Source organism: Enterococcus sp. 7E2_DIV0204 (assembly GCF_002140855.1).
Lineage (GTDB): Bacteria > Bacillota > Bacilli > Lactobacillales > Enterococcaceae > Enterococcus_L > Enterococcus_L lemimoniae.
Window position 1 is genome coordinate 115,343 of record NZ_NGKY01000002.1, and the last position, 57,671, is coordinate 173,013.

General features: G+C 37.3%; 58 protein-coding genes, 2 pseudogenes and 1 riboswitch (1 of these 61 cut by a window edge). Of the genes and pseudogenes, 46 read left to right on the forward strand and 14 right to left on the reverse strand.

What is annotated here, in order from left to right; all coding sequences use genetic code 11:
* Positions 1-100 precede the first annotated feature (100 nt).
* A complete protein-coding gene (spxB, locus tag A5819_RS15975; RefSeq protein WP_086281639.1) occupies positions 101-1,828 on the reverse strand; it encodes a pyruvate oxidase in 1,728 nt (575 codons plus the stop codon).
* Between the two features lie 160 nt (positions 1,829-1,988).
* Here spxB and A5819_RS15980 point away from each other — a divergent pair, with 160 nt between their 5' ends.
* The gene (locus A5819_RS15980) at positions 1,989-2,807 is read left to right on the forward strand and encodes a ZIP family metal transporter (RefSeq protein ID WP_086281727.1); all 819 of its coding nucleotides are present in this window, start codon (positions 1,989-1,991) and stop codon (positions 2,805-2,807) included.
* Between the two features lie 51 nt (positions 2,808-2,858).
* On the opposite strand, the gene A5819_RS15985 is transcribed toward A5819_RS15980, so the two are convergent.
* The 3 genes and pseudogenes from A5819_RS15985 to A5819_RS20150 form a co-directional block, all read right to left on the reverse strand.
* Positions 2,859-3,317 carry an S-ribosylhomocysteine lyase gene (locus A5819_RS15985; protein ID WP_086281638.1) on the reverse strand — a complete coding sequence of 153 codons (459 nt, stop codon included), beginning with the start codon at positions 3,315-3,317 and terminating at the stop codon, positions 2,859-2,861.
* Positions 3,318-3,410: 93 nt separating this feature from the next.
* Positions 3,411-4,682 (reverse strand): thiamine pyrophosphate-dependent enzyme, encoded by a 1,272-nt coding sequence (locus tag A5819_RS20145; RefSeq protein WP_369596921.1) that lies wholly within the window; start codon positions 4,680-4,682, stop codon positions 3,411-3,413.
* Between the two features lie 69 nt (positions 4,683-4,751).
* A pseudogene (locus tag A5819_RS20150) lies at positions 4,752-5,057 on the reverse strand (thiamine pyrophosphate-binding protein); the annotation flags it as partial.
* 233 nt (positions 5,058-5,290) lie between these two features.
* Between A5819_RS20150 and A5819_RS15995 the strand changes: the two are divergent.
* From A5819_RS15995 to A5819_RS16025, 7 genes are all read left to right on the forward strand, one after another.
* Positions 5,291-6,346 (forward strand): aspartate-semialdehyde dehydrogenase, encoded by a 1,056-nt coding sequence (locus tag A5819_RS15995; protein WP_086281637.1) that lies wholly within the window; start codon positions 5,291-5,293, stop codon positions 6,344-6,346.
* A 433-nt stretch (positions 6,347-6,779) separates the two neighbouring features.
* The gene (gene dapA / locus A5819_RS16000; protein WP_086281635.1) at positions 6,780-7,652 is read left to right on the forward strand and encodes a 4-hydroxy-tetrahydrodipicolinate synthase; all 873 of its coding nucleotides are present in this window, start codon (positions 6,780-6,782) and stop codon (positions 7,650-7,652) included.
* 31 nt (positions 7,653-7,683) lie between these two features.
* On the forward strand, positions 7,684-9,372 hold the full coding sequence (locus tag A5819_RS16005; RefSeq protein ID WP_086281632.1) for a ribonuclease J: 1,689 nt from the start codon (positions 7,684-7,686) through the stop codon (positions 9,370-9,372).
* A 242-nt stretch (positions 9,373-9,614) separates the two neighbouring features.
* Positions 9,615-10,796, forward strand: a complete 1,182-nt coding sequence (locus A5819_RS16010) for an AI-2E family transporter (RefSeq protein WP_086281630.1) — start codon at positions 9,615-9,617, stop codon at positions 10,794-10,796.
* 161 nt (positions 10,797-10,957) lie between these two features.
* Positions 10,958-11,521 (forward strand): alkaline shock response membrane anchor protein AmaP, encoded by a 564-nt coding sequence (gene amaP / locus A5819_RS16015; protein ID WP_086281628.1) that lies wholly within the window; start codon positions 10,958-10,960, stop codon positions 11,519-11,521.
* 12 nt (positions 11,522-11,533) lie between these two features.
* Entirely contained in the window at positions 11,534-11,767 is a 234-nt protein-coding gene (locus A5819_RS16020; protein ID WP_086281626.1) for a DUF2273 domain-containing protein, read from the forward strand.
* A 70-nt stretch (positions 11,768-11,837) separates the two neighbouring features.
* Complete coding sequence (locus A5819_RS16025) at positions 11,838-12,215, forward strand: Asp23/Gls24 family envelope stress response protein (RefSeq protein WP_254907327.1); 378 nt, start codon at positions 11,838-11,840, stop codon at positions 12,213-12,215.
* Positions 12,216-12,381: 166 nt separating this feature from the next.
* Here A5819_RS16025 and A5819_RS16030 read toward each other — a convergent pair whose 3' ends face one another.
* Positions 12,382-12,840 (reverse strand): methylated-DNA--[protein]-cysteine S-methyltransferase, encoded by a 459-nt coding sequence (locus A5819_RS16030; RefSeq protein WP_086281624.1) that lies wholly within the window; start codon positions 12,838-12,840, stop codon positions 12,382-12,384.
* 90 nt (positions 12,841-12,930) lie between these two features.
* On the opposite strand from A5819_RS16030, the gene A5819_RS16035 reads away from it, so the two are divergent.
* The 8 genes from A5819_RS16035 to A5819_RS16070 all read left to right on the forward strand — a co-directional run bounded on the left by A5819_RS16035 (position 12,931) and on the right by A5819_RS16070 (position 19,755).
* Positions 12,931-14,310, forward strand: coding sequence for a bifunctional UDP-sugar hydrolase/5'-nucleotidase (locus tag A5819_RS16035; RefSeq protein WP_086281620.1), 1,380 nt, complete (start codon positions 12,931-12,933; stop codon positions 14,308-14,310).
* Positions 14,311-14,344: 34 nt separating this feature from the next.
* Positions 14,345-15,004, forward strand: a complete 660-nt coding sequence (locus tag A5819_RS16040) for a YutD family protein (RefSeq protein WP_086281617.1) — start codon at positions 14,345-14,347, stop codon at positions 15,002-15,004.
* A gap of 6 nt (positions 15,005-15,010) precedes the next feature.
* The gene (locus A5819_RS16045; protein WP_086281616.1) at positions 15,011-15,781 is read left to right on the forward strand and encodes a TIGR01457 family HAD-type hydrolase; all 771 of its coding nucleotides are present in this window, start codon (positions 15,011-15,013) and stop codon (positions 15,779-15,781) included.
* Between the two features lies 1 nt (position 15,782).
* The gene (locus A5819_RS16050; protein ID WP_086281614.1) at positions 15,783-16,430 is read left to right on the forward strand and encodes a TIGR01906 family membrane protein; all 648 of its coding nucleotides are present in this window, start codon (positions 15,783-15,785) and stop codon (positions 16,428-16,430) included.
* A gap of 185 nt (positions 16,431-16,615) precedes the next feature.
* The gene (locus tag A5819_RS16055; RefSeq protein ID WP_086281612.1) at positions 16,616-17,251 is read left to right on the forward strand and encodes a MarR family winged helix-turn-helix transcriptional regulator; all 636 of its coding nucleotides are present in this window, start codon (positions 16,616-16,618) and stop codon (positions 17,249-17,251) included.
* A 223-nt stretch (positions 17,252-17,474) separates the two neighbouring features.
* On the forward strand, positions 17,475-18,044 hold the full coding sequence (locus A5819_RS16060) for a DUF1836 domain-containing protein (protein WP_086281611.1): 570 nt from the start codon (positions 17,475-17,477) through the stop codon (positions 18,042-18,044).
* Positions 18,037-18,894 (forward strand): DegV family protein, encoded by an 858-nt coding sequence (locus tag A5819_RS16065; RefSeq protein ID WP_086281610.1) that lies wholly within the window; start codon positions 18,037-18,039, stop codon positions 18,892-18,894. The genes A5819_RS16060 and A5819_RS16065 overlap by 8 nt, the downstream gene beginning before the upstream one ends.
* Before the next feature lie 195 nt (positions 18,895-19,089).
* Positions 19,090-19,755, forward strand: a complete 666-nt coding sequence (locus A5819_RS16070) for an MIP/aquaporin family protein (RefSeq protein ID WP_086281609.1) — start codon at positions 19,090-19,092, stop codon at positions 19,753-19,755.
* A 59-nt stretch (positions 19,756-19,814) separates the two neighbouring features.
* Here A5819_RS16070 and A5819_RS16075 read toward each other — a convergent pair whose 3' ends face one another.
* Complete coding sequence (locus tag A5819_RS16075; protein ID WP_086281608.1) at positions 19,815-20,582, reverse strand: SDR family oxidoreductase; 768 nt, start codon at positions 20,580-20,582, stop codon at positions 19,815-19,817.
* A 98-nt stretch (positions 20,583-20,680) separates the two neighbouring features.
* Here A5819_RS16075 and A5819_RS16080 point away from each other — a divergent pair, with 98 nt between their 5' ends.
* Positions 20,681-21,046 carry a MerR family transcriptional regulator gene (locus A5819_RS16080; RefSeq protein WP_086281606.1) on the forward strand — a complete coding sequence of 122 codons (366 nt, stop codon included), beginning with the start codon at positions 20,681-20,683 and terminating at the stop codon, positions 21,044-21,046.
* A gap of 49 nt (positions 21,047-21,095) precedes the next feature.
* On the opposite strand, the gene A5819_RS16085 is transcribed toward A5819_RS16080, so the two are convergent.
* Positions 21,096-22,055, reverse strand: a complete 960-nt coding sequence (locus tag A5819_RS16085; RefSeq protein ID WP_086281604.1) for a S66 peptidase family protein — start codon at positions 22,053-22,055, stop codon at positions 21,096-21,098.
* Between the two features lie 185 nt (positions 22,056-22,240).
* Between A5819_RS16085 and yycF the strand changes: the two genes are divergently transcribed.
* From yycF to A5819_RS16120, 7 genes are all read left to right on the forward strand, one after another.
* Positions 22,241-22,945 carry a response regulator YycF gene (gene yycF, locus A5819_RS16090; RefSeq protein WP_086281602.1) on the forward strand — a complete coding sequence of 235 codons (705 nt, stop codon included), beginning with the start codon at positions 22,241-22,243 and terminating at the stop codon, positions 22,943-22,945.
* Between the two features lie 6 nt (positions 22,946-22,951).
* A complete protein-coding gene (gene walK / locus A5819_RS16095; protein ID WP_086281600.1) occupies positions 22,952-24,781 on the forward strand; it encodes a cell wall metabolism sensor histidine kinase WalK in 1,830 nt (609 codons plus the stop codon).
* Positions 24,778-26,085, forward strand: coding sequence for a YycH family regulatory protein (locus A5819_RS16100; RefSeq protein ID WP_086281599.1), 1,308 nt, complete (start codon positions 24,778-24,780; stop codon positions 26,083-26,085). The genes walK and A5819_RS16100 overlap by 4 nt, the downstream gene beginning before the upstream one ends.
* Entirely contained in the window at positions 26,085-26,966 is an 882-nt protein-coding gene (locus A5819_RS16105; RefSeq protein ID WP_086281598.1) for a two-component system regulatory protein YycI, read from the forward strand. Before A5819_RS16100 ends, A5819_RS16105 begins: the two co-directional genes overlap by 1 nt.
* 53 nt (positions 26,967-27,019) lie before the next feature.
* Positions 27,020-27,826, forward strand: coding sequence for an MBL fold metallo-hydrolase (locus tag A5819_RS16110; RefSeq protein WP_086281596.1), 807 nt, complete (start codon positions 27,020-27,022; stop codon positions 27,824-27,826).
* A gap of 431 nt (positions 27,827-28,257) precedes the next feature.
* A complete protein-coding gene (locus A5819_RS16115; protein WP_086281594.1) occupies positions 28,258-29,160 on the forward strand; it encodes a permease in 903 nt (300 codons plus the stop codon).
* Between the two features lie 13 nt (positions 29,161-29,173).
* Positions 29,174-30,016: a TIGR03943 family protein gene (locus tag A5819_RS16120; protein WP_086281592.1), complete on the forward strand. Its 843-nt coding sequence runs from the start codon at positions 29,174-29,176 to the stop codon at positions 30,014-30,016.
* Positions 30,017-30,177: 161 nt separating this feature from the next.
* Here A5819_RS16120 and A5819_RS16125 read toward each other — a convergent pair whose 3' ends face one another.
* The 3 genes from A5819_RS16125 to A5819_RS16135 all read right to left on the reverse strand — a co-directional run bounded on the left by A5819_RS16125 (position 30,178) and on the right by A5819_RS16135 (position 31,976).
* The gene (locus A5819_RS16125) at positions 30,178-30,609 is read right to left on the reverse strand and encodes a GNAT family N-acetyltransferase (protein ID WP_086281590.1); all 432 of its coding nucleotides are present in this window, start codon (positions 30,607-30,609) and stop codon (positions 30,178-30,180) included.
* Between the two features lie 81 nt (positions 30,610-30,690).
* Positions 30,691-31,167 (reverse strand): threonine/serine exporter family protein, encoded by a 477-nt coding sequence (locus A5819_RS16130; protein WP_086281588.1) that lies wholly within the window; start codon positions 31,165-31,167, stop codon positions 30,691-30,693.
* Positions 31,168-31,223: 56 nt separating this feature from the next.
* The gene (locus A5819_RS16135; protein WP_086281585.1) at positions 31,224-31,976 is read right to left on the reverse strand and encodes a threonine/serine exporter family protein; all 753 of its coding nucleotides are present in this window, start codon (positions 31,974-31,976) and stop codon (positions 31,224-31,226) included.
* Between the two features lie 215 nt (positions 31,977-32,191).
* Here A5819_RS16135 and A5819_RS16140 point away from each other — a divergent pair, with 215 nt between their 5' ends.
* The 6 genes from A5819_RS16140 (at position 32,192) to argF (ending at position 37,488) form a co-directional block, all read left to right on the forward strand.
* Entirely contained in the window at positions 32,192-32,890 is a 699-nt protein-coding gene (locus tag A5819_RS16140; protein WP_086281583.1) for a DUF554 domain-containing protein, read from the forward strand.
* Positions 32,891-32,969: 79 nt separating this feature from the next.
* Entirely contained in the window at positions 32,970-33,359 is a 390-nt protein-coding gene (locus A5819_RS16145) for a GyrI-like domain-containing protein (RefSeq protein WP_086281581.1), read from the forward strand.
* Between the two features lie 179 nt (positions 33,360-33,538).
* Positions 33,539-34,570, forward strand: a complete 1,032-nt coding sequence (gene argC, locus A5819_RS16150; protein ID WP_086281579.1) for an N-acetyl-gamma-glutamyl-phosphate reductase — start codon at positions 33,539-33,541, stop codon at positions 34,568-34,570.
* Between the two features lie 52 nt (positions 34,571-34,622).
* Positions 34,623-35,375 carry an acetylglutamate kinase gene (argB, locus tag A5819_RS16155; protein ID WP_086281576.1) on the forward strand — a complete coding sequence of 251 codons (753 nt, stop codon included), beginning with the start codon at positions 34,623-34,625 and terminating at the stop codon, positions 35,373-35,375.
* Positions 35,372-36,523, forward strand: a complete 1,152-nt coding sequence (locus tag A5819_RS16160) for an acetylornithine transaminase (protein WP_086281574.1) — start codon at positions 35,372-35,374, stop codon at positions 36,521-36,523. The genes argB and A5819_RS16160 overlap by 4 nt, the downstream gene beginning before the upstream one ends.
* Before the next feature lie 29 nt (positions 36,524-36,552).
* Positions 36,553-37,488 carry an ornithine carbamoyltransferase gene (gene argF, locus A5819_RS16165; RefSeq protein ID WP_086281572.1) on the forward strand — a complete coding sequence of 312 codons (936 nt, stop codon included), beginning with the start codon at positions 36,553-36,555 and terminating at the stop codon, positions 37,486-37,488.
* Between the two features lie 36 nt (positions 37,489-37,524).
* Here argF and A5819_RS16170 read toward each other — a convergent pair whose 3' ends face one another.
* A complete protein-coding gene (locus A5819_RS16170; RefSeq protein WP_086281570.1) occupies positions 37,525-38,145 on the reverse strand; it encodes a class I SAM-dependent methyltransferase in 621 nt (206 codons plus the stop codon).
* A 255-nt stretch (positions 38,146-38,400) separates the two neighbouring features.
* Here A5819_RS16170 and A5819_RS16175 point away from each other — a divergent pair, with 255 nt between their 5' ends.
* The 4 genes from A5819_RS16175 to A5819_RS16190 all read left to right on the forward strand — a co-directional run bounded on the left by A5819_RS16175 (position 38,401) and on the right by A5819_RS16190 (position 40,604).
* Positions 38,401-38,670 (forward strand): IreB family regulatory phosphoprotein, encoded by a 270-nt coding sequence (locus tag A5819_RS16175; protein ID WP_010760982.1) that lies wholly within the window; start codon positions 38,401-38,403, stop codon positions 38,668-38,670.
* Entirely contained in the window at positions 38,667-39,095 is a 429-nt protein-coding gene (ruvX, locus tag A5819_RS16180) for a Holliday junction resolvase RuvX (RefSeq protein WP_086281568.1), read from the forward strand. Before A5819_RS16175 ends, ruvX begins: the two co-directional genes overlap by 4 nt.
* A 45-nt stretch (positions 39,096-39,140) precedes the next feature.
* Complete coding sequence (locus A5819_RS16185) at positions 39,141-39,449, forward strand: DUF1292 domain-containing protein (protein ID WP_010760984.1); 309 nt, start codon at positions 39,141-39,143, stop codon at positions 39,447-39,449.
* 369 nt (positions 39,450-39,818) lie between these two features.
* The gene (locus A5819_RS16190) at positions 39,819-40,604 is read left to right on the forward strand and encodes a hypothetical protein (protein WP_086281565.1); all 786 of its coding nucleotides are present in this window, start codon (positions 39,819-39,821) and stop codon (positions 40,602-40,604) included.
* A 73-nt stretch (positions 40,605-40,677) separates the two neighbouring features.
* Here the strand turns inward: A5819_RS16190 and A5819_RS16195 are convergent, their stop codons facing one another.
* The 3 genes from A5819_RS16195 to rnhC form a co-directional block, all read right to left on the reverse strand.
* Complete coding sequence (locus A5819_RS16195; RefSeq protein WP_086281563.1) at positions 40,678-41,859, reverse strand: FtsW/RodA/SpoVE family cell cycle protein; 1,182 nt, start codon at positions 41,857-41,859, stop codon at positions 40,678-40,680.
* A complete protein-coding gene (locus A5819_RS16200) occupies positions 41,856-43,037 on the reverse strand; it encodes an FtsW/RodA/SpoVE family cell cycle protein (RefSeq protein ID WP_086281561.1) in 1,182 nt (393 codons plus the stop codon). The genes A5819_RS16195 and A5819_RS16200 overlap by 4 nt, the downstream gene beginning before the upstream one ends.
* A 276-nt stretch (positions 43,038-43,313) precedes the next feature.
* Positions 43,314-43,483, reverse strand: a riboswitch (M-box (ykoK) riboswitch).
* A gap of 255 nt (positions 43,484-43,738) precedes the next feature.
* Entirely contained in the window at positions 43,739-44,668 is a 930-nt protein-coding gene (gene rnhC, locus A5819_RS16205) for a ribonuclease HIII (RefSeq protein ID WP_086281559.1), read from the reverse strand.
* Between the two features lie 330 nt (positions 44,669-44,998).
* Here rnhC and rimP point away from each other — a divergent pair, with 330 nt between their 5' ends.
* The 12 genes and pseudogenes from rimP to hemW all read left to right on the forward strand — a co-directional run.
* Positions 44,999-45,472, forward strand: a complete 474-nt coding sequence (gene rimP, locus A5819_RS16210) for a ribosome maturation factor RimP (protein ID WP_086281557.1) — start codon at positions 44,999-45,001, stop codon at positions 45,470-45,472.
* Between the two features lie 120 nt (positions 45,473-45,592).
* Positions 45,593-46,774 (forward strand): transcription termination factor NusA, encoded by a 1,182-nt coding sequence (gene nusA, locus A5819_RS16215; RefSeq protein WP_086281555.1) that lies wholly within the window; start codon positions 45,593-45,595, stop codon positions 46,772-46,774.
* A gap of 18 nt (positions 46,775-46,792) precedes the next feature.
* Positions 46,793-47,089 (forward strand): RNase P modulator RnpM, encoded by a 297-nt coding sequence (rnpM, locus tag A5819_RS16220; RefSeq protein ID WP_086281553.1) that lies wholly within the window; start codon positions 46,793-46,795, stop codon positions 47,087-47,089.
* Positions 47,082-47,384: a YlxQ-related RNA-binding protein gene (locus tag A5819_RS16225; protein WP_086281550.1), complete on the forward strand. Its 303-nt coding sequence runs from the start codon at positions 47,082-47,084 to the stop codon at positions 47,382-47,384. The genes rnpM and A5819_RS16225 overlap by 8 nt, the downstream gene beginning before the upstream one ends.
* Positions 47,385-47,396: 12 nt before the next feature.
* Positions 47,397-49,997: a translation initiation factor IF-2 gene (gene infB, locus A5819_RS16230; protein WP_086281548.1), complete on the forward strand. Its 2,601-nt coding sequence runs from the start codon at positions 47,397-47,399 to the stop codon at positions 49,995-49,997.
* A 34-nt stretch (positions 49,998-50,031) separates the two neighbouring features.
* Positions 50,032-50,382: a 30S ribosome-binding factor RbfA gene (rbfA, locus tag A5819_RS16235; protein WP_025870867.1), complete on the forward strand. Its 351-nt coding sequence runs from the start codon at positions 50,032-50,034 to the stop codon at positions 50,380-50,382.
* A 199-nt stretch (positions 50,383-50,581) separates the two neighbouring features.
* Complete coding sequence (locus A5819_RS16240) at positions 50,582-51,853, forward strand: CAP domain-containing protein (protein WP_086281545.1); 1,272 nt, start codon at positions 50,582-50,584, stop codon at positions 51,851-51,853.
* 183 nt (positions 51,854-52,036) lie between these two features.
* Positions 52,037-52,957 carry a tRNA pseudouridine(55) synthase TruB gene (gene truB / locus A5819_RS16245; RefSeq protein ID WP_086281543.1) on the forward strand — a complete coding sequence of 307 codons (921 nt, stop codon included), beginning with the start codon at positions 52,037-52,039 and terminating at the stop codon, positions 52,955-52,957.
* Between the two features lie 17 nt (positions 52,958-52,974).
* Positions 52,975-53,910 (forward strand): riboflavin biosynthesis protein RibF, encoded by a 936-nt coding sequence (ribF, locus tag A5819_RS16250; RefSeq protein ID WP_086281541.1) that lies wholly within the window; start codon positions 52,975-52,977, stop codon positions 53,908-53,910.
* A 189-nt stretch (positions 53,911-54,099) separates the two neighbouring features.
* On the forward strand, positions 54,100-54,297 hold the full coding sequence (locus A5819_RS16255) for a hypothetical protein (protein ID WP_086281537.1): 198 nt from the start codon (positions 54,100-54,102) through the stop codon (positions 54,295-54,297).
* 406 nt (positions 54,298-54,703) lie between these two features.
* A pseudogene (gene mgtA, locus A5819_RS16260) lies at positions 54,704-56,550 on the forward strand (magnesium-translocating P-type ATPase); the annotation flags it as partial.
* Positions 56,551-56,773: 223 nt separating this feature from the next.
* Positions 56,774-57,671: the 5' portion of a radical SAM family heme chaperone HemW gene (hemW, locus tag A5819_RS16265; RefSeq protein ID WP_086281534.1), read on the forward strand. Its footprint extends 263 nt past the window's final position; only the first 898 of its 1,161 coding nucleotides appear in the window; the start codon lies at positions 56,774-56,776; its stop codon lies beyond the right edge, outside the window.

Below are 57,671 nucleotides of genomic sequence, written 5' to 3' on the forward strand. Positions count from 1 at the left end.
ACATGAGGCGGGAGCAGAAGGTTTTCCTTCTGCTCCCACCGTGTATTCGTATTTAGTGTGTGAACCAAAAGTGATTTTCACTTTTGGTTCACACACTTTTTTAGTTTTTCAATAGTTGTTTCAAAACGGGCATATCATGAACCTCGTATTTTTCTTTAAACGCATTGATTTCATTCTCACTAAATTTTTCAGGATCTAACACTAATTCTTCGACAGGTAAAGGACGAGTATTTCTAATTTTTACATCGATCACAACTGGGCGCAGGCTTTTTTTAGCAGCTTCAAAAGCTGGTTCCAATTGGCTGTATTCAGTAATAGTAAAGCCCTGAGCCCCAAGTGCTTCAGCAACTTTGCCAAAATCGGCTCCTTCTAAATAGACTCCGAATTTCTTTTGTTCACTGTCTTCTTGCTCTGCTTCAATAAAGCCAAAGGAGTCATTTGAAAAGACTACGTTGATGATTGGTAATTTGTATTTTACTTGGGTGATGATATCCTGCATGACCATGGCAAAAGCCCCATCGCCACTTAAGGTGAAGACTTGGCGATCAGGATAGCTAAGCTGAGCGGCAATTCCTCCAGGCACACCGTTGCCCATTGTAGCGAACCAACCAGAAGTTGTGAATTTTTGTTTTCCGTTCATCTCTAAAAGCCGAATCGCATGGATTGTAGTATTGCCGACATCTGTAACAAAAATTGCCTCCTTGTCAGCAATTCGCCGGATTTCTTTAAACACAGGCTCCACTCGAAGTGGCTGATCTGCATTGTCATTAAAGCTTCTTAACCACGAGACCCAATTCACCTTATTTTTTTGATTGGCTTTTAACCAACGATCGGCTGGACGGGATTCACCTAGTTCGACCATTCGTTTTAAGGCTTCTTTAGCATCACCTAAAATGGCAACATCTGTCTTATGCCGACGACCGAATTTAGTCGAATCGATATCGATTTGGATGAATTTAGCATTAGGATTGAAGAAATAAGCAGCAAAAGGAAAGTCACTACCTGCAAATACGATCAAATCCGTTTCAGCTAAGGCTTCATTAGCGGGTTTAGTTGCAACACGAGCAGCAAAGCCAAGAAAATTTTCATATGCATCAGGAACGATTCCTTTACCTAAAACAGCGGAGACAACCGGCATTGAAAAATGTTCAGAAAAGGCTTGGATTTCAGGCCAACCGTTACGGGTTCCTTGTCCAATATAAAGAACTGGCTTTTCCGCAACTTCAATCAATGAGACGGCTTTTTTTAGATCGGTGTAATGTGGCATGACTAAAACAGTTCGATGATTCTTAGCAGTTGAAATGTCTTGAACAGGGATCTCTTTTGTCCCAAAATCAACAGGGAGCGTGACCACTGCAACACCATTGTTTTTATAAGCCGCTTTGATTGCTTCATCAATAACATGCGGTAAACTTTCTGGGGTCATAACAGTTCGATTATAAACACTAACATCAGCAAACATTGGGTTTTCGTTTAATTCTTGGAAGGAATTGTAATTCATAGAACTTGTAGCTACTTGGCCTAAAAGTGCTAAAACAGGAACGTGGTCCATTTGAGCATCATATAATCCATTGATCAAATGAGTTGCACCAGGACCAGCTGAACCAAAAGCCACACCGATTTTTCCTGTCAGTTTAGCATCAGTTGCGGCCGCTAGTGCACCGACCTCTTCATGGCGAACTTGAATATAGTTGATTTTTTCCTTTTCTTGGTATAAGGCATCCATGGTGGAATTGAAGGAGCCACCTGGAATTCCATATATATGGTCGATATCCCAACTTTCTAAGACTTTGATCATTGCAACAGCAGCGTTGATTGTTTCTGTCATTTTGCTCACTCCTTTTCTTAATTTTCCTTCTATATAAAGTATACTCTTTCTAGATTTTTGCACCAAATGAAAGCATTTTTCACTTTAGGCGTGGTCATAAAATCATTGGTGTGATAAAGTTAAGGAAAGAAAAGTGTTTGAGGAAGATGGGGTGTTCATCATAACGAATTGGCTGTTATCTTTAGAAGCTTGGCAGCAGGCATTAGTGGGGACAGGTTTTACTTATTTTATGACAGCTTTGGGCGCTGGGTTAGTTTTTTTCTTTAAAGAGATCAAAAAAGATATTCTTAATATGATGTTAGGCTTCGCGGCCGGTGTGATGATTGCGGCTAGTTTTTGGTCACTATTAGATCCTGCAATCAAACAAGCAGAAGAAAATGGCAGTATTGCATGGCTAGTTGTTAGTTTTGGATTTGGCTTAGGTGGTTTATTTTTATACATTGCAGATAAAACGTTACCTCATATGCATTTTGGTCCAAACCATGAGAAAGAAGGTCTGCCTAGTCATTTAAAACGGACGATTTTATTAGTATTCTCTATTACATTGCATAATATCCCTGAAGGGTTAGCTGTTGGGGTGGCTTTTGGTGCTGCAAATTCAGCTGATGATCCTAAAAAAGCGGTACTTGCGGCCATCTCTGTGGCGTTGGGAATCGGTATTCAAAACTTCCCAGAAGGTGCAGCTGTTTCAATTCCATTAAGACAAGAAAATTTAAGCCGGAAAAAAGCATTTCTTTATGGACAAGCTTCAGGTATTGTCGAGCCGATTGCAGGAATTATCAATGCGGTTTTAGTGACCAAAGTGACATTATTGTTGCCGTATGCTTTGGCATTTGCCGCAGGTGCAATGATTTACGTAGTCGTTGAAGAATTGATCCCAGAGGCGCAACAGACTGTGACTAGTAAGCGGCACTTTGCTGTTTTTGGTTTGATGCTGGGCTTTATTATTATGATGATTTTAGATGTAGCTTTAGGCTAAAAAACAGCCAACCTTACTCATTAAGGTTGGCTGTTTTTTTGGGAACTTATTTTACAAGATTCGTTCAAAGGGATCTAAACTAATCCCTTTTTCCAAAACAATCTTCGCATATTCTTGTGCAGAAAATAAAGAATGGTCTTTATAGTTGCCACATTCTTTTGCTGATACTGCTGGAACGAAATCTGTCTCAGCGATAAAGTTCAATACTTTTACCAAAGCATCGCGGATTTCTTTTGGCGAATGTTGGTTCCACATGATCATATAAAAACCAGTACGACAACCCATAGGTGAGATATCGATGATGCCTTCTAAGTGATCACGTAAGTTCACTGCTAATAAATGCTCTAAGGTATGAACTGCAGCTGTTGGTAATTCATCTTCATTTGGTTGTAAGAAACGTAGATCGTATTTTTCGATCAAAGCCTCACCATTTTTTTCAGTACCCGCTAAACGAACATAAGGCGCTTTAACGGTGTTATGATCTAATTCAAAACTTTCAACACGTGCCATAAGTATTCACTCCTTCAAATTAAGTAAATGTCGCTTTTAACTATAACAAAATACCTTGGAATGTCAATAGATTCAGGTAGCATGATCGATGTTTTAAGCATTTTGTTTGGCAAAGATCTTTCCTAATTTTTTTAATAACTCAGGTGCATCCTCTTGATCCATCACTACTTCGATCCATTGCATTCTTTCTGTATCGTTTCTTGCGGTCTTCATGACCTCATCAAGTTCAATTTCAGTGGAAACTTTGTACGTTGCAACAGTTTGTTCGGTTCCGCCAAAGACGAAAGGTAGTTTTTGATAATCCCACATTGGAATATAATTGTACTGTTCTGTGGCACCATGGATTTCCCGTTCAACTGTATAGCCGTTGTTGTTGATTACAAAAACGATCGGTGCAAGTTTTTCTCTGATAGCAGTTCCTAGTTCTTGAACGGTTAATTGCAATGAACCGTCGCCGATAAATAATAAATGGCGACTGTCTTTATTTGCAAGTTGACTCCCTAAAGCAGAGAGAAAGGTATAGCCAATCGAGCCCCATAGAGGTTGGCTAATGAAATGTACGGCTTTTTTTAGCGGCACATTTGTTAAACCGAAGAAAGAAGTTCCCTGCTCGCCAATGATCGTATCACCAGAGATCAAAAACTCTTCCACCATTTTCCAGAACTGTTTTTGTGATAAGTTTTCGTCGGCTATGGCTAGGTTTTCGGTTCGTTTTACTGGAATTATTTCCCCTGTAAATCTGGAGAAAGAGAGTGTGGCTAAGGCAGAAACAAAATGATCTAGCTGGACTTTTTCTTGTTGATCCCCATAAAATAAGACTTCGGTACTACCAATTGAGATAATTTGCTGATCGGTAAAGCCAAAACTAAAGCCGGAAGTTGCGGAATCAGTCAATTTTGCTCCTAAAAGTAACACTAAATCAGCTGTGTTAACACGGCTTCTAAGGGGTTCGTCTGTTGTTGAACCAGTGTATGTGCCTAAATAATGGGCATCATCTTCATTAAAAGCACTTTTTCCCAGTGGTAGCGTCGTAATCGGTAGGTTAAATTTTTGAATAAAGGCATCTAATTGCTGCTCTATATGGTAGCTTAAAATCTCATGCCCTGCAATGATAACCGGCCGTTGAGCTTGTTGTAAGGCCTGTTCCACTTCGGCTAGAATGGCGGCTTCAACAACGGTTAATTGTTCTGGTTGCGAGTTTAACTTACTTTGAGGTTTGCTGACTGTGATTGTAGCAATACCGATTGGCAAATTAATATAAACTGGCCGTTTTTCGGTTATCGCAATCAGTAAAACGCAATCGATCTCAGTTAAGGCATTGTCTGCTGTTAAGTGAGCGATGCCTGCGGTTACTTCTTCATGCATTTTTTCAAAACGGAAAAAATCGCCATCTCCTAAAGTATGATGAACAAGTTTTTTATTTGCTTGAATAGCTGTTGTAGGTGAGCCGACAATTTCGATAACAGGTACATTTTCCGCAAAGCTGCCCGCTAAACCATTGACATCACTTAATTCTCCAACACCAAAAGTTGTCACAAATGCTGAAATTCCTTTAGTACGGGCGTAACCATCAGCCATATATGCGGCATTTAATTCGTTCGCATTTCCGATCCATTCAAGATCTTATCTGGCAGTGATATGGTCTAAAAATTGTAAGTTATAATCGCCAGGGACACCGAATATTTCATCGATCCCTAATTCTTTTAAACGGTCTAATAAATAATCCGCTACAGTGTACATCTGATCATCCTCTTCAAAAAATTTCTTGCTAAGACAGTATAAATCTGTAAAAAAATTAGTCGACTAAGTTGCACAGATCCTAAGAAAGGCATTAAAGAACAATTTGAAATGTATTACCGAACATTTCCTGAAAATAAAGCAAAATCCTGTTACTTCCTATGTAGTAAACCCCAATATTATGGTAAAATAGAAAAAGCAACTTTCTTCAGGAATTTGAGAGGAGATTAATAAGTATGAAAAAAATGTATAATGTTGCCGTGGTAGGCGCAACTGGTGCAGTAGGCACTAAAATGATCGAAATGTTGGAAGAAAGCTCATTACCATTGAATCAGGTGAAACTTTTAGCTTCAAAACGTTCAGCGGGAAAAGAAGTAACGTTTAAGGGCGAGACCCTTGTAATCGAAGAGTTAGTACCTGAATCATTTACGGGTGTGGATCTTGCTTTATTTAGTGCCGGTGGCAGTATTTCAAAACAGTATGCGCCAGAAGCTGTTAAACGGGGAGCAGTTGTTGTCGACAATACAAGTCATTACAGAATGGATCCGGAAGTTCCTTTAGTGGTACCAGAGGTTAATCCACAAGCGCTAAAGCGTCATAAAGGAATTATCGCTAATCCAAATTGCTCAACGATCCAGATGATGGTGGCGCTTGAACCAATTCGTCAAGCCTATGGATTGGATCGTTTGATTGTTTCAACTTACCAAGCTGTTAGTGGAGCAGGGATCAATGCAATGGAAGAGCTAAAATCACAAGCGTTAGCCTATATCAATGGAACACCAGCTGAACAGCTAAAGGCTGAGATATTACCTAGCGGTGGTGACAAGAAGCACTATCCGATCGCATTCAATGCGTTACCTCAGATCGATGTTTTTGCAGAGGCTGATTACACGTATGAAGAGTGGAAAATGATCAATGAAACGAAAAAAATCATGGAAGACGATAGTATTAAGGTCGTTGCGACATGCGTGCGGATTCCTGTTTTATCAGGTCATTCTGAATCAATCTATATTGAAGTCAAAGAAGCTGGCTCTGATGTGAGCAAAATCAAAGAATTGATTGCCAATGCGCCAGGGGCTGTTTTACAAGATGATCCAAGTCAACAGCTCTATCCACAAGCCTTAACAAGTATCGATCGTAAAGAAACCTTTGTAGGTCGAATTCGTCAAGATATTGATATCGATAAGGGCTATCATATGTGGGTCGTTTCAGATAACTTGTTAAAAGGTGCGGCTTGGAATTCAGTTCAAATTGCTGAGACTTTGCATGAGATGGATTTGGTTAGAGTGTAGAGGGTAACAGTTAGTATGTTGTTGAAAAGTACAAGGTGAAGCGAAGCGGAACGTTGTTACCATATCTAGCTACACGGGCTAGCTCTTCGGAAAAAAGATAAAATCTGCCTGTGGCAAAAAGCGCCACAAACATATTTTCCTATTTTTCTGTCAGAGCTGAACGAGCCCGCTACGCTTTTAATATTATCTAGCTACACGGGCTAGCTCTTCGGGAAAAAGATAAAATCTGCCTGTGACAGAAAGCGTCACAAACATATTTTCCTGTCAAGGCTGAGCGAGCTCTTTCAGCTTTTAATGTCATCTGGCTGCACAAATCAATCCTTAGGAAAATAGATAAATTGTCAGTGAAACAAAGAACGTTTCAATGCCAATTTCCTAATTTTCTACAGGATTAAGCGATTTGTTCCGCTTTTAAATTAGGAGGTAAGTAAGTATGAATTTAGAAAATGCAACGATAATTACAGCAATGGTCACCCCTTTTGATGAAAGTGGCGCAATTGATTTTGCTAAGCTGCCTCAATTAGTAGACCATTTGCTTGATCATCATACAGAAGGAATTATTTTAGCTGGTACGACCGGAGAGTCACCAACGTTAACGCATGATGAAGAGATTGAGTTATTCAATGAAGTGATTCGTTTGGTTGATGGACGAGTACCGATCATCTGTGGTGTGGGAACCAATGATACTCGGGATTCTGTTGAATTTGTGCAGGAAATCTCTGCGATTAGAGGAATCGATGCTGGTTTGGCGGTTGTTCCTTACTATAACAAACCGAATCAAGAAGGGTTGTATCAGCATTTTAAAGCGATTGCTGAAGCAAGTGATTTGCCAATCATATTGTATAACGTTCCAGGAAGAACAGTTGCAAGTCTTGATGTAGCGACAACTTTACGTTTAGCTGAATTGGATAATATCATTGCAATCAAAGAATGTTTTGGTTTAGATGCGTTAACTGAGTTGGTAGAAAAGGCGCCAAAAGACTTTTTAGTGTATACTGGAGAAGACTCCTTAGCTTTTTCAATAAAAGCAATAGGCGGACAAGGGGTAATTTCAGTAGCTAGCCATGTATTTGGCACTGAAATGTACGATATGTTCCAGGCGCTAGATCACGGAGAAATCAAAAAGGCTGCAAGCATTCAGCGTCAGTTACTACCTAAAATGAATGCCTTGTTCTCAGTACCATCTCCAGCACCTGTAAAAGCAGTGTTAAACCAAATGGGCATTTCCGTTGGCGATTTACGTTTACCTCTTGTACCATGTACTTCTGAAGAAAAGGCGAAAATTTTAAGCATACTGGATCTTTGATTCAGTATGAGAATATAGAGAGGTGAAATGAGTGAGTACAATAAAAATCGTTCCATTAGGCGGCGTTCGTGAAAATGGTAAAAATATGTACATCGCAGAAGTGGAAGATGAAATTTTTGTACTGGATTGTGGATTAAAATATCCAGAAAATGAGCTATTAGGGATTGATGTGGTAATTCCCGATTTTACGTATTTGGTGGAAAATATTGACCGTGTTGCAGGTATTTTCTTAACACATGGTCATGCCGATGCAATCGGAGCATTACCGTATCTTTTATCGAAAGTTCATGTACCAGTATTTGGTACGGCATTAACGATCGAGTTAGCAAAATTAAACGTAGGAGATCATGCAGATTCAAAAGATTTCAATGATTTCCACGTAGTCGATGCCCATACAGAAATCGACTTTGAACATGCTACGATCAGTTTTTTCCGCACAACACACACGATTCCGGATTCAATCGGAATCAATTTAAAGACCAAAGAAGGCAATATTGTTTATACAGGGGATTTCAAGTTTGATCAAAGTGCGATCCCAATGTATGAAACGGATTTTGGTCGTCTGGCAGAGATTGGCAGAGAAGGGGTTTTAGCATTACTAAGTGACTCATCTAATGCTGAAAATCCGGCTCAAGTAGTTTCTGAATTACAGATTGCAGACGAAGTTTTTGATACGATTCGTTACTGGGAAGGCCGCATTATTGTGGCTTGTGTAGCAAGCAATCTTCAACGTGTGCAACAAGTTTTAGATGCCGCACATCGTTCTAATCGTAAAATTGTTTTAACAGGTCAAGACTTCCAACGTATTATTAATACAGCAATCAAATTGGATAAACTAAAATTACCAAGTGAAGATTTGATTATTAATGTAAAAGATATGAAAAAATATCAAGCAGATCAGCTGGTGATTTTAGAAACTGGAACAATGGGTGAACCAATCAAGTCACTACAAAAAATGGCAAATGGAACCCATCGTGTGATCAAAATCAAAGAAGGCGATTTGGTATACATTACAACAACGCCGACCACTGCGATGGAAACAGCTGTTGCTAAAACAGAAGACATCGTTTACCGCGCAGGTGGTGTAGTTAAACAGATTTCTGATAATATGCGTGTTTCAGGTCATGCAAGTCCCAATGACTTACAGCTGATGTTGAATTTGATGAAACCTAAATATTTTGTGCCGATTCAAGGTGAGTATCGTCAATTAGCTGCTCACGCTGATTTAGCCCATGAGCTAGGTATTCCATACAAAAACATTTTTATTACTGGACGAGGAGATATTCTTGAATACAGTAAACAAAAAATGAATGTTGCTGGGAGTACAACGGCTGATAATATCATGATCGATGGTATTGGTGTGGGGGATATAGGAAATATTGTCCTTCGTGATCGTAGAATCCTATCTGAAGATGGTATTTTTGTAGCAGTCGTTACGATCAATCGTCGTGAAAAACGCATTGTTTCACCTGCTAAAATCACTTCAAGAGGCTTTGTTTATGTTAAAACAAGCAAGGACTTGATGAAAGAAAGTAGTAGTATCGTGACAGAGATCGTTGAAAAACATCTTGAAAGTAGCGATTTTGAATGGAGCAAATTAAAACAAGATATCCGCGAGCAATTGAGCCGTTACTTGTTTGAACAAACAAAACGCCGCCCTGTGATCCTTCCAGTTATTATGGAAGCAACACAACGCAAAGGACGTAAAGCAGCAAATTAATCAATCGATCACTCAGTTAGCTATTATGACTGAGTGATTTATTTGTTTAAGCAGAAAGATGACTAATTTTTTACAGATACTGATTTTTTAGTTACAATGAAGTGATGAAGTTATCTAGCTTAGCAGACTAACTCTTTCAGCTTTTGCTTTGAAACACAGTGAAAGAAATGAACTGATGTTGAAAAGTACAAGCTGAAGTGAAGCGGAACGTTGTTACCATTGTAAAATAAGGAGGGAAGTTCATGGAGAAGAAACAAGAAACACGTTGGATCAAATTTCTTGGTGGTAAAAATTTATTATTCACGTTAGTTGCCTTGTTATTACTTGGTGCAGTGATTTTTATTTTTCATCAAGTTGGTTTTATTTTCGGGCCGATTGGTGTGATATTTAAAACGATTATTGGTCCAACGATTTTAGCATTGATTTTATATTATTTATTTAATCCAGTGGTCAATTGGCTAGAAAAACATAAAGTAAAACGTGTTTATGGCGTTTCGGCGATTTTTATTGTATTGATTACATTGATCGTCGTAGGAATCATTCTGGTCGTTCCGATTTTGCAAAAACAAGTTGATGGATTAGTCAAAAGTTTTCCGCAGTATATGAATGACCTAAACAAGATGGTCACGGATTTTTTCCATAACTCTGCATTAGAAAAACCGTTAGCCAATGCTTTAGATAGCATCCAAAAATGGTTTGACAATGTGTCTGATGGAATTGGTAGTTACTTTAGTAAGGCAGTGGAAGGGGCATCTACCGTATTTTCTACGTTAACAGGTTTTGCTTTAGTGATGGTGACCGCACCCATTATTACTTTTTTCCTATTAAAAGATGATCAAAAATTTTTCACCTTTGTTTTGAAGATTTTACCGCCCCGTTTTAGAAATGATGCCAAAGAAATCGGAGCAACCATGAGCAGTCAGGTTGGTGCTTATTTAAAAGGTCAGATTCTTGTTTCAATTTCGATTGGTATTTTAACGTTTATTGGTTTCTGGCTGATCAAGGTTCCGTATTCTGGAACGTTGTCGATCATTGTTGGTGTGACGGCTGTGATTCCCTATATTGGGCCAGTGATTGCCTTTATTCCGGCGGCAATCGTTGCTTTGATGGTTTCTTTCGGGATGTTTATCAAAATGACGATCGTTTGGATGATTGTTCAAATGTTGAACGGTCATTTGATTTCACCTCAAGTGATGGGGAAAAAGCTAGTTGTTCATCCATTAACGATTGTGATCGTATTGTTAGTGATGGGAGATTTATTAGGGATGTTCGGCCTTATTTTTGGTATTCCACTTTATGCGATCGCTAAAGTGTTGGTCACTTATATATTCCGTAAATTCAAGCAACGCTATAATCAATTTTATGGTGATAGCGGTGAATATGAAGATACTGAATTTTCAAAAGAAGAATATCTTGATGAATAGTTAAAAGAGCGCAAGTGAGTGGGAATCATTCAGCCAGTATATGCTGAACGGGTATCCACATGCTGGTGCTCTTTTTTTAAATCGTATCTTTTGTAATACTTTTTTTTAGGCGTTACAATTTAATCAACAGGAAAATAATATGTACATAAGGAGGGAAGTATATGAAACGATTACTGAAGACTATTTTTATGCTGATCATCGTGCTATTGTTTATTGGAACATTAGGGGTACTCAGTCAGCTGATCGACATTCCTTGGTTGACCGATCAAGTAGACTCGCTTTTATACAGCTATCCTTTGGGTAAGTCTCTTTTTGAAGGTATTTTACTCATTTTAGGGGGACTTTTGCTTCTTAGTCTGATCATTGTTTTTTCCGTATCAGGACGAAGAAAGCATTTAGTAGTGAAATCTGGTAAAGATCGAATCGACATTCCGAAAAGTACAGTAATCCAAATCGTAGAAGATACCTATAGTACGATTATTCACCCAGATAAAACGAAGTTGACTGTTAAAATCAAAGGCAAACAAAAAGTTGCTGTCAACGTCAGAGTCGATGTTAGAAGCAAAGAACGCTCTCGTCCGTTGGCAGAAGAAATCAAGGAACAATTACAACAATCATTGTCAGCTGCACTGGAATCGATTGATAGCCGAGTAACTGTTCAATTAAGAGAAAAAGATCCAATAGAAACAGGGGCATTTGGTAAAAAACAATCACGGGTGATTTAGGAGGGACAAGCCATGAATCAAGAGAAAAAAGATTATTGGATGAACGAACTGAGACCTTATCGTTTTCGGATAATTTGGACGACGGTATTTTTCTTACTCGCATTGATTTTGCTGTGGATTGGTTTTGGTAAGACACTTGTCTTGTTGATTTTTGCAGCAATCGGCTATATTATCGGAAAAATGCGGGATGAAGATTTAGATATTTATTCCTTGATAGATTCAGTCAGGTCTATGATCGGAATTTAAAAATAAGGTTAAGGAGTGAACGCAAATGACAGAAGCAGTACAAAATAATTCAAGTGCTTAAAAAACAAAGTTGACATTTGATGATGTAGTCATCAAAAAAATCGTAGGTGTGGTAATATCTGATAGCGATGGTATTTTGGGCTTGAGCGGTAATCTTTTTACTGATTTTGCTGATCGTTTTAGAGACAATGAAGATGTGACTAAAGGGATCGGTGTTGAAGTCGGTACCAAACAAGTGGCTGTCGACGTATCCGTGATCTGTAAATATGATGTAGCGATCTCAGAAGTTTTTGATGTTACTGTTGAAAAAGTCAAAGAAGCGATCAAACATATGACGGGCTTAGAGCTAGTAGAATTTAACATGAATGTCGATGACGTTATGACAAAAGAGCAATATTTGGAAAAATATCGTGGTAAAGATAGTGAAGAAAATAAGAAAGACAACTAGTCGATTTTTTTAATTTGTGCATTCTAATGAGACAACAACAAAATCAATGAGGTTGGGACGGAAATCTTTGAAATGTAGTTAGTGATTTTTTTGTTTCCACTGTTTATTCGGATTCTACGTAATAGGGCCATAACTCATAGAGTTATGGCCCTATTACGTGGACTTTTTAAATAGAGACATTTTCTACATGGAGTAAAAAACGTTTGATATCAAGCCCAGCTTGTTCAGAACTACCTGAATAGCCAGTCAATTTTCCGTTTTTGCCGATTACTCGATGACAAGGAACGATGATCGGAATCGGATTTTTACTATTTGCCTGACCAATTGCTCGAACAGCTTTTGGCGAATCAACAGCTTGAGCAATATCTAAATAGCTACGGGTCTCACCATAAGGAATTTGATAAAGAGCTTTCCAAACATTTCTCTGAAATTTAGTGCCACCGTGAATGGATAAAGGGACAGTAAAACAAGTGCGTTGACCAGCAAAATATTCTTTCAGCTCTTTAGCAGCGTGTTCTGTAAATTGATTGGTTTGATGCTGTTTTAGTTCAGAAAAAGAGATAGTCGTTAGACCTTCATGGTCGGCATCTAACCAAATAGAGCCAAAAGGAACATTAAGTTTCATTATTTTCTCCTTTATTGTGTGGTTACTTTATTATACTTCATCTGGAAGTGTGGTACTATATTTTTATATATAGAATTTGGGGGCGATAGAATGGAAGAAATCGTCATCTTTCACACGAATGATTTACATTCACACTTAGAAAATTGGCCTAAAATCAGAAGATATTTACGCTCTCAAAAAGCACAATATGAGCTGGCAGGTAAAACAGTTTTGACTGTGGATTTAGGCGATTTTGTCGATCGTTGGCATCCGTTGACAGAAGCTACTGATGGTCAAGCAAATGTAGAATTGATGAATGAGATCGGTTATGATGCCGCTACAATCGGCAATAATGAAGGTGTAGGGAATTCTAAAGAGCAGCTGAATCATTTATATGATCATCGGCATTTTGATGTATTATTAGGAAACTTGTTCGATTTAAAAACCGGTCAAGCACCTGACTGGGCAAGCCCTTATAAAATTATAGAAACTAAGTGTCATACAAAGATTGGTTTGATTGCATTAACAGCGCCATTTCCTTTAACCTATAGACCAAATGGCTGGGATATCCGATCTACGAAAGAGACCTTACCAGCATTGATCAGAGACGTTCAGCCCCAATGTGACGTGCTTGTTTTAATGAGTCATTTGGGGATTGACGAAGATATTAAAATCGCCAATCAATTTCCCGAAGTCAATGTATTACTAGGGTCACATACGCATCATTTATTTAAACATGGGGAAAAAATCAATCGTACACAACTTTCTGCTGCTGGTAAATTTGGCTATTATATTGGAGAGGTTCATTTAAGCATTGAAAATGGTAGGATTATTCATAGTGAAGCCAAAGCAATCCCGACTAGTGATTTCCCACTAGCATCAGAAGACCAACGAGAAGGTGATGACTACTTGGCTTTAGGACATCAACTGTTGAAAGCACAAAAAATTGCTGAAATAAAACAACCATTGCTGGTTGATTTGAATGCTGAACAACCGTTGATTGTAACGACCTTAAAAGCAATAAAAGAAAAAGGCCAGACAGAAGCTGCAATTTTAAACAATGGCCTATTTTTATCTGATATTCCAAAAGGAATCGTGGATGCAGACCAACTTCATGAAAGTCTGCCTCATCCAATGCATTTGATTCGGGTGACTTTATCTGGGACAGAATTGCTTCGAATGATCCGAGAGATGGAAAAAAATCGCAATTATCTAAGAATGTTTCCGATTACTGGAATGGGTTTTCGCGGTAAAGTTTTTGGAGAGCTTTACTATGATGGCATAACGTATGAGTTGCAAAAGCAACAAGTGCTGTGGCAAAATCGACCAATCGAGCCGCTAGGTAAATACACTTTCACAACAGTCGATCACTTCATGTTTATTCCGTTTTTCCCAACGATCGAGCTTGCGGGCAAGGTGGAGTTTATTTTCCCAGAATTCCTCAGAACGGTTTTAGGGAACTACTTGAACACGCACTACCCAATCCAATAAAAACAAGGTATAATAAACTCTAGGCGGTGAAAAAATGACAGAAAAAGTAAATAAACCATACAAATCAGCGAAACCAGCTAAACATAAAGAAGAACCAACAGCAACGTTAACAGAAGAAATCACAGCTGTTCTTGAAGAGATAAAAGAAGAACCAGTCAAAGAAAAGAAAAAAGGTGAAGTTGTCACACTGGTAGACGAAGTTCATGTAACAATCGGTGAACGCCAATACCTTTTGGTGAAAAATCATCGTGAAGCTTTTGACGGCGAGCGTTTGGGCGAGCGTTTTAGTGATGTTCTTTCCAGATATGATTATATTGTCGGTGATTGGGGATATGACCAGCTTCGCTTAAAAGGTTTCTTTAATGAGTCAAATCGGAAGGCTGCACCTGAGCAAAGAATCGATACATTAGAAGATTATTTATATGAATATTGTAATTTTGGTTGTGCTTATTTTGTGATTGAACGAGTAGGTGGCAAACGAGAAAAACAACAAACTCGCCGTAAGAAACCAAATAAAAAGTCAATCCACCAAAATCAAGCTCATACTGAAGAAAAACGAGTTCCAGTTAACAATAAAACCAAACCGGTGATAAAAAACCGTAAAGAAAATGAACCCCAAAAAGCAGTTATTGGCAAGCCAAAAAGTGAGGCTGCTAAAGGTCGCTCATTTACTATTCGCCAACGTGAGGAGTAATCATTTGTGGAAAAACATTACCAAGGGTATTTAATTGATTTAGATGGTACGATTTATCTAGGAAAAGAAGTAATTCCAGCAGGGAAACGCTTTGTTGAACGTCTACAGGAATTAGCGTTACCATTTCTTTTTGTGACCAACAATACGACTAAAACACCAGAAGCGGTTTCCGAGCGATTAGCGCAAGAATTTGATATTCATGTTTCAGCTAAAACAGTCTATACTGCTAGTCTTGCAACGATCGACTATATGAAAGAGCAAGGAAAAGGCAACCGTGTTTACGTGATTGGGGAATCTGGATTAGTCGATTTGATATTATCGGCTGGTTTTGTTTGGGATGAAGAGACACCAGATTATGTGGTAGTTGGTTTGGATACCGATATTAATTATGAAAAATTTGCAACGGCGGCCTTGTGTATCAGAAATGGTGCGACGTTTATCGGTACAAATCCTGATAAAAGCATTCCAACTGAGCGTGGCTTATTACCTGGTGCCGGCTCATTTATTTCATTAGTTCAAACAGCAACACAAGCGGATCCAATCATGATTGGAAAACCAAATGCAATTATTATGAATGAAGCCTTGAAAGTGATGCAACTAGACAAAGAACAGGTAGTAATGGTTGGTGATAACTATGAAACAGATATTCAATCGGGCCTTCAAAATGGGATTGATAGTTTATTAGTTTTATCCGGCTTTACAGCAAAATCAGCAGTTCCTAGTTTACCTGAACAGCCAACCTATGTTGTCGATTCGCTAGATGAATGGATTTTTTGAGATGAGAAGGAAAGAGCAAAGCTGGGTTTGGCGTGAGCGCGCTGGAATTGTCTGTTTGATTTTGACGATCATCTCTTTGAATGTTACGTTAACCATTAATTTTCGACCATTGTATATGATCGATATCGACGTGCTAAATATTTTAGATTATGTTTCACTTGATAAAGCAGACTTGTTAAAAAATTATGGAGAATTAATGTCCTATCTAAATCATCCATTCAATCACACACTGCAATTATCAGATTTTCCTGTATCAAAAAGTGGTGCCTTTCATTTTTATGAAGTCAAAAGACTTTTTTTACTCTGTTATGGCGTACTGATTGTTACGATAATTCCCAGTGGCTTCTTTATTAAGCGTTTGATCAAGGATAAACGAGTGTGGCGCTTGATTCGTCCATTCCAATGGGGAATGATCATTCCTGTGATTTTTGGAGCGATCATGGCCATTGGTTTTGATCAATTTTTTGTGGCTTTTCATGGTGTGTTTTTCAATAATGACGATTGGTTATTCGATCCTGTGACGGATCCAATCATCAATGTGTTGCCAGAAACATTTTTTATGCATTGCTTTATTCTCTTTTTTGTTTTACTAGAATTATGTTTCTTGATTGGTATCCTTTTTGGGAAACGAGAATTAAAAAAAATATAATTACTGGATTAAGTTGCTAGAAGTAGACTGTAAAGTTTGCTTCTAGCTTTTTTATGTAGGTAGCTTTGTAATGTTGTTTTACTTCATAATAAAGTAAAAAAGTAAATTATTGACATTTTAAGCAGGCGCCTTTATAATATAAATCAGGTACCTGATTTATATTTTTTTTAATGGAGGAATCGATTATGGAAGAACAATCATTGATGGAACAGTTTCTAAGGTTACAAGGGATGATGCAAAGATATTTTATGAAACGTCGTAGAGAACATGGACCTTTTGGAAATCCTCATCGAGGACAAGGCAGAGTTTTAAGCTTGCTAAAACTCAAACCTGAAACAACCCAAAAAGAATTGTCTTATTTGTTGGATATGCGTCCTCAATCGTTAGGTGAATTGCTAGCTAAATTAGAAAAAAATGGGTACATTAGCCGAGAACCACTTGAAAGCGATCGCCGTGTAATGGTGATCCGTTTAACTGAGGCTGGTATGGCAGCAGCTGATAATAACGATCAAGAAGAAGCGACAATCTTTGATGTATTGACTGAGTCAGAACAAGAATCGTTTAAAATCATCATAAGTAAACTACTTGATGCTTTGGAATCTGAGATACCAGAAGAAGAACGTGGTTTTAAAGGCCACCATATGCACGGTCGCGGTAGACATGGTGGCCCACGACACGGTTTTAATGATGGAAAAATGAGACGTGACTTTGATCAACGGGAGATGTTTGGTGGACCTGGTTTTCCTAAAAATGGAAAATTTGGGTTTGACCCATCAAAAGAAGCGACTGATGAGGGAGATGATGGGTTTAGTGATTTTTAATAAATAGCGATAAAAATCAGCATAAGCTAGGACAGAAGTATTTACTTCTAAGCGTTGAGAATGGCACTTGTGATCCAGCTAGATGTTTGTAATTCGGATGTGAGACAAAAGTGATTGATCCTTTTGTCTCACATTTTTTAATTTTTTATCTAGTTTTGATAACTAGATTGAATGTTTTTGAAAAAAATGTTAAACTGTTTTAGTAAGTAGAAGGAGGGGTCTTGTGAATGAAATAAAATCCTCTTTACGAGTTTGGGGAGAAGAGTTAGTAGACGTCCACTTGCCAAGATGGCATGAACTACCTGAATTAGAACTATATATGGATCAAGTCATCACACTTGTAGAGCGATACTTATCTCCAGTTATTTTAAAAGAAAAACATACATTGTTGACTTCGTCAATGGTCAATAATTATGTCAAGCTGGGCTTGATTCCAGCGCCTAATAAAAAACGTTATAATCAAAAACACTTAGCATTTTTAATTGCAATCACGTTATTAAAACAAGTACTGACAATCCCAGAAATCAAGCAGGGCATCCTTTATCAAGGCGCAGCTGTTGGAATCCGAGAAGCGTATAATTTATTTTGTGAAGAACAAGAAGCAGCGATTGCTGTTGTGGTTGCACAAGCTTTAGGGAATGAATCTGTGGCAGCATTTGATCAGCCGATACCTGTAGAATTTTTGATTGTAAAAGGTGCAACATTGTCATTTGCAACGAAGTTATTCACTGAAAAGGTAATTGAGTTAGCTCAAAAAAACTTAAAAGAAGATGAGGAACAATCGAATGAATAAAGAAAAAATTGCTCTATTAGTAGACTCAGGAACAGATGTACCACAAGAATTAGTGGAACAATATGGCATGTATATGATTCCGTTACAAATTATCTATAAAGATCGTATTTATACGGATAAGGTAGATATTACACCAGAAGAAGTATACGAACGTTTACCGATTGAAATTCCAAGCACTTCTTTACCAGATGGCGAAACGATTACTAAGATTTTTGAAAAAATTAAAGCAGATGGTTATGAAAAGTTACTGGCTGTTACGATTTCTAGTGGATTGAGTGGAACATTTAACGTGGTACGTTTGATTGCAGAAGATTTTGAGGGGTTAGATACCTTTGTTTTAGATACAAAAAATATTGGGATCGGTAGTGGCCTCCAGGCAATCGAAGCAGCAAAATTGATTGAAGCAGGTCATTCATGGGATGAGCTTAAAACGAAATTAACAAATGACGTAAAAAAAGCCAAAGTCTTTTTTAATGTAGCAACATTAGAATATTTACAAAAAGGTGGACGAATTGGATTAGTGGCTTCAATTTTAGGAAATGCGTTAAAACTAAATCCAATCATCTCGTGTAATAGTGACGGTGTCTATCACACTGTAGCGAAAGCGCGTGGTAGAAAGAAGAGTCTAGATAAAACCTTTGAATTAATCAAGGCGTTTATTGGAGAGCACCAGAAGTTTGTATTGGCGGTAGCGCAAGGACAAGCTGTAGAAGAAGCGGAAGCTTTTTATGAAAAGTTGAAAGCAAACTTCCCTCAGGCAGAAAAAATTTATTTTGGAACGATTAGTCCTGCCTTAGTCGTTCATACTGGACCAGGACTATTAGGAATCGGTATCCAGCTTTTAGATTAAAAAATCAATACCAACAAAGGAGCGTTTAATAAATGCTTTTTGTTGGTAGTTTTTTTATTTACCTCTTATCATTATGTTCATCAATCAAATTGAAATATTACTCATTAAACTTTCTCTCAATTTTAGGTGAAATTATCACGAAAATTTTCATGAATGTGATAATCTTTTTAGAATAAAGTGAAGGGAGGGAAATCTATGAAAAAAGCAATTGCAGAATGTCTTGGAACATTTATCTTAGTTTTCTTTGGTACAGCAACCGCAGTTTTAGGTGGCGGGATTGAGGGAATCGGTACGACGGGGATTGCTTTAGCTTTCGGTTTGACGATCATTGCAGCAGCTTACAGCATTGGTACAATTTCAGGTGCGCATTTGAACCCAGCAGTTTCATTAGGAATGTGGGTCAATAAACGAATTTCAACAATGGACTTACTTTATTATATCGTGGGACAAATCGTTGGTGGTTTGATCGCGTCATTTGCTTTGTTAACAATTTTAAACGCTTCTGGCAAAGAGACAACAAACTTAGGCCAAAATGCTTTTGGTGACTTAAGTGCTTTTGGTGCTTTAACGGTAGAAATTATTTTAACCTTTATTTTTGTTTTAGTTATCATGACTGTAACGAGTGCTAAAAAAGGCAATGCGAAACTTGCAGGCATTGTCATTGGTTTGACGTTAACAATGATTCACTTAGTTGGTATTCCACTAACTGGTACATCTGTTAACCCAGCCAGAAGTTTAGCACCAGCGATTTTTGTTGGCGGTGAAGCATTATCTCAAGTTTGGGTATTTATTGTAGCTCCGCTAATTGGTGGTCTACTTGCAGCTTTAGTCGGCAAATACTTACTTGATACTGAAGACTAAAAGTAGTCTAAAAACACTTGCCTGATAAAAAAATTGTCAGGTAAGTGTTTTTTTAGCTTTTACATATTTTTCATGCCTGTTTGGTAATGATCGAATAAAGGATCAGATAAAGTGAAGGTAAAGGTATCTCTATCAACATGACCAACTACTTTGGGACTAAGATAAAGTTCAATCAGAAAATGAGCCATCTCTTTTGCGGTATGGAAGGTTGAAAAAGCTTCAGTGTAGTCATAAGACTGCGAACCATTTGCTATTTGTGCGAATTCAGTTTCTGTCGCTGCTGGTGCTAAGACTTTCGCTTTCAAAAGAGCGTCTTTTGCTTGTAACTCTAAAGCAAGTCCTTCGGTAAAAGCACTGACATAAAATTTAGTTGCGCAATAAGTGACAGCATTCGGAACATTTTTATACCCGCCAGCAGATGAAAGATTAATCAATTGGGTATTTTCTACATTTTCGTAGTCTGTAACATATAGCGTAGAAAGTAACGTCAATGCTTCAACGTTCAGCTGTAACATTTGGCCTACTTTATCTAAATCTTGCTTTGCTACGGTATGATAATAACCTAAGCCGGCATTATTAATCCAAGTCTCGATAGCATACTTTTTTAAATCAGCATATAAGGTCAGAACAGATTCTCTTTGTGATAAATCTGCTACTTTGACTATGACCTCTAAATCAGGAAATTCTGATACAATTGCTTGTTTTAATTGATCAAGCCGCTCTTTTCTTCGAGCAATCAAAATCAAATTCTTGCCTAGTTTGCTAAACGCTTTTGCCGCTTCCAAACCTATTCCAGAACTAGCTCCTGTGATCACTGTATACTTCATAAATTTTTCCTCCTAATAATTTATTTTGGTGGTACAATCAAAGTATAAGGATTAGAGTAGGCTCTATAGCAAGCATAAACTAAATAAGGAGTGAAAAAATGTATACAATCAGTGAATTTTCAAAAAAAATTGGCATAAGTGAATATACATTACGGTATTATGAAAAGGAAGGGCTGATCGAACCATCTAGAGATCAGCATAATTATCGGATGTATGGTGATCAAGATATTGAGTGGGCAAGTTTTGTGATAAAATTAAAAAATACAGGCATTGAGTTAAGAGAAATCAAAAAATACACTGAGTTAAGAAAAATCGGTGATTCAACGATTTCTGAGCGAAAAGAATTACTATTAAACCATCGAGTAAAAATTCTAGCTGAATTTGAAAAAACAAAAAGTCACCTACAATTATTAGATGATAAACTTGCCTTATATGATCAAATGGAAAAAGAGTATACTAAATAACCCCAATGTGCACAACACGTCTAGTGAAAGCATCATTGGGGCTTTTTATTTAAAAAAAGGTGATTTTTTGCTGTTTAGTATCAACTGTAGCGTTATCTCCAATTGGAATTGTAAAAATCGGTTGTGTATGACCAAAATTCATATCGTAAATTACAGGTATTTCTCGTAATAGCGGATACTTTGCCAAAATGGTCAAAAGACGTTCTTCCGTCATTTCAGTTTCTTGAGGAAAACGACCAATGAGTAGCGCTTGCGGATGTTTGACAACTTGAAGTAAAGCGGCTAAACCACGAGCAAAATCATGATAGTCATCTTCCTCAGCACTTTCGATAAATAAAATTGAACGTTCAAGTTCAGGCAAGAAGCGTGTTCCAAAAAGTAATTGGAACGTACCAAGATTACCACCATAGCAAGTCCCAGTGACAGGCTTTGAGTGACTATAAATTTTCCATTCATTGGCATGTAAGACCCGTTGTGGTTCAGCTAGATACCATTCGTCTTGACTCCAGGTTTTAGAAGCAGATACTTCAAAGGCATCTTCTGTCGCCGTTGCCTGTAAAAAAGCTAACGTCTGATAAGGCTGAAGTTCCTCCATTTGAAAACTGGAAAAATGAGGGCCTACATAAGTCAACAGCTTGGTTTTAGTAGTAATCGCATTACATAAGGCTGTGATGTCGCTATACCCACAAAAAACTTTTGGATGACGTTTGATTAATTCAAAATCCAAATACGGCAGTAATTCATTACTATTGAATCCGCCGATCGCTGTAAGTATTCCTTTGACGTTATCATCTGAAAATGCTTCATGGAGGTCTTTTACCCGACTCATGATCGAAGATGAACCAAGAGAGTCTCGTTCGGTTGTGTGTTCAGAAAAGGTTACCGTAAAGCCCAAGGCATTTAATTTTTCAGTGGCTGCTTGAATACCAAAGTCAGTTAAATGTGAAAAACTGCTAGATGGAGCAATGACTCGAATCTCATCGCCAGCTTGTAATCGTGGTGGTTTCATTTTATCGCTTCCTTTAAACATCTTATACTCAATTATAGTCAGAAACTCAGTGTTTTTGCAAGATATAGATGAGAAAGAGCAAGGTCTCTTTATATCAAAGATGAAACAGTGGACAAAATAAGGTATAATGGGAGAGAATATGATTAACGAATCTAATGATGAAAGAAAAAAGAGGTGTCTCTTATATGAAAAAAATATTAGTTGTAGATGATGAAAAGCCGATTTCAGAAATAGTGAAATACAATCTTACAAAAGAAGGATACGAAGTTTTTACAGCGTATGATGGTGAAGAAGCTGTTGAGAAGGTTAAGGAAGTGGAACCAGATTTAATCATTCTTGATTTGATGCTACCGAAAATGGACGGTTTGGAAGTTGCTAGAGAAGTGCGTAAGACCTATGATATGCCCATTATTATGGTGACTGCTAAAGATTCTGAAATCGATAAAGTGTTAGGATTAGAGCTAGGTGCGGATGACTACGTAACAAAACCATTTTCAAATCGTGAACTAGTAGCCCGTGTGAAAGCTAACTTACGTCGTGGCGCATCTAGTGCTAAAGAAGCAGAATCAACGACACAATCAGAATTAACGATTGGCGATTTAACGATCCATCCAGATGCTTATATGGTCTCAAAACGTGGTGGTAAAATTGAACTGACACATCGTGAGTTTGAATTACTTTATTATTTAGCGAAACATATCGGACAAGTGATGACCCGAGAACATTTACTGCAAACTGTTTGGGGCTATGATTATTTTGGAGACGTTCGTACCGTAGATGTGACTGTTCGTCGTTTGAGAGAAAAGATCGAAGACAGCCCAAGCCACCCAACTTACTTAGTAACACGTCGTGGGGTTGGGTATTATCTACGAAACCCTGAACAGGAGTAATGATATATGAAGAAAAAAGTTCACTTTTTTCAATCGGTAAACTTTAAGATTGCGCTATCGTTTATTTTACTGTTATTGATTGCGATTCAAATTATCGGTGGTTATTTTATTCGAGAGTTAGAGTCAACAACAATCAGAGACTATAAGAAGAATGTTGACTCTCAAGTGACCCAATTAACAAGTACTTTGAGTGCTAAGTTAGGTGAAAAAGATCGTGATCGAACAGAAATCGATGCGAATCTGAAAAAAATATTGAGTGATTTTTCTGCCTCTGATACGATTGAAGCTCGTGTTGTTGATGACAAAGGAATCGTCAGAGCAACCAGTGATCTGAATCAGCAAGGAATCGTTGGAAAGAAAAATGATTACCGTGACTTGAATGATTTCAGTGCAAAAAAATATTCAGCAATGGATAATGATAAACGTGTATACATCAATGTTCAGCCTATCCAATCCCCGACTGGCGATACAGTCCTCGGGGTTCTTTATGTTAAAAGTAATACCGAAGGAAAATATAAGGAAATCACAGATACTGCCCGAATCTTTTTTACAGCTTCAGTTATTGCGGGTGCAATTTCAATCATTGTTACACTATTGATTGCACGATCAATCACTCAACCAATCGGTGAAATGAGGGAGCAAGCTTTGCGGATTGCTAAGGGTGACTATACGGGGAAAGTCAAAGTCTATGGAAAAGATGAATTGGGACAATTGGCTGAAACCTTCAATCAACTTTCCGAGCGAATCGAAGAAGCACAAGAAACGATGGAAGCAGAGCGGAATCGTTTAGATAGTGTGTTAGCCCATATGACGGATGGGGTTATCGCAACAGATAGACGAGGAAAAGTCATTACGATCAATGAAATGGCACTTTCTTTACTAAATGTAAAAGACGAAGATGTTATTGGTTCTTCTTTGCTAGAACTATTAGATATAGAAACAGACTACACTTTGCGAAAATTATTGGAAGAGCCAGAAGAGATCTTGATCGACCGCTCGTTATCTTCAATGGAAGAAGATCAAATGATTATTCGAGTAGATTTTGCGATGATCCGTAGAGAGTCTGGTTTTATTACTGGATTGGTTTGTGTGCTACATGATGTAACAGAACAAGAGAAAAACGAACGTGAACGCCGAGAGTTTGTGTCTAATGTTTCTCATGAACTAAGGACACCGTTGACAAGTATGCGCAGCTATATTGAAGCATTGAGTGAAGGGGCATGGGAAAATCCTGAGATTGCGCCTAATTTCTTAAAAGTGACATTGGAAGAAACGGACCGAATGATCCGAATGATCAATGATCTACTGAATTTATCACGAATGGATTCTGGCAATGGTGAGTTGCAGTTAGAGTATGTGAATTTCAATGAGCTGATCAATTTTGTTTTGGACCGTTTTGATATGATGGTGGAAGCAAATGAGAAAAATTACACGATTCATCGTGAATTTACCAAACGTGACCTATGGGTTGAACTAGATACAGACAAAATAATCCAAGTTTTGGATAATATCTTAAATAATGCTATCAAATATTCGCCAGATGGAGGCGCAATTACGTGTCGCTTACTTGAAACCCATAACAATGTTGTGTTTAGCGTAACGGATCAAGGACTAGGTATCCCAAAAAAAGATGTCCATAAAGTCTTTGAACGTTTTTATCGTGTGGATAAAGCGCGTGCCAGAGAACAGGGTGGAACAGGTCTTGGTCTGGCTATTTCAAGAGAAGTAGTCAAAGCACATAATGGTGCGATTTGGGTTGAAAGTCAGGAAGGTCAAGGATCTACCTTTTATATATCCTTACCTTATGAACCTTATGAGGAGGATTGGTGGGAATGAAAATAGCAGAAAAAATTGTGAGGATCGGTTTAATTTTTTTAGTATTGCTCAGTTTGTATTTTTCATTCACCATTTGGGTCAGCTCTTCGAAAAAAGAAGCACCAGATAAAAATGACTCACAAGTTGCTACAACCGTAATCAATGAACGAATAGATACTGATGTATTTTTACCCTTACGTTTGGTTCGTATGCAAAATGGAAAATCAGAAATGAATAATAGTGAAAATTTAATTACCAACATTCAAAATGAAATCAAACATAGTTCTTTTGGAAAGCTAACCCAAACGGTCAGTGGGGATTCAGATCAATTTGAAAGTTATTTATCAATGGATCAGGGCTTTGAACTGCTTTATGAAGGAGCTTTTTTGTTAAACGAATATATTTCGGTCTATAATTTAGACCTTAAATTGACGGATATCGGAGTGGATGAAATTTACTTTACTTGCATTCAAGTGGACTTAACTCAAAATAAGATTCGCTTCCTAGATTTTAATCGTAAAGACGTTTATGAAGCACCGATCACTATTAATAGTGAGAAGGTTCAAAATTTGATGAATAAAGTCGGGGTACAATATAACCCAATTTCAGAACAGCAAGTAGTTTCTGGCAAACATTATTATTTGTCAGAAGACTTAAAGATGAAAAAATACAGTTATATTTTGGCTTCCCAACCTGTTACTAAGTTTCGCAATGCTTTTTTCTCTAATGCTGAAGATATCCAGACAAATGAAGATAGTCAAGACTTATCTTATACAAGCGGCAGTGAACGTTTGACAGCAGATGAAAAACTCGGCACGATTCATTTTAACGGAGATATCGAAGCCCGAACGGCGCAGGATAATATTTATTCTGACAGTTTCAAGTATATCAAAAAACTTGGAACAAATATGGGGAATATTCGTTATTTTGATCGGACTAATGCTGAGATCAGTTATCGAACATTTGTAGAAGGTTTTCCAGTTTTCAGTGAAAATGACAAAGGACAGGTTCGCATTACGATCGGTAACGATCAAGCAGAAAAATCAAGTGTCGTTATCGAAACAAGTGTGGATACGATCCAAGTGCCGATTCCTTCAGAAGAAGAAGTGGATTTAAAGGGTACTGAAAATTTATTAGAACAACTAACTGTCAACGGCGCCGATCAGTCAAAAATCAGTTCGATGGTGATTGGATATACTTGGCATAAAATCGAAGAAGTAACCCAAGTGGTTGATCTGACTCCAGAATGGTATATTCGCTACGAAGATAAGTGGTATCCAGAACGAGAATTACTGGAATATCTAGCGAAGTTGGAGGTGGAATAATGGACTTCAAACGAATCGAATGGATTTTTTTCTTAGCTTTCTTGGGGTTGAACATGTTTCTTTTTGGTATCTATCAAGAAGGGTTAAAGGAAGAAAACAATGTTTCTTTCTCTGATCAAACGGATAGCATCGAAAAGCGACTTGGTAAAGATGGTATTACCTATAAAGGTACACTTTCAGGAGAGAAAAAGGAAGGCTATTATCTAAGTGGAGAACAAACCAATTTCTACGATGAAATTCAAAAAGAACGTGATACAAGAGATCGTAATTTTTTTAAAAACGGGATCGAACTGTTGGATAATTCATTGACTGTTTATCCTCAGATGAATTATGCTCAGACGAGTTACTTTATTGATGAAAAAAATGTCGAAAAATCATTAGAAGCGTTTTTGAATGATAAGGACAGTGTTTTATTTGGAAACCAGTATCGCTATTTGTCTGATTTCTCTAATTTAGATGGAGAATTCCCAGAGATAGTTGTTTCTCAAAGTTATAAGAATATTCCATTTAAAGATGACACTGCTCAGATTTCATTAAAATTAGAAAAATCAGATGAATCGGACAACATCCACAAAATTTACAAATATACTCAAACCCATATTCAAGGGATCGAGGAATTACGTGATAAGACTGATTTATCCTCTGAACGTGATGCTATTGAAACGCTGTATATCAATAACAAGATTCCAAGTAATGCTAAGATCACGTTTATGAAGTTAGCTTACACGAGAATTTATAAAATTCGTGAGAAAAATGTTTATGTACCAGTCTGGTTCATCGGAATCAAAGCTAGCGGTAGTAATTTGCAGATCGAACAAGTAAATGCTATGAGCAATACGATCATCACGAATAATATAGTCCCAAAGGTGGAAAATCAGTAAGGATGGTTGTATAATAGGTAGCTGTAGACTAATGAAGGGAAGCGAATAGAAAAATGAGTCAAGAAAAAGCATTTAACATCAGCATTCTTGCCAGCGGCAGTACCGGTAATTCCCTTTTTATTGAAACAGAGAATAAGAAGCTACTTATAGATGCAGGACTAAGTGGGAAAAAAATCACTTCCTTATTGGCAGAAGTGGATCGTAAACCAGAAGACTTAGATGCTATTTTAGTGACGCATGAGCATCGGGATCATATTCATGGTGTTGGTGTACTGGCTAGAAAATATAAATTAGATGTTTATGCAAATGAAAAAACATGGGCAGCCATGGATCCATTAATCGGTAATGTGGCACTTGAGCAAAAACATATCTTTGATATGGGGAAAGTAGTAACATTTGGCGACATGGATATTGAAAGTTTTGGTGTTTCTCATGATGCAGCTGCGCCACAGTTTTATCGTTTCTATAAAGATAATCGTTCATTTGTAATGTTGACGGATACGGGTTACTGTAGTGATCATATTCGTGGGACGATCAAAGATGCTGATGCTTATTTGATCGAAAGCAATCATGAATTAGAAATCTTACGGATGGGTCCTTATCCTTGGAGTTTAAAACAACGAATACTTGGTGATAAAGGTCATTTATCAAATGATGATGGCGCCTTAACAATGGCTGAAGTGATCGGAGACCGAACGAAACGAATTTATTTAGGCCATTTAAGTAAAGAAAACAATACGAAAGAACATGCTAGAATGGCAATGGAGTCGATTTTAGCTGAAAAGGGTCTAGGTGTGAATTTTGATTTTAATGTTTATGATACTGATCCTGAGTCAGCTTCAGAAATGTTTGCAATCTGATACACGGTAGGGAAGACAAAATCGCTTTTTGATTTTGTTTTCCCTTTTCTATTATTTAGTAAAGTTATTATAGATGTTTTAATAAACTCGATCTTGGCTTGTTTTTTTTAAATGGCTGCAGTATAGTTAACTATATTTTTGAATGTGAAAAATCCATTATGAAAGATGCAGTGGTGGCTGTTTTTCAGGCAAGGCTGGACGAGCTCGCTTCGCTTTTGCTTTGAAACACAGTGAATAAAATGAACTGATGTTGAAAAGTACAAGGTGAAACGAAGTGGAACGTTGTTACCATATATTATCTAGCTACGCGAGCTAGCCTTTCGGAAAAAAGATAAAAATAGAATGTGACAAAAAGCGTCACAGTCAATTTTTCCTATTTTTCTGTCAAGGCTGGACGAGCTTGCTTCGCTTTTAAATTTAGGAGGAATTTGATGTTTCAGTTTTTACCTCATTCAGTTTTACAAATGGGTACTATTTTTTTGTCGATCGTGATCGAAGCTTTACCGTTTGTGATGTTAGGTTGTGTCATATCGGGCGCTTTATATGTATTTTTAACGCCAGACAGAGTTAAAAAGTTATTACCTAAAAATAAATTTTTATCGATCATTGTTGGGAGTCTACTAGGGTTCTTTTTTCCTTCTTGTGAGTGTGGTATTGTACCAATCGTTCATCAGTTTGTGAAAAAAGATGTGCCGACTTATACAGCTTTTGCGTTTATGATCACAGCACCGATCATTAATCCAATTGTGCTTTTTTCAACCTATATCGCCTTTGGGAATTCCTTTAAATTTGTGATTTGGCGGGTTCTTGGTAGTATGCTGGTAGCATTAGTTGTTGGTGTTTGGTTGGCTTATATCAATAAGGAACCGATTCTACAACAAACAGAAATTGCGGCTTGTAGGATAGAAGAAACAGAGCATCATCATGAAACAGAAGGTTTTTGGCATAAGTGTTGGTCGGTGTTGACACACGGAATAGATGAATTTTTTGATACAGGGCGTTATTTGATTTTTGGTTCTCTGTTAGCGGCAGCTATGCAGACTTATTTACCAACCGGTGCGATTTTACAGTTAGGCCATACGAAGCTTTTAGCGATTCTGGTTATGCTTGTGTTAGCAGCTACGTTGTCATTGTGTTCAGAAGCAGATGCGTTTATTGGTTCTTCTCTATTAAGTTTATTTGGAAATGGTCCAGTTGTCGGGTTCTTGGTTTTTGGTCCAATGGTGGATATCAAAAATCTGTTGATGATGAAACGCTATTTTAAAACGTCGTTTATGTTAAAATTTGTTGGGATCGTAACAGTCTTAGTCAGTCTGTATGCACTAGCGATTTGAGGAGGGAAGCAAGATGATCAGATTTTTGATTTTAGTGGGTTATACTACATTAATGATGTATCTACAAGTTTCAGGTAGATTGAATCAATATATAAACGTCCATTATCGTTATTTAGCTATTTTATCGATGGTGCTTTCTTTTGTGCTCGCAATCGTGCAGCTGATTTTATGGAATAAAGAAGCGGATCAAAAGCCGCATGAGCATCACCACCATGATGAACACGATCATGGTTTAAATAAACCTTATCAACGTGGGATTGCCTATATATTACTGGTGTTACCTTTAATAGTCGGATTTTTATTTCCAACAGTTAGCTTGGATACGTCGATTGTTGAAGCAAAAGGCTTTAATTTCCCCTTGAGTAAAGAATCGGTCGGTGATCCAGATGTTGAGACACAATATTTAAAACCAGATACGAGCATTTATTTTGATAAAACAGATTATGATAAGCAAATGAAACAAGCGCTAACGAGGTATATTAAAGACGATCATGTCACTGTAACTGAAGAAAATTATTTAGAAGTGATGGAACTGATCTATAATTATCCAAGTGAATTTATTGGAAAAACAATTAGCTATAAAGGATTTGCATTTAACTCGACGAAAAAAGAGCAGTCTGATGTATTTGTGTTCCGATTTGGAATCATTCATTGCGTTGCAGATTCTGGAGTGTTTGGGTTACTGACTCATATGCCAGAAGGCCAGACCTTTAAAAATAATGACTGGGTAGAATTGACTGGAACCATTCATTCTGGGTACTATGCCCCCTTTAAACGAGACATTCCTGTTGTAGATGTTACAAAAGTCAAACAAGTTGAAAAACCAAAAAATCAATATGTTTATCGATCATTTTAAGGTTGATCCAGAAACGTTTAGGACAGAAAAATAAGCCAGCATTCATGAAAATTGTTTTACCAATTTTTGTGAATGTTGGCTTATTGTTGCTTCTGCTTTTACCGTTTATTCGAGATCAGCGCGTTTAACAAAAAGAGAACTGACTTTTGTTGCAAACTTATCTATTTTTCCCAAATAAGCTGGTATTCTAGCTCACCTGTCGTATCATCTAGTTGTTCGTTCACCAATTGAAAGTCGTGCTTTAGATAAAAATTATAGGCCGGTTGATTTTTAGCATAGACTGAAAGGGTTAGCGTACTATGAGCATTTTTAGACTCATTCAAAAGCTTTTGGCCAATGCCTTGATTACGATAGTCATGTTGTACAAAAATGCCGGCAATATAGGTTTCACTGATCCCTACAAAACCTGTGATTTTATCCTTATCACGATGGACGTAGAGCTCGGCTAAAGGTAATGCTTCTTTTACCTCAGCAAAATGGTCTTGCCAATAAGCACTTGGGATAAAAGGGTGGGCCTCCTGATTTGCTGCTAGCCAAATCGTTAAAATTTCTTCCAATTCATTCGTAGTTAAATTCTCTATTTTTGTGATCATTCTTCTTATCCTTTCTGTTTTATCATAACGAAAGAACAATTAACGCACTCATCAAGCCACCTCCTGCTTTATTATCGAATGTTATTTTTCTTCTTTTTTTCTAATTAAACCTACGAGCTCTCGTTTTTCTCTAAAGTTTCTGATATTATGATTCAAAACCTCAGATAATACTAACCCTAATGCAATTGCCCCAGCGATCATAACCGCTTGTACCGCAGAATAAGCAGCTGTTTCGTAGTTGCCAATAACTAAATTGCGGACGGCCTGATAAGCAAGACCACCAGGCACTAAAGGAACCATTCCGGGAATATTGAAAATCGTAACAGGTAGCTTGAGGAGCCGTGAACAGACAAAACTAACAGCCGCCACACTCAATGCTCCGAGTAAGGAACCTAAAGCGGCAGTAGCGCCTAATTGAACAGAAAACCAATAGAACATCCAACCCGATGCTCCTGATAAACCACAAGCAATCAGCGAGCGTCTGGGAACATTTGTAATAATGGCATAGGCTGCTGATGCTAAAAAACTAAATGAAAACTGAACCAGTAAATGAATCATATCAAAACCTCCGAATTCTTATAAAATAAGAGGGACTATTTCCGTAAATTAAGTTTCTAGTAAAATAATTGAAAGACAAAGGCAATCGCGAATCCGATCATAGAGGCTGTCATCATGGCTTCAGTTCCTCTGGAAACACCGGAAAGATAATGACCTGCTAAAAGATCTCGCAAGGCATTGGTCATTTGAACCCCTGGGACAAGGGGCATAACACAGCCGATAATAATCATATCTTGATTAACACCTAATCCACTTTGGCTGCTTAAAAGAGCCGCACAGCCAATAAAAAAGGCTGCTAAAAACTCTGAAAGAAATTTGATCCTTAAGACTTTTAAGCTGAAGTAATAAAGACTATAGCCTAATCCTCCGATCAAACAAGTTAAAAACAAATCAGCCCAAACGCCGCCAAACAAAATCATAATTGTTCCACTGACTACAGCTGCACTGACGAATCTCATCCATAAAGGGAAAAATTTTCGTTCTTGCTCTAAGGTTTTTAGTTTTTCTAAAAGTTCATCTAGTGTGAAAACGCCTGTTACATATTCTCTTGATAGTTGGTTGATTGTAGAGACTTTTTCTAGATTGATCGAGCGATTTAAAATTTGAACCATCCGAATTGTAGAAGTGCCGTCTAATCCTACGAAAAGCCCAGTTTGAGTAACGTAGCTGACTAAGCGATAATCACCTGACGCTAATGCAATACGACTCATAGTATCTTCAACCCGATACATTTCCGCATCGCTTTCCAGCATGATTTTTCCTGCCAGTAAGCAAGTTTCTAAGACTTTTTCTGTATCTATTGTCGCCATTTATTTTCCTCACTTTTAAGTTCTATCTTATCTAAACTTAGTATAGTTGATTGTGACTAGAAAAAACAGCATGGAACAGTAAAAAGATCCATATTTATCAATCATTCTGCACAAATGATCGACTGTCTATCCGTAATAAAATTTATTATCACTTTAAGCTTACTTATCGTATAATAGAAAAAAGTATGAAAAATTAGGATGATGGGGATGAATAAATGATTTTATTGGGGTCTTTGATCAATGGGTTAGCGATTGTATTTGGGAGTTTATTAGGAGCTATTTTACGAAATATCTCAGAGAAAATGAAAGATACTGTAACGAAAGGAATCGGTCTAGGTGTATTAGTTTTAGGTATTCAGATGGCCTTTAAAACATCTTCATTTATCGTGATTTTGATTAGTTTGTGTATAGGTGCAATGGTAGGAGAAGCGTTAGGTATCGAAAATAAGATGAATGAGTTTGGGTTGAAACTGGAAAAACGTTTTGCCAAACCAGGAAGTAATTTTGCTGATGGATTTGTGACTGCTTCGTTGATCTTTTTAATTGGTTCGATGGGAATTATTGGTGCAATTGAAAGTGGTGTAGCAAATAATCATCAAACGCTTTTTACAAAAGCTGTGATGGATGGTTTTATGTCGATCATGCTGACAGCTACATTAGGCGTAGGGGTTCTTTTTTCTGCGGTCCCTGTTTTTTTGTATCAAGGAATTATCGCCTTATTTGCAAGTGTTATGATGCGTTATATTCCAAAAGAACTGCTAGATTTATTGATGGGAGAAATTAGTGCGATTGGTGGGTTAATGATTGTGGGCATTAGCTTGAATATTATGGAAATCACCAAAATTAGAGTCTCCAATTATTTACCAGGACTGCTCATTTTGATTGGGATCATTACGTTACAGTTTTATTTTTAAAAATGGATAAAAATGATGACAGACAGTTGTCATCTTTCTTGTGTTATGCTCATTTTATAAATTAGATGGAGTGATAAAAATGACCGTTCAATTAACTGAAAAAACAATTAAAGGCAACAAAATCCGCACAAATAATCACCGTTTAGATGAAATCATTGCGTTGTGGAACAAGGTACCTGCGATGCATTTAGTTGGAGATTTTTATGCAGTTTATTCAAACTATGAAAGTAATTTTAAAGGTGATTATGATTTGTTAGTTGGAAGTGAGCAAGCTGAATTTCCAGAGACGACTATCATTCAAGCTGGAACTTATGTTGAAATCCCAGTAGAGGTTGCAAGTCCAGAAGGTGTAGGAAGGGCTTGGCAGAAAATTTGGGAAGATGAAGCCTTAGAAAAGCAGCGGACCTACAAAAGTGATGCTGAACATTATAAAGCAGATGGGACGATCGTGATTTACCTTTCTGTATAAATAGAAAAATCAGGATGACGAATTTCACGTTATTCCTGATTTTTTTATTTTCACAAATGTATATTTATTTATTTTGGTTGAATAAATTAATAAAAAACCATTGACTTGTATAATCAGAAAACTTATAATATGAAAAACAGTACCCCTTAAAAAAACTAAAAGGAAAAGAAGTGAAGTAAATGAAGGTCTCAATTATTGGTGTAACAGGTTATAGCGGGTTAGAGCTATTGCGCTATCTTAGACAGCATCCAGCTGTCGAGGTTATTTCTATCCATAGTCATTCGATGAATAAAAAATCATTAGAGGCTATTAATCCACATTTGAAACAACTTATTTCTTTACCTTTAGAAGAAATCAATCCGGAAAAAATCATGAATAAAAGTGATTTAGTCTTTTTTGCAACCCCATCAGGTATTTCCAAGGAATTGGCTCTACCGTTTATTAAGGCAGATTTTCCAGTGATCGATTTATCAGGTGATTTTCGTTTGAAAGAACTGGATGCCTATGAGACTTGGTATGGTTCATCTGCGGCACCGCTAGATCTGCTGCAAAAATTTGATTATGGTTTGGCAGAATATCGAGAGAACCCTCAAGCAAAATGGATCGCTAACCCAGGCTGTTATGCGACTGCAGCAGAATTATCTTTAGCGCCTTTATTGAAAGAAAATAAACTTGATGTAGATTCGATCGTGATCGATGGAAAATCAGGCGTTTCAGGTGCGGGTAAAGGATTATCGCAAATAACTCATTTTTCTGAAGCCCACGACAATATGACAATATACAAAATGAATAGCCACCAACATATTCCTGAAATTGTTCAGCAATTAAAGAAATGGGCTCCCACACTTGAAGTAATCCAGTTCTCAACATCCTTGATTCCAGTGACGCGAGGAATATTTTTAACCACGTATGCCAAATTGAACGAACCGATTTCTGACGAGGAATTAGTTGATTTGTATGGCACGCATTTTGAAAATAGCCCTTTTGTACGAATCCAAGCAGTTGGCCAATATCCAGTTCTAAGACAAGTGATCGGCTCAAATTATTGTGATATTGGTCTTGCCTATAATCCGCAAACCAAGATGGTCACGATTGTAACGGTGATTGATAATTTAGGAAAAGGGGCAGCCGGACAAGCCATTCAGAATTTAAATATTTTTGCAGGGTTTGATGAACGTTGCGGCTTAGATCTTTTGCCGATTTATCCATAAAAAGGTTGATTTTAACTAGTATGCACGAGTAAAAAAAGAGGGAGCGACAAGCATGAAGAAGGTCATTGTTATAAAAATGGGTGGAGTAGCCAGTGATAACTTAACAAAATCATTTTTTGAACAGGTCGAACATTGGCAAAAAACAGGAAGAAAAATAGTGATCGTCCATGGTGGCGGACATTATATTTCTGAGATGATGCAGCGTTTGAATGTGCCGGTGATGATCCAAGATGGGTTACGGATCACAACGGAAGAAACGCTAAAGATTACGCAAATGGTTTTGATTGGTCAAGTTCAGCCGATGATCACAACACACTTTCAACAAGAAGGATTTTCTGTAGTTGGTTTAAATGCTTCTTGCGGTCAAATCATTACCGGAACATTTCTAGATAAAAATACATTAGGAGCGGTTGGGGAGGTCACACAAGTAGATACTGAATTGTTAGAACATTTACTTGAGACAAAACATATTCCGATCATTGCTCCTTTAGGTTTAACAGAAACAGGAGAATGGCTAAATATCAATGCTGATCATGTCGCCTGTAAAGTAGCCGAAGAGTTACAGGCAGAAAAATTGTACTTATTAACAGATGTACCCGGTGTGAAAAAAGAAAATCACTGGTTAAAGGAAATTACCACAAGTGACGTCCCAAAATTAAAAACAGCCAATATTATCAAAGGCGGGATGTTGCCAAAATTAGAAAGTGCGGTCACAGCTATCAAAGGCGGCGTAAAGGAAGTTCATATCACAAACCAACTTCAACATGCGGGGACCATTATCAAGTCAAAGGAGGTTTTTGCATGAGTTACTTATTTCCAAATTATCAAAGAAAAGAGCTAGAGCTGATCAAAGGAGCTCAAAATACACTGACTGATCGCTCTGGGAAAAAGTATCTTGATTTTACTAGTGGTATTGGTGTGATGAATTTGGGGTATAATGATCCTGAGTTGAATCAAGTCTTGCAAAATCAAGCTAGTCTTTTATGGCATACGCCTAACTTATATGAGAATCAGCTTCAAGAGCAGACCGCTGAACAATTAGCGAACAACAAAGAGTATGTCAGCTACTTTTGTAATAGTGGGGCAGAGGCGAATGAAGCCGCAATCAAACTAGCTCGCAAGGCAACTGGCAGAAGTAAGATCATAACCTTTACAAATTCTTTTCATGGTCGAACATATGGTGCAATGAGTGCAACAGGTCAAGCCAATATTCATGCTGGATTTGAACCATTAGTACCTGATTTTGTTTATTTACCCTTTAACGAGCTTGAGCCTTTAAAAGCAGAAATCAATCAGCAAACAGCAGCTGTTATGTTGGAATTGATTCAAGGCGAAGGGGGCGTCGTACCTGCAAAGGCGTCATGGGTTCAGTCTGTTCAGGCCCTTTGTCATGAGTTTGGCGCTTTATTGATCATTGATGAAATTCAAACTGGAATTGGTCGGACAGGCACTTTATATGCTTATGAGCAGTATCAGATTGAACCAGATATTTTTACTTTAGCCAAAGGACTGGGTAATGGAATCCCTGTCGGTGCAATGCTAGGTAAGACTATCTTAGCAGAATTTTTTGGACCGGGTAGTCACGGTTCCACTTTCGGTGGTAACAAGTTAGCAATGAGTGTGGCAAGCCATGTTGTGACGCGGATTAATCAGCCTGATTTTCTTCAGTCAGTTCAAACAAAAGGAGCACAATTATATTCTGGTTTAACGAAAATCGCCGAAAAAAATCAGCAGATTATAGCGGTGCGTGGGAAAGGTCTAATGTTCGGTATTGAGTTAGTCAATCAAAATACGTTAAAACAAGTATTAGATCAATTAGAATCAGAAGGCTTACTTGCATTAAAAGCAGGTCAAACTGTGTTGCGTCTCCTGCCTCCATTAACGATCACAAAAGAAGAAATCGATCAAGGGTTGAGCATAATCGCTAACGTGTTCAATAACTCAGCTTCATAAATAACTCTATCGAAAAAGGAGAATAGTAAATGATAAATTCATTGTACGGCAAAAGTATTTTAAATTTAACTGAGTTGACTAAAGCAGAATTTTTGTCAATCATCGAACTCGCTGTGGCAATAAAAGCGAAGCCAGAAGCCTACCGAGGTGTGTTAGCAGGGAAGATTTTGGCGATGATCTTTGAAAAAAATAGTACTCGAACGCGGGTTTCTTTTGAATCAGGAATGATTCAACTTGGCGGACAAGCGATTATTCTAGATTCAAAAAGCACGCAAATGGGCCGAGGGGAACCGATCAAAGATACGGCAAATGTTATGTCCAGTTATGTGGATGCGATCATGATTCGCACTTTTTCAGATCAAATGGTTGCCGAACTTGCTGCAGAAGCCTCGGTTCCAGTAATCAATGGCTTGACTGACGATCATCATCCGTGTCAGATCTTAGCAGACTTTCAAACCATTTACGAACAAAAAGGCAAGTTGGCAGGGCTTAAATTAACTTATATAGGGGATGGGAATAATATGGCCCATTCATTTTTAATTGGTGGTAGCTTAGTTGGGATGGATGTGACGATTGCAACACCTAAGGGCTATGAACCCAAGGCAGAATATGTAGCGTTAGCTAAAAAAAATGCCCAGCTAAGCGGTAGTAACATAGAGATTTTAACAGACCCAGAGCAAGCAGCTAAAAATGCTGATGTTTTAGTGACAGATGTTTGGGCAAGCATGGGGGATGAGTCAGAACAAAAAGAGCGTGAAGCGATCTTTAAGTCATTCCAAGTTAATAATCGGTTAGCTGTTCAAGCGAAAAAAGATTACTTATTTCTCCATTGTTTACCTGCTCATAGAGGTGAAGAAGTAGCAGCTGATATCATTGATGGAACCCATTCTGCAATTTATCAAGAAGCCGCAAACCGTTTGCATGCCCAGAAGGCTTTGCTAGTTAAAGTGATGACTAATTTATAAAAGTGAAATGATGCAAAGCGATAGATTCGTTTTGCATCATTTTTTTTTAAAACTAAACATAGTCCATTGATCTGTTGTTTCGTGATTAACAATTGAAAAGCCTAAACTTGACATATAAGCTTGAAAATCGACATTTTTTTTTAACTCTGGTAAAAAGTAACTGATTTTGGCTGTCTCACAAGCAAATACGATCATTCCATCTACTTTAAGAACACGATGGATTTCATGGAGAGCTTGGTCTAAATCATCCCAGTGAAAATGTGTTTGGAATGCGGTGACTAGATCGAACGTTTCGGAGCTAAATGCAAGTTTGTGAACATCCATTGTTTTAAAGTGGATCGCTCCACCCGAGTATTTCTTGATTGCTTGAGAAATTGCAGCTTCAGAAAAATCAATTCCAGTGACAGTTAATGCCTTATTTTGGTTAAGCAGATATGCGCTTGAACGACCATTCCCTACACCGATGTCCAAAATAATCGAATGATCGGCTAACTCCACGCGATTCATTGTCCACTTCACTAAAGGCAGATAAACGGCATTCCAAAGTCGCATCATCAAAATACCTAAAACCCCAGTTGGTTTTTTCGATTGCTTCAATAAAAGTCCAAATAGACAGATTAATAACATGACGATTACAATACTGATATTGAGAAACATGAGAAAACTCCTTTATTTTATCTTTAGCACTTTAAAATAGTATACAATAAAAAAACAGTCGTTAGAAAAGAACCGCGATTATTTTACCTAAAATTACAGTAAAAACACTTTTATTTGCTGAATAATCATCCAATTCTGTTAAAATTAAAGGAAATCTTTAATATATAGCAGAAAATGTTAAGTTTTGTTTGTAGTTTTGCCTTGTTTTTAGTAGAATGAGACTGTATGAATAGAATAAAAGTGAGGTGTAGATAAATGGGTTTTACAGATGAAACTGTACGTTTTGATTTTGATGACAGTCGTAAGAAGGAAGTAAGTGAGACTCTGGCTACTGTATACAAGGCTCTAGAGGAAAAAGGATATAATCCGATCAATCAGATTGTGGGCTATTTGCTTTCTGGAGACCCGGCCTACATTCCTCGTTATCAAGACGCTCGAAATTTGATTCGTCGTCACGAACGAGATGAGATCATGGAAGAGCTGGTTAAATATTACTTATCTGATCACGGAATCACTATTCGATGAGAGTAATGGGACTTGATGTTGGGTCAAAGACTGTAGGAATCGCTGTTAGTGATCCATTTGGCTGGACAGCTCAAGGTGTTGAGATCATTCGGATCAATGAAGAGCAGGAAGAATTCGGCTTCGAACGGTTAGCAGAATTAGTTAAAGAATATGAAGTGACTCGCTTTGTGGTGGGATTACCAAAAAATATGAACAATACGATCGGACCAAGAGCAGAAGCTTCAATGGCTTATGGAAAAAAGATCGAAGAGCTGTTTCAAATCCCTGTTACCTATCAAGATGAGCGTTTAACAACGGTTCAGGCAGAACGTATGTTAGTTGAACAAGCCAATACTTCTCGAGCGAAAAGAAAAAAAGTAATCGATAAAGTAGCTGCTGTCATGATTTTACAAAATTATCTAGATGGCGCTGGCAATAAAATTTAAACGACTTGTTAGAAAACAAGTGTCAGATAAAAGGAGAGCATAACAATGGCAGAAGAGCATAACCACGATCATGACCACGAAGGACATGAGCACATCACGTTAGTTGATGAACAAGGAAACGAAACACTATACGAAATCCTTTTAACAGTTGATGGACAAGAAGAATTCGGTAAAAATTACGTACTTCTTTACCCAGCAGGTGTTCCAGAAGAAGAAGATGTTGAATTACAAGCCTATGCTTACATCGAAAACAACGAAGGAACAGAAGGCGAATTACAACAAATCGAAACAGACGCTGAATGGGATATGATTGAAGAAGTTTTCAATACATTCATGGCGGAAGAAGAAGAATAGAGTTTAATAAAGAGCTGAGTCTGCATCTTGTAGATTCAGCTCTTTTTATTTTACCGACTATTCTAAAAAAGAACTTTCCAGAAGCAATCATAGATAGTTGTCATTACCTTTAATCGTTTTCTCATATTTATATTTTCCCTAGCATATGCTAAACTGAATAAGAAAATATCTAAGTTAGAAAAGCGATTTTGAAAATCTAATTCAAGCAGAAAAGATGCTAATATACATTATCAAGCACTTACTATGTCTTATGGATTAAACGGCTGTACTTTAGCTGAGCGAGCTGAAATTATTTCACTTAAGCAAAGGATTGCAAATAGAAAAAAGGGTCTATGAATTACTTGATATATTAAAAAAAGGGGTTTAGCTATGAAAAAAATGATTATTTTCTCCAGTACATTATTAGTAGTTACACTAATAGGGTGTTCTTTGGATAAAAAGAATACGTCTTCTATGGATTCATCAAATACTGGGATGACTACTTCTGAACAAGAACAAGTACGTACTTCCAAAAGGGAATATGCTTCTCTTGTTGGACTGTGGGAATGTTTAGATGAAGCAGGGAAAGGCGACGAAGTGACGATCAAACAGAATGATGCTGGTATAACGATTCAATATGCTGGCGAGGATGAGACAGTGACAAAATTTACTGAAAAAAAAGTAGAAAAAAATAGCATCTATTTTAGATTTGAAAATAAAAAGGATGAAATGGCCTACATGATCGATTTGAAAACAGACGGAACGATTATTCTTAATCGAGGAACCACTAATCCTGAAATGACAGGGTTAAGTAAGCCAATGGAATACAAAAAAATAAAGAATACTACCGATGAAAAGCCAACAACCAATAAAAGTGAAAGTAATTTTACTTTACAAAAAATAAAAGAACAAGTAGAAAAAACTGGCGACTTCGAATTGTTTAAAAGGGAACCAGGGTTTGAGGATAATGAGTTTAAAGTATTGGCAGTTCAAGAGAATGATGGCTATAGTTTTATTAGCGGACCTGACAATGGGGAACCAGCAGCGGTTGTTCAAGATGAAAGTGGCAATACAATTCGGGAAGACAATCCATCAACTGACCCCAGAGCAACTACCCTTAAAGAGGCAAGAGAATTGATTGAGACATTGAAAAATAAACAAATAAATCAGAAGTAAATGATTGTCCACGTTTGTTTCTATAGATAAAGAGCTGAAATGCTGTATAGCGTTTCAGCTCTTTATATTGTCATCACGGCTCAATTTCATTTTTTTCTTTCTGATAATACATCGAAAGAATCAAACCAATCCCAATAAAATTAGCCAAATAAGCAGTTCCCCCCTGACTAATAAAAGGTAAAGGAATCCCAGTCAGTGGTAGTAAACCAATATTGGAACCGATATTTTCAAGAATATGAAATAAAAAATACATAATAACACCAGTGGTAATATAGGCATAAAATTCACGTTTTGCATGTAATGTACAGATCAACATCTGATAAATCAGATAGAAGAATAATAAAATCAACACACAAGTACCGACGAAACCAAAAGCTTCCCCAATTACAGTGAAAATCATATCTGATTCTCGCACAGGTACATAAATCTGCAAGTTTGTCAGTCCTTTTCCGAACAGCTCACCTGAACCAATAGCGGTCAAACCTCGTGCTTGCTGAAATGAAATAGAATCCGCATATTCAAAAGGATTGAGCCAGGCGTGAATTCGATTAAATTGGTACGGTTTGAAATGTAAGAACGAAAGAATCCGTTGCCCTCTTTCAGTCAACACCAATAAAATACCGCTGACGCCAAGTATTCCTATCAGACCAAAGCCAACACTCAAAATTTTCCAAGAACAGCCGGAAACCAGCACGATGCCGAGAAAAATGGATATAAAAACTAAACTAGTTCCAAAATCTTTTTGATAAAACATCAAAGCCAAAACGGGCAAACTAACCAAAAATAATTCACCCAGTAAGCGAAAATCTTCTTTTAAACTAGAGGAGCTTGCAGGATGTTGTCTTCTTCTTGTCACGATGTAGGCTAACATCAAAATATAGCCAAGCTTCATAAATTCTGATGGTTGAAACGAAACTGGGCCCAATCTGAGCCAACGTTTGGTTCCGGTGGCAGCAGCCATAACTGGGTCATGAAATTTTATAAGCAATCCTGATAAAAACAGCGATAAACCATAAAAAATGGGTGTTAATTTCCATAAATATTTTATGGGGATAATCATCGTAACAAACATTGTCCCGATTCCTAAAATAGTCCATAAAAGCTGCTTTTTCAATAATGGAGCAATAGATTCAACAGTCGGATCAGCATAGAACGCGCCATACTGTGCAACAAAACCAATGAGTATCAAAAGAAAAACGGGTAAGAGGAGGGCGTAGTTTACGGGTTCGTTAGTTTTAGCGATTGTTTTTCTCATACGTTTTCTCCTCGTTGGCGATCCCATTCTCGAATTTCTGAGCCTCGGGCGTTTAACGCAATGCCTAGTGTCGTACTCAGAATCAGCAAGCTAGATCCACCATAACTAATAAAAGGAAAAGTCAGTCCCGTCATTGGAATATAGCCTAAAAGACTACCGACATTTACAGCAACTTGAAGGCAAATCAAGGTGCCACAACCAATATAAAGGTAAGAATAATAAAGATTTTTTGATTTTATAGCTAAAAGGAACAAGCGAGCGGCGATGAAGAAAACTAAAAATAAAATCCCCAAAGAAAAAATTAATCCCAGCTCTTCAATACAAATTGCAAAGATAAAGTCTGTATCTGCTGCGGGCAAATAGCCTTTTTTTTGAATGCTGTTGCCAAGACCACGTCCCCAGAAACCGCCATTATGCATTGCGTAGTAAGCGTTGGATGTTTGAAAACCTTTACCCGTTGGATCGATAAAAGGATTTTGCATGACCTCAAAACGAGTAACTAAATAACTGAATTTTTCAGGCATCCAGTCAGTTGGAATGGAAAGCAAAAGGACGGTTCCCAAGCGTTTTATTACGACAAAACCAAGTAGGGAAAGTGACATAAACAACGGAGAAAGACCGCTTGATAAAAACAAAACTGAAACCAAAATAAAAATCATGGATGCCCCGGCGATATTAGGTTGAAGTGCGACTAGCAACATGAAGAAGCAGCAAATCAATAGTGAACGCTGATGGTTTTTGAATGAAAAGGGAACTAAACGATCATTTTTCGCAAGGTGAGCTGCAACATAAAGAATCAGTATTAGTGGAACTAACTCGGAGGGTTGAAATAATAGCACTCCTAAGTTGATCCAACGTTTAGCGCCGCCAACGCTAGTACCAATCAGTGGTAAGGTCACTAACGTTAAGAAGGTCAATACAAGTAAAAGGCTGATAATACTTGGCTTGCGAAAGACATTTAAATTGATTCGATAAACAAATGCCATACAAATTAAACTAAAAAGAAAGTAAGTTGTTTGTTTGATGGCTTTGCTAGCTGTTCCAAGATTGCTGTCTAATAAGTGATAAGAGCTAGAACTGTAAACCATTAAAATCCCGATAATACAAAGAATAAAGTATGGGGTTAGGATGTAAAAGTCTAAATAATGTAATTTGGATAAACGTTTTGGTTGATTCATTTTTTATTCCTCGCTAATCATTTTATTGATCATCAAATAAAGTGTGCATTAGGAATCGACTTAGATGTCGTTAAAAAAGTTTTTTCTGCTGTAAACAATGAAGTGTCTTACTTACTTGATAAAGAAAAATAGAGTAGCTTGCTCGAATTTCCTTTATTCCAACCTAGTTTCACCCCCAAAACCTATAGAATACACTGTCACTATTTATCAAAACAAAAAAACTTCGCTTAAATAACTCAGCGAAGGGGGATTGATTTCAGCACAAATAGAGCTTTCTCATCATTCTCATCGTTGAGTTTTAGCACTATGAAACGTAAAAAGCAGAGCTTTTAGCTACTTTGTGAAAAGCCTTAATTCGACAATTCCTGTCCTACCCATTCCTGTCTTTCGACATTTTTGAGCAGTAGCCTGTGTTTTCATAGGAGCCTCACCTAACAAGTTATTTAGATCGCCTTAAATATAGTGAATATTTAAGGAGAAGTCAATTGGGTAAAGGTTAATTTTTTTATAAGTATAGAAGTAAAGAGCAACATGTATTTTGATTTGACGGGAATCTGGCTGTTCTTGTTTGCTTGATTGCTCGTTGCTATTTAATGACTAACTTTATATTTTCTTAATCTTAAAATGATAAATGACATAGCTACAACGTAAATAAGATAAAAACAACCCAAGATAGATTTCTAGTCTGTCTTGGGTTGTTTTTATCTTTTGGCAGCAATTTTTTTGGCTTTTTCTGTATTAGCAAAGTGAAGTTTTACATATTTACTTAATAATTCCATACCACCTTTAGCCAAAACGTTTGCGGCCACTTTATCCGAAGTTGCTCCAGCTCCTGATGGGATTTTCATGCCTAATTCTTTTGATTCTTTATCTAATTCCTCTAAAAACGCCGCACGACTGATGATCGAGGCCGCTGCTACCGCCACATGGTATTGTTCCCCTTTAGTGATAAAATAAAGCTTCTCACTGACTTGATTTTGTTCATTTCGTACATATTTTTTGTAGTTTGCTTCTGGCGTAAATTGATCGATCAAGATTGCTTCTGGTTTCGTCGGTGCAAGCTCATTTAAGAGTAAGTGGATTGCCTGATTATGCAAGGCAACTTTCATATGGACTGCATTGTATTTTGGTTGGATTTGATTGTATTTTTCTGGCTCTACGATCAGAAGTTTGTAAGGAATCAACTCTTTAATAACAGATGATAACTGAACGATTTGAGGATCAGTAAGCTCTTTTGAGTCTCTTACGCCAAGAGCTTTTAATTTTGTCACCATGGTTTTATCGACATAGGCCGCACAAACAGTGACCGGTCCAAAATAACTACCATTACCAACTTCATCACTCCCTAAAACAGAAAGCTGACTGAAATTTGCCGGAAGTGTACTGCTTTTTTTGGAAGGTGAAGCTGACTGTTTGCTTTGAGTAGGCTGCCCCCATTTAGCAGCTATTTTCTCAGCATCTGGACCTTGAAAGACAATTTTGCCAGAAGTATAGGCTGTAATCGTTGTGTTGCCAACTTTGGCAACAAAGTCAGAGTAAGGAACGTGTCGATTTAAACGATGTTTCTCGTAGAATGAGTTCATTTTTTTTATTGTATCTTTGGTTACTTTGATTACCTGAGTTTGGGACATAGTGGTGCTCCTTTCGAATCTTCTTATCTATAGTAAAGCAAAAGAATAAAAAAGTGAAGTAGGATTCTTTGGTGAAAAGTAAAAAATGTATCGAGATTAATCGCGTTTTAATAACGTATATTTGAGTTTCCCGAAGATCTATGGTAGAATACATTATAAGTAATGATACTAGTTTGAGTGAGCGGATTTCTGCTCACTCTTTTTAATGGAGTAACATAGGCGAGAAGTGTGATAAAAGGTTGCTATATGTCATTTCTGATTGTCTAGCTGCATGAATTAGGTTTTCTAAAAAACTAGTACGTTATATAAATCTCGAAGGAGGCGAAAATTTTGAGTAGTGTTGTGGAAACTGTTACCGAGTTAGTCACGCCGATCTTAGAAAAACAAAATTTTGAACTTGTAGAAGTAGAGTTTGTCAAGGAAGGAAGAGACTGGTTTCTCCGTGTCTTTATTGATAAAGAAGGCGGGATCGATATCTTAGACTGCGCACTTGTTAGTGAGCAACTAGACGAAAAACTTGACGCTATGGATCCTGATCCGATTCCGCAAGCATATTTTCTGGAAGTGTCCTCTCCGGGAGCTGAACGTCCGTTGAAGAAAGAAAGCGACTATGAAAAAGCAGTTGGAGAATTTATCCATGTTTCACTTTATCAAACAATTGATGGTGAAAAGCAATTTGAAGGTATCTTGAAAACCGTTGATAAAGATCAGTTGACCTTAACAGTCAAAATCAAAACAAGAGTCAAAGACTATACATTTGAACGAAAAAACATTGCAAAAGCTCGTTTAGCAATTCAGTTTTAATTAAGAAAAAATAAAGCAGAACTTTCCGGTTTTTGCCTATCAAAGGAAGCAAGGTCCAGCGTTCAAGTTGACCAGCTCCGTTTACCTTTCATTTAGACAGTAGGAGGAAATGATAAAAAAATGAGCAAAGAAATGTTAAATGCACTAGATGCATTAGAAGCTGAAAAAGGTATTTCTAAAGAGATCGTGATTGATGCATTGGAAGCAGCGTTAGTTTCCGCATATAAAAGACATTATGGACAAGCGCAAAATGTTGAAGTTGAATTTGACAGTAAAAAAGGCAACATCCATGTTTACGCCGTTAAAGAAGTAACGGAAGAAGTATTTGATTCACAATTAGAAGTATCATTGAAAGAAGCGATGGAAGTTAATAAAGCTTACGAAATGGGCGATAAGATCCGTTTTGAAGTAACACCAAAGGATTTTGGTCGGATTGCTGCACAAACAGCGAAACAAGTTATTTTACAACGCGTTCGTGAAGCGGAAAGAAACATTATCTACAATGAATTTAGTGCATATGAAAATGATATCATGCAAGGAATCGTTGAAAGACAAGACCGTCGCTATATTTATGTGAACTTAGGTAAAATTGAAGCTGTTTTATCAAAACAAGATCAAATGCCAAATGAATTTTATCAACCACATGATCGTATCAAAGTCTATGTTTCAAGAGTGGAAAATACGTCAAAAGGCCCGCAAGTCTTTGTTAGCCGTAGTCATCCAGATTTATTGAAGCGATTATTTGAACAAGAAATCCCAGAAGTGTATGATGGAATTGTAGAAATCGTCAGTATTGCACGTGAAGCCGGCGATCGTTCAAAAGTTTCCGTTCGTTCAACTGATCCGAATATCGATCCTGTTGGAACTTGTGTGGGACCAAAGGGACAGCGTGTTCAAGCAATTGTCAATGAATTAAAAGGCGAAAACATGGATATCGTTGAGTGGAGCGAAGACCCTGCAGTGTTCATCAGTAATGCATTGAATCCAGCACAAGTAGTAGATGTTATTTTTGATCAAACTAATAGTAAAGCTTGTACAGTTGTCGTTCCAGATTATCAGTTATCACTTGCTATCGGTAAAAGAGGGCAAAATGCTCGTTTAGCTGCTAAATTAACTGGCTTTAAAATCGATATCAAACCAGAATCTGAAATGGAAGAGTACTATGCACAACTTGCGGTAAATCAAGAAACTCCTGAAGAGGAAGCTCACGATGAAGCAATCGTGGCATCTGATATGACTACTGATGAATATGAAAACATTGCGTTTGAAGAAAAAACAGCAGAAGACGAAGAACAAGCTTAACCATTTGGAGGGAAGCAAATGAAAAAAAGAAAAATCCCGATGCGTAAATCTGTTGTTTCAGGTGAAATGAAACCCAAAAAAGAATTAGTTCGAATCACACGCTCTAAAGAAGGTGAAGTTGCGATTGATCCCACTGGGAAGATGCCAGGTCGTGGCGCTTACGTTTCACTTGAACCGAAAGAGGTTCAGCAAGCGTGGGACAAACACATTTTAGATCGTGTGCTAGAGACGACATTGACAGATGCGTTTTACCAAGAATTATTAGACTATGTTGAACATCAAAAAGCACGTAATGAGTTGTTCGGCAATGGATAAAGAGAAACTACTAAATTTATTAGGTTTGGCTATGAGAGCTGGGAAACTAGTGACTGGTGAAGAATTGACCATCGGTGATATCCGTAGCAACAAAGCAAAATTTGTTTTTGTTGCCGCTGATGCTAGTGATAATACAAGAAAAAAAATCAAGGACAAATGTTCTTATTACAATGTTCCTTGTGATGAATCATTTTTTCAAGCAGAGTTAAGTCATGCGATCGGTAAAACACGCATGGTGATTGGTATCAATGATTCCGGCTTTGCGAAGAAATTCAAGGAACTAATCAAAGGTTAGGAAGGTGATTGCATGGGGAAAAAAAGAATTTATGAATTAGCAAAAGAAATAAATCAATCGAGTAAAGATGTTGTCGAAAAAGCACATGCTTTAGGTATGGATGTGAAAAATCACATGGGCGCAATTTCTTCTGAGGACGAATCGAAACTTCGTAACTCATTTGGAGGAACTAAACCTGCCAATACGCAACCAAAACCTGCGGCAAAACCACAAGTAACACAAGGAAATCAGCCGCAAAAAAAACCAGCAAATCCAAAACCAGCTAACCAAAATGGACATAGACCAAACCAACCACAACAAGCAAATGGACAACAAAATCGTCCACAGCAAAATAATCAAAATCGTCCAGCGCAACAAGGACAACAAAATAATCAAAATCGCAACAACCAAAATCGTAACATGCAAGGAAGCAGCCAAAATATGACTCAAAACCGTTCAAATCAAGGGCAACAAAATCGCCCGCAACAAAACAACCAAAATCGTCCAACACAACAAGGACAACAAAATAATCAAAACCGTAACAATAACAATACACAAAATCGTCCGACTCAAGGGAACACGCAACATACAAACCAAAATCGTACGAACCAAAATACAACACAAAACCGTCCGGCACAAACTGGACAACAAAATCGTCCGCAACAAGGACAAAGCAACAGCAATGCTCAAGGAAACCAAAATCGTAATAATACCAACACTGGTAACCGCAACAATAGCTTCGGTGGAGGTGGCGGCCAAAATCGTAACCGTAATGGCTACAACAATCAAAACCGCAACCGATTCAACAAAAAAGGCAAAAAAGGCAAATACCAAGAATCCACAAAACCAGCAGTTCCAGCACGTAAATTCCGTGAATTGCCAGATGTATTAGAATATACGGAAGGAATGAATGTAGCGGATATCGCGAAGAAAATTCACCGTGAACCAGCTGAGATCATCAAGAAGCTATTCATGATGGGCGTAATGGTCAATCAAAATCAATCTTTAGACAAAGAAACAATTGAACTATTAGCAGTAGATTATGGTATGGAACCACAAGAAAAAGTTCAAGTTGATGTAGCTGATATCGATAAATTCTTCGAACCAGAAGCATTAGTTGAAGAAAATCTTGTAACACGCCCGCCTGTTGTAACCATCATGGGTCACGTTGACCACGGTAAAACAACATTGCTTGATACCTTACGTAATTCACGCGTAACTTCAGGTGAAGCTGGTGGTATCACACAACATATTGGTGCGTACCAAATCGATATCGATGGTAAACCAATTACTTTCTTAGATACACCAGGACATGCGGCGTTTACAAGCATGCGTGCTCGTGGAGCTGGTATCACAGATATTACGATCTTAGTCGTTGCAGCAGATGATGGTGTAATGCCACAAACAGTTGAAGCGATTAACCATGCGAAAGCGGCAGAAGTGCCTATTATCGTAGCGGTCAATAAAGTCGATAAACCAGGTGCTAATCCTGATCATGTGAAACAAGAATTAAGTGAACATGGCTTGATTCCAGAAGAATGGGGCGGAGATACGATCTTCGTGAATATTTCAGCAAAATTTAACCAAAATATCGATGAATTATTAGAAAATATTCTGTTGATTGCTGAAGTTGAAGATTTAAAAGCTGATCCAACGCAACGTGCAATTGGTACAGTGATCGAAGCTCGTTTAGATAAAGGCAAGGGACCTGTTGCAACGCTACTTGTTCAACAAGGTTCATTAAGAGTTGGAGACCCAATCGTTGTCGGTAATACTTTTGGACGAGTTCGTGTTATGACAAATGATATCGGCCGTCGTGATAAAGCGGTTGGACCTGCAACGCCAGTTGAAATCACTGGGTTGAATGATGTACCGCAAGCGGGTGATCGTTTTGTAGTTTTTGAAGATGAAAAAACAGCTCGTCAAGCAGGTGAAGAACGTGGCAAGCGTGCTCAACTTGAACAACGCTCATCAAATAATCGTGTAACATTAGACAACTTATTTGAAAGCCTAAAAGAAGGCGAATTAAAAGATGTTAATGTCATCATCAAAGCGGATGTACAAGGGACAGCTGAAGCATTAGCAGCTAGTTTACAAAAAATCGAAGTTGCTGGCGTTCGTGTGAAAATCGTTCACTCAGCCGTTGGTGCAATCAATGAAAGTGATGTCACACTTGCAGCAGCAAGTAATGCAATCATCATTGGCTTTAACGTTCGCCCAACACCGCAAGCGAAACAACAAGCGGATCAAGAAGAAGTGGATATTCGCCTACACCGCATCATCTACAAAGCGATCGAAGAAATCGAAACAGCAATGAAAGGGATGCTTGATCCTGAATTCAAGGAAAAAATTACTGGTCAAATGACTGTTCGTGAGCTTTACAAAGTCTCTAAAGTTGGGACAATTGCCGGTTGTTACGTAACGGAAGGCTCTATCCGTCGTGATAGTGGTGTTCGTGTGATTCGTGATGGAATCGTGATCTTTGAAGGGAAATTATCTAGCTTGAAACGTTTCAAAGACGATGCGAAAGAAGTGAAACTTGGCTTTGAATGTGGTGCAATGGTTGAAAACTTTAACGATCTTAAAGTGGATGATGTCATTGAAGGCTTTGTAATGGAAGAAATCAAACAATAAAAAACAATTAAAAATAGAGAGAAGGAGAAACAGTATGGCAAATTATCGTGACCGCCGAGTAGGTCAAGAAATCATGCGTGAAATCAATGATATATTGAGAAAACGTGTGAGAGACCCACGTGTGCAAGACATTACGATCACTGATGTTCGTGTAACAGGTGATCTACAGCAAGCGACGATCTATTACAGTTTGTTATCTGATCTAGCTTCTGATCATCAAAAAGCGCAACAAGGATTAGATAAAGCAAAAGGATTGATCCGCAAAGAATTAGGTCAACGTTTAACACTCTACAAAACGCCTGAGCTGATTTTTGAAAAAGATGAATCTGTGCAATATGGAAATCATATTGATGAATTGATTCGTAAATTGAATCAAGGCGAATAGAGAATCTTCCTACTAGAAAAGTCGAAAAAGCTAAATGAGCCCATTTAGCTTTTTCGGCTTTTTTGTAATAGAATTATTTTTTGTAACTATATTGAAAGAAATTGTAATACTTTTAGCGACCAAACAAATAGAATTTATGGTATCATTTTAAAAGTATAGATCTCATTAGAGACACTGTTGAAAAAATGGAGGGTTAATAGTGAAAAATAAAAAATTATCATTATTACTAGTTAGCATGATGACAGTTGCGGGAACCTTAGCACCAATTAGTTCATTAGCCGAAACAACTGATAAAAAAATAGAACAACAAGATAAAGAAATCTCAGCGTTAAAAGAAAAACAAAAAAGTGTGACGTCACAAATCACTGCATTAGAAGAGGAAATTTCTTCAATTTATGATGAAGGGATTTCATTGAGCAAAGAAAAAACAGCTTTAAAAAATGAATCAGAACAACTGAAAAAAGATATTGCTGCATTAGATGTCCGCATCAACAAACGAACAGAAGCCATTCAAAAACAAGGTAGAAACGTTCAAGTAAACGGACAAGGAACTCAAATTCTGGATATGATCTTAAATTCAGAATCAATTTCAGATGCTGTTGGCCGAGTTCAAGCGATTTCTTCCATTTTAACGGCGAATAATGACTTAGTAAAACAGCAAAAAGAAGATAAAAAACTTGTTGAAACGAAAAAAACGAATATCCAAACAAATTTAACTGCTATCGAAGAAGCAGCAAATCAGCTTGAACAAGAACAAGCAAATTTGGTTGCCAAACAAGCCGATTTAAATGTATTGAAAGCAGAGGTTGATTCTGAAACTTCCGGAGCTGAAAGTTCAAAAAATGCGTTGCTAAAACAACAGCAAGAAGCGTTAAAAGCTCAGCTTGCAAAGGAAACGAAAAAGAAAGAAGTTAAAAAGGTCGAGACCGCTAAAACGGAGGAAACCAAAACGGATACTTCAACTACAACAGAAAAAGCAACGGCTCCAAGTGAAACTGTAACAGAAACTCCGACTGCACCTTCTAATGCTGGTGAAACCAATGAATCAACTGGTAATACCAATGGGGGAAACAACTCAAACACTCAAGAAAGCACTGGTCCTGCAGAAAAGCCTGAGGAACCTGTATTACCACCAGTTACTTCTGGTGACGCCACGTTTCAAGCTCTAAACGCTTTACGGGCGGCTCATGGATTGAGTCCAGTTAGTTGGGATGCAGGACTTGCGGCCGCAGCTAGCAGCCGTGCTTCTATCATGCAAGATTTCCAAGTACCGTCAGATCACTGGAATAGAGGAGATGAAGTTATTGCGTTTATGTTTGCTCCAGGTAATTCAGTTATTATGGCTTGGTATAATGAGACGAACATGACCTCTCCATCTGGAACTGGGCACCGTGATTGGGAGCTTAATCCTGGTATGACACGTGTTGGATTTGGCTATGCTGGTGGCGTAATTGTCGGTCATTCTGCTTAACAATTCGATCGAATTGAGTTCATATTATATTGACATAGTCGCGTGAAGCAAAACAACGTAATTTGTTTTGCTTCACGTTTTTTTGTTGCTACGTACTAACTAATAAAACTGGTTTTGAAAAAATGAATTTTCTTTCTCTTCTATGCTATAATAAATAAGTTAATAATCTAATGGAGGAAAACAATGGACGGTATTTTACCTTTATGGAAAGAAGCGGGCATGACCAGTCATGACTGTGTTTTTAAACTAAGGAAAATTTTACATACAAAAAAAATTGGTCACGGCGGTACACTTGACCCAGATGTTTCTGGTGTTTTACCGATTTGTATCGGCAAAGGGACGAAAGTGATTGAATATATGGTTGATTCTGGCAAGACTTATGAAGGACAAATCACTCTTGGTTTTTCTACAACAACGGAAGATGCCAGTGGGGAAATAGTTGAGTGCGCTGCACTTACTAAAGCTTTCTCAAATGAAGAAATCGATGCTGCTATGCAAACGATGACAGGTGAGATCACGCAAATTCCACCGATGTTTTCAGCGGTCAAAGTCAACGGTAAACGTCTCTATGAGTATGCTAGAAATGGCGAGGAAGTCGAACGCCCAGTCAGAAAAGCAATGATTTATTCTTTTGAGCGAACAAGTGATCCTGAATTTGACGAAGCAAAAGGAACACAAAGCTGGCGCTTTAAAGTGGTCTGTGGTAAAGGGACTTATGTTCGGACGTTATCTGTAGATACAGGGCTTGTTTTAGGTGTTCCAGCACATATGTCAGATTTAACGCGCACAGCAAGCGGTGGCTTGACTGCTGAGCAAAGCTTGACGTTAGCCCAAGTGGCAGAAATAATGGAGAAAAATGCAATTACTGAAACCCTATTGCCAATTGAAACAGCAATTGAACGTTTCCAACGAATCGATTTATCTGCTGAACTTTATCAGAAAGTTAAAAATGGGGTTCGTTTAACTCCAACTGAATTATCTCTAAATGAAATGCCAAAAGATTTAGTCGCGCTATTTTATCAAGATCAAGTTGTGAGTTTATACATGGCGCAGCCAACAAAACAAAATATATTAAAACCTAGCAAGGTACTAAGAAATAATTAATAGAAAGAAGTTTTATCATGCAAATCATTCCAATCCGACATCCATATACCGCAGACCAAATTCCGACAGATGAAGTTGTTATGGTCTTAGGTTTTTTTGACGGAGTTCATCGTGGACATCAAAAAGTAATTGAAACAGGCAAAAAATTAGCACAAGAAAAAGGCTTAAAGTTAGCTGTAATGACGTTTAACCAACATCCGTCTATCGTTTTCCAAAAAGTTCTACCTGAAAATATGAAATATTTAAATAGTCTAGAACAAAAAGAACGATTGATGGAAAAGCAAGGAGTAGATATTCTATATGTGATCGAATTTACATCAGCATTTGCTCATTTAGCACCGCAAGAATTTGTGGATCAATATATTGTTGGTTTACATGCAAAAGTTGCCGTTTCTGGCTTTGATTATACTTATGGACCAAAAGATATCGCAGATGTTGCTCATTTGCCAGGATATGCTAAAAGCCGCTTTGAAATTGCTACTGTAAGTAAAGAAGAGCTAGATGGTGAAAAAATCAGTTCAACACTAATTCGAGATTTAATGGAACAAGGTAAAATGGAAGAAGTCACTGAATTATTAGGCTATGTATATGAAACTGACGGAACAGTGGTTCATGGGGATGCTAGAGGTCGTTTGTTAGGATTTCCAACTGCTAACATCAAAGTCAAAAGCACTGTGCGTTTACCTAGAATTGGTGTGTATGCCGTGAAGATTCAAATTGGTGAGAGCTGGCATATTGGCATGGGGTCGATCGGACATAATGATACGTTTGGCGATGGTCGCGATCTTACAGTAGAGGTGTATATCTTAAATTTCCATCAAGATATTTATGGTGAGCAAGTCACTGTTCGCTGGAATCATTATTTACGTGATCAAGTTAAATTTGATGGAGCTGAGAGTTTGATTGTACAGCTTAAACAAGATGAACAAGATACAGCTGACTACTTTATATAAAAGAGTTTAGTCTAGATTTTAACAATAAGCTAAATAGGCAGCGTAACTTTTATAGGCTGTTTATTTAGCTTTTTTTGTAAAAAAAGAATAGTGTCATAACGATTTTAGGATGGTTCATTTATTCTATTCTGTCATAATTGAGAACAAGTAAAAATTAATTGCTTACGAACTTTTAGGAGGATAAAGTCTATGAAAAAAATTATTTTAGGAGCAACAGTTGTGCTTTGTTCACTAGTTTTAGTAGGATGCAGAAAAAATTTGGAGAAAAAAGATCATCATGAAACGTCATCCTCTCAAGTGGAGAAAAGTAGTCGTTCTTTAGAATCAAGTAAGAAGCAAGGAGATGAAAAAACGTCGAAATCAACTACAAAAAAGAACAAGGGATAAATAAGTAACGGACGATTCATTCAATTGTTTATAATGTTTGAAGGAAATGTTAAAACAACTATTTTGATAAATCCTTCTGTATCAAGCTGTTTATGTGATGATCTTATAAGTGAAAACAGGAAAAATTGAGACAAAAGCCAGCATTCACCAAAAGTTTTGTTTTACTTTTGATGAATGCTGGCTGATTTAGTAGGAAGCCGTTTTGATTTCATGTAGCAAAGCGAACAGTCGAATTTTAGCCGCCTAAAGCGTCATAAGAATCACTAAAATGATGGATCAGCAAAAGAAGATAGGACTTGCTTCAAGTGGAGGCCCATATACTTATTTTTTAGATAGTAAATGGACATTACTCTGGTCGGCAGTTTTTTATGATTGATTGCAGTAATATTTAACGCATTAAAGTGGCGTTCTAAGTACTGCAGTCTTTTTAATCAATGGCATCACAAAAGGTAATTGGAGTGAGGCCTTAATGTTTGCAATTGCAACAGCGGTTGGTCTTACACCGGAAATGTTGCCAATGATTGTTACGACCAATTTAGTTAAAGGCTCTAGAGACATGGCAAAAGAAGGCACGATCATGAAAAATATCAATGCTATTCAAAACTTTGGCGCCATGGATATTTTATGTACAGATAAAACGGGTACACTAACACAAGATAAAGTGATTTTAGAATATCATTACAATACTTCATGTCAAGAAGATCGAGAAGTCTTACATTCAGCATTTTTAAATAGCTACTTTTAAACAGGCCTGCGCAATCTAATTGATAAAGCAATTATTGAAGCAACGTCAAAAGAGTTATCTATTGATGAAGAAGACTACTTTAAAATTGATGAAATTCCATTTGATTTTAATCGTAGAAGAATGAGTGTGGTGGTAAAAAATAGAAGATCCAATCAAAGTTTTTTGATTACCAAAGGAGCAGTGGAAGAAATGCTGAAAGCTTGTTCTCATATCAACCAACATGGTGAGATTGTTTCAATCACGCCCCAAATAAAGAAGCAAGTATTAAAAACAGTAAACGAATTAAATGAAGATGGATTGCGTGTATTAGCGATTGCCGATAAAAAGGTCAATAATCAATTAGATGACTATTCAGTTGAAGATGAAAAAGAATTGATCTTACAAGGGTATTTAGCATTTTTAGACCCTCCTAAAGAAACGGCAGCAGCTATTAAAGTGCTAGAAAATAATGGTGTTTCTGTGAAAATCTTAACAGGTGATAATAAGTTAGTTACCCGTTCAGTCTGTAAAGAGGTTGGTCTTGGTTCAGAAAAAATGATCAATGGTTCAGCTCTTGCAAAGCTATCTGAAACGGAGTTAGAAGAAACGGTGAATGAATACAACATTTTCACAAAAGTAACACCTGATCAAAAAACAAAAATAGTGAAAGCTTTGAAAAAAAATGAACAAACAGTTGGTTTTATGGGGGATGGAAACAACGATGCAAGAGCGATGAAGGTGTCAGATATTGGAATCTCTGTCGATACAGCAGTTGATATTGCAAAAGAATCTGCAGATGTTATTTTATTGCAGAAAGACTTGATGGTTTTAGAGAAAGGAATAATTTCCGGTCGCAGAGTTTTTAGCAATACAATGAAGTATGTCAAAATGACTGTAAGTTCAAATTTCGGTAATGTATTTTCAGTTATTCCAGCAAGTATCTTTTTACTATTTTTACCTGTTGCACCGATTCAATCACTCTTTTTGAATTTGATTTATGATACACATCTTGTATGCCTGTTCCTTGGGATAATGCAGATGCAGGGTATGTAGAAAAACCAAAAAAATGGGAAGCTAAATCGATTGGTTCATTCATGAGATGGTTTGGACCAACGAGTTCGATTTTTGATATTGTGACCTATTTATTTATGTACTTTATTATTTGTCCAGCAATTTTGGGCGGAGGCTTTTTCTCATTAACAACGGATGAACAATTACTATTTATAGCTATTTTCCATGCCGGTTGGTTTATTGAATCATTATGGTCATAAATTTTGGTGCTCCATATCTTAAGAACACCGAAAATTCCATTTCTTCAAAGTAAGGCGTCTGGCATTTTAACGTTAGTTACGTCAATTGGGATTTTGGTTGGGACTGTTTTACCTTTCACGCGTCTTGGAGCGAGTATTGGATTTGCACCATTACCTGGAAATTACTTCTTTTATTTGATTCCAACGATCATTGCCTATTTACTTTTAGTAACAGTGATAAAAAAAATTTATATGAGAAAATATCAAGAGTTGCTATAGAAAAAAGCACGGCAGCGTTATGATATGTAATGGCATTTTGACCTTTATGGAGGAGGCAAGGTGTCATTTTTAATTTGTATCCAAGAATAGTAATAGTTGAGTAAGAGAATAAGAATTTATTGAATCAAATTAGAACATTTTATGATGGGATATGTTAAGATAAGAGACGTCTTCTATAAATAATCTTTAAGATAGAAGGCTTTTAAATTGGAGGAATAGGAAATTGAAAAACGATAATACAAAAATTTCAGCTTACATACATATCCCGTTTTGTGAACATATCTGTTTTTATTGCGACTTTAATAAAGTGTTTTTAGAGGGGCAACCAGTCGATGAATATATTCAAAGTCTTTTGAAAGAGATTCGCTTGACCAAAGAGCAATATCCGAGTAAAACGACCGAAACAATTTACATAGGTGGTGGAACCCCAACTTCTTTATCGGCAAAACAACTGGATGTATTGTTAAAAGGTGTCCGTGAGTTACTACCAATTGATGCTAAAAATGAATTTACAATAGAAGCAAATCCAGGTGATTTAACGCAAGAAAAGCTACAAGTGATGAAAGAATATGGTGTAAATCGCTTATCAATGGGGGTTCAAACATTCGATAATCAATTGTTGAAGAAAATTGGACGCAAACATACAGCAGAAGATGTTTATGAAACAATGAAATTTTTAGAAAAAGAAGATTTCCTAAATGTCAGTATCGATTTGATTTATGCGTTGCCTGGTCAAACACTAGAAGGATTTAGAGATACCTTGAAACGAGCGATCGAGCTTGATTTACCACATTACTCGTTATACTCTTTGATTTTGGAGAATAAGACGATGTTTATGAACTGGGTGCGTCAAGGACGTTTACAGTTGCCAGATCAAGATGTGGAAGCGCAAATGTTTGAAGAGACGATTACTGCAATGGAGAAAGCAGGACGGCATCAATATGAAGTGAGTAATTTTGCTTTAAAGGGACAAGAAAGTCAGCATAACTTAGTTTACTGGAACAATGATCATTATTATGGATTTGGTGCTGGAGCTAGTGGCTATTTAGGTCACACTCGATATAAAAATCATGGACCGATCCAGCATTATTTAAAACCATTACGTAAAAATCAATTACCAA

Bases quoted from the DNA above. Each gene is read 5' to 3' on its own strand.
- A5819_RS16175 (WP_010760982.1), top strand. From the start codon at position 38,401: ATGGGTTTTACAGATGAAACTGTACGTTTTGATTTTGATGACAGTCGT.
- argB (WP_086281576.1), top strand. From the start codon at position 34,623: ATGAAGAAGGTCATTGTTATAAAAATGGGTGGAGTAGCCAGTGATAAC.
- A5819_RS16010 (WP_086281630.1), top strand. From the start codon at position 9,615: ATGGAGAAGAAACAAGAAACACGTTGGATCAAATTTCTTGGTGGTAAA.
- nusA (WP_086281555.1), top strand. From the start codon at position 45,593: ATGAGCAAAGAAATGTTAAATGCACTAGATGCATTAGAAGCTGAAAAA.
- A5819_RS20145 (WP_369596921.1), bottom strand. From the start codon at position 4,682: ATGCATGAAGAAGTAACCGCAGGCATCGCTCACTTAACAGCAGACAAT.
- A5819_RS16200 (WP_086281561.1), bottom strand. From the start codon at position 43,037: ATGAATCAACCAAAACGTTTATCCAAATTACATTATTTAGACTTTTAC.
- A5819_RS16070 (WP_086281609.1), top strand. From the start codon at position 19,090: ATGAAAAAAGCAATTGCAGAATGTCTTGGAACATTTATCTTAGTTTTC.
- rbfA (WP_025870867.1), top strand. From the start codon at position 50,032: ATGGCAAATTATCGTGACCGCCGAGTAGGTCAAGAAATCATGCGTGAA.
- A5819_RS16185 (WP_010760984.1), top strand. From the start codon at position 39,141: ATGGCAGAAGAGCATAACCACGATCATGACCACGAAGGACATGAGCAC.
- A5819_RS16035 (WP_086281620.1), top strand. From the start codon at position 12,931: ATGGAAGAAATCGTCATCTTTCACACGAATGATTTACATTCACACTTA.
- rnhC (WP_086281559.1), bottom strand. From the start codon at position 44,668: ATGTCCCAAACTCAGGTAATCAAAGTAACCAAAGATACAATAAAAAAA.
- walK (WP_086281600.1), top strand. From the start codon at position 22,952: ATGAAGAAAAAAGTTCACTTTTTTCAATCGGTAAACTTTAAGATTGCG.
- A5819_RS16075 (WP_086281608.1), bottom strand. From the start codon at position 20,582: ATGAAGTATACAGTGATCACAGGAGCTAGTTCTGGAATAGGTTTGGAA.
- infB (WP_086281548.1), top strand. From the start codon at position 47,397: ATGGGGAAAAAAAGAATTTATGAATTAGCAAAAGAAATAAATCAATCG.
- argF (WP_086281572.1), top strand. From the start codon at position 36,553: ATGATAAATTCATTGTACGGCAAAAGTATTTTAAATTTAACTGAGTTG.
- A5819_RS16100 (WP_086281599.1), top strand. From the start codon at position 24,778: ATGAAAATAGCAGAAAAAATTGTGAGGATCGGTTTAATTTTTTTAGTA.
- A5819_RS16145 (WP_086281581.1), top strand. From the start codon at position 32,970: ATGACCGTTCAATTAACTGAAAAAACAATTAAAGGCAACAAAATCCGC.
- A5819_RS16105 (WP_086281598.1), top strand. From the start codon at position 26,085: ATGGACTTCAAACGAATCGAATGGATTTTTTTCTTAGCTTTCTTGGGG.
- yycF (WP_086281602.1), top strand. From the start codon at position 22,241: ATGAAAAAAATATTAGTTGTAGATGATGAAAAGCCGATTTCAGAAATA.
- A5819_RS16130 (WP_086281588.1), bottom strand. From the start codon at position 31,167: ATGATTCATTTACTGGTTCAGTTTTCATTTAGTTTTTTAGCATCAGCA.
- spxB (WP_086281639.1), bottom strand. From the start codon at position 1,828: ATGACAGAAACAATCAACGCTGCTGTTGCAATGATCAAAGTCTTAGAA.
- truB (WP_086281543.1), top strand. From the start codon at position 52,037: ATGGACGGTATTTTACCTTTATGGAAAGAAGCGGGCATGACCAGTCAT.
- A5819_RS16170 (WP_086281570.1), bottom strand. From the start codon at position 38,145: ATGTTTCTCAATATCAGTATTGTAATCGTCATGTTATTAATCTGTCTA.
- A5819_RS16055 (WP_086281612.1), top strand. From the start codon at position 16,616: ATGGAAGAACAATCATTGATGGAACAGTTTCTAAGGTTACAAGGGATG.
- amaP (WP_086281628.1), top strand. From the start codon at position 10,958: ATGAAACGATTACTGAAGACTATTTTTATGCTGATCATCGTGCTATTG.
- dapA (WP_086281635.1), top strand. From the start codon at position 6,780: ATGAATTTAGAAAATGCAACGATAATTACAGCAATGGTCACCCCTTTT.
- A5819_RS16040 (WP_086281617.1), top strand. From the start codon at position 14,345: ATGACAGAAAAAGTAAATAAACCATACAAATCAGCGAAACCAGCTAAA.
- A5819_RS16115 (WP_086281594.1), top strand. From the start codon at position 28,258: ATGTTTCAGTTTTTACCTCATTCAGTTTTACAAATGGGTACTATTTTT.
- A5819_RS16190 (WP_086281565.1), top strand. From the start codon at position 39,819: ATGAAAAAAATGATTATTTTCTCCAGTACATTATTAGTAGTTACACTA.
- A5819_RS16160 (WP_086281574.1), top strand. From the start codon at position 35,372: ATGAGTTACTTATTTCCAAATTATCAAAGAAAAGAGCTAGAGCTGATC.
- A5819_RS16255 (WP_086281537.1), top strand. From the start codon at position 54,100: ATGAAAAAAATTATTTTAGGAGCAACAGTTGTGCTTTGTTCACTAGTT.
- A5819_RS16140 (WP_086281583.1), top strand. From the start codon at position 32,192: ATGATTTTATTGGGGTCTTTGATCAATGGGTTAGCGATTGTATTTGGG.
- A5819_RS16030 (WP_086281624.1), bottom strand. From the start codon at position 12,840: ATGAAACTTAATGTTCCTTTTGGCTCTATTTGGTTAGATGCCGACCAT.
- A5819_RS16135 (WP_086281585.1), bottom strand. From the start codon at position 31,976: ATGGCGACAATAGATACAGAAAAAGTCTTAGAAACTTGCTTACTGGCA.
- A5819_RS16120 (WP_086281592.1), top strand. From the start codon at position 29,174: ATGATCAGATTTTTGATTTTAGTGGGTTATACTACATTAATGATGTAT.
- A5819_RS16085 (WP_086281604.1), bottom strand. From the start codon at position 22,055: ATGAAACCACCACGATTACAAGCTGGCGATGAGATTCGAGTCATTGCT.
- A5819_RS16020 (WP_086281626.1), top strand. From the start codon at position 11,534: ATGAATCAAGAGAAAAAAGATTATTGGATGAACGAACTGAGACCTTAT.
- ribF (WP_086281541.1), top strand. From the start codon at position 52,975: ATGCAAATCATTCCAATCCGACATCCATATACCGCAGACCAAATTCCG.
- rnpM (WP_086281553.1), top strand. From the start codon at position 46,793: ATGAAAAAAAGAAAAATCCCGATGCGTAAATCTGTTGTTTCAGGTGAA.
- A5819_RS16050 (WP_086281614.1), top strand. From the start codon at position 15,783: ATGAGAAGGAAAGAGCAAAGCTGGGTTTGGCGTGAGCGCGCTGGAATT.
- A5819_RS16195 (WP_086281563.1), bottom strand. From the start codon at position 41,859: ATGAGAAAAACAATCGCTAAAACTAACGAACCCGTAAACTACGCCCTC.
- A5819_RS16225 (WP_086281550.1), top strand. From the start codon at position 47,082: ATGGATAAAGAGAAACTACTAAATTTATTAGGTTTGGCTATGAGAGCT.
- argC (WP_086281579.1), top strand. From the start codon at position 33,539: ATGAAGGTCTCAATTATTGGTGTAACAGGTTATAGCGGGTTAGAGCTA.
- A5819_RS16125 (WP_086281590.1), bottom strand. From the start codon at position 30,609: ATGATCACAAAAATAGAGAATTTAACTACGAATGAATTGGAAGAAATT.
- A5819_RS15985 (WP_086281638.1), bottom strand. From the start codon at position 3,317: ATGGCACGTGTTGAAAGTTTTGAATTAGATCATAACACCGTTAAAGCG.
- A5819_RS16065 (WP_086281610.1), top strand. From the start codon at position 18,037: ATGAATAAAGAAAAAATTGCTCTATTAGTAGACTCAGGAACAGATGTA.
- A5819_RS16110 (WP_086281596.1), top strand. From the start codon at position 27,020: ATGAGTCAAGAAAAAGCATTTAACATCAGCATTCTTGCCAGCGGCAGT.
- A5819_RS16080 (WP_086281606.1), top strand. From the start codon at position 20,681: ATGTATACAATCAGTGAATTTTCAAAAAAAATTGGCATAAGTGAATAT.
- ruvX (WP_086281568.1), top strand. From the start codon at position 38,667: ATGAGAGTAATGGGACTTGATGTTGGGTCAAAGACTGTAGGAATCGCT.
- A5819_RS15995 (WP_086281637.1), top strand. From the start codon at position 5,291: ATGAAAAAAATGTATAATGTTGCCGTGGTAGGCGCAACTGGTGCAGTA.